A 57,671-nucleotide genomic window follows, 5' to 3' on the forward strand; every position below is an offset into this window, starting at 1 on the left:
CCAACAACGCCGTGGAAGGCGTCGGCAACCGCGATATGAGCAAGGTGTCGCTGAACTTCTGATCGGCCCGGCAGGCCGTATTTCCAAATCTTCGTAAGAAAGGTTGGTTCCGATGACCAATCCCATCTATGCCAATTACGCACAGGTCGACGACGTCACCGTGCGAGTCAAGTCCGTGCTCGGCGGTATGCAGGACAACCTCGGCCAGTTGCGCAGTCTCAAGCAGATGCTGCTCGACGAATTCAAGGGTTCCGGTGCCGGCGGGTACGAAACCGTTGCCATGGAACTGGAGAAGCGGCTCGACTCCTACGAGGCCAGCCTGGCCGGCCTGAACGGCAAGGTGATCGAGGTGGCGACCAAGGGCGGCATGATCGACGGTGCCGACCTCGCGGTCGCCAACAAGTTCATGGGTCTCGTGGGATAATTTGTTCGGCCAACCCTCGGGCGCTACCGAGATGGCGGGACCGGTGGATAGCGATCCGGTCACCATCGACCTGAATGTCGATGCCGCCCTTGTCCTCAAGGACATGGTCGGTATCGACACCTATCCTCCGGTCCTTGCCATCATGCCGAATATCTATCGGATCGACGACCGGGACCGGGTCTGGGCGGTCGTCAAGGAACAGCTCACCGAGGCGGGGATCCTCGTCGGCGGTGAGGTACATCCGGTCGTGGCCGGTTGGCTCCGGTGCCTGGAGCGCCCGGATGTCGAGCTGGTGGTCCGGGTGATCGACAACGGCCGCGGCGGACACACCCCCACCATGCTGCGCATGTCGCTGGTGCGCGCGGGGGAGGCGCATGTACTCGCGGTGCGCTGCGATGACGAGGTGATCATCCAGTCGGTATTCCACCAGGGCAGACAACTGAATACACTGGCGGCGGTATTGGGATCGGCGCTGGGCGACTATCCGGTGCTGAGTTTCGAACCGCTCGGCATCGCGATCGACGACCTGCAGGAGATTCCGGTCGATCCGGACGGCCGTAGGTCGGCGCTGCGGGAACTCGGTGCGGAGCCCCGCACGGCGAGCGTGCTCACCCGGGCGATGGACGAGATCGTCCGCCGGGCCGAGGTGCTCATGATCGAACACCGTGACGGTGGCGCGACGACCCCCGACTTCAACGCTTGTTTGAGCGTGCTGGACACGCTCGCAGGGCGATTGGTCATCACACCCAGCAGGGCGCTGGACGGCCGGATATGGTCGACCTTCCGGCCGGGTGACGATCCCGCCCTGCACAGTGGTATCAACGGTCTGGCCGAGCTGCTGCCCGGCCGGAGCTGGTTCGATACCGCGCGCACCGGTTGACGTTCCAGTGCTGGATGAGAGGACGGTGAGATGAACCGGGCACCGACAACCAATGGCGACGCAACCGCTGCGCTCGCCAAAGGCGGTTACGACGCCTACTTCGCACAGCTAGAGGATCATCCCGGTAGCGGAGCGTCCCGGGCCGCTGCCCCGCCGGTTCCTCCCCGCCCCGCTATCCCGTCCGCGGCCTCCATCCCAGGCGCCGAATCGCCGACAGCACCGGAAACAGGTACCGATCAGATGAGTTCGGCAGCGTCTCCGGATCCGGGGGCCGGACCCGCGCCCGCATCGCACACCGTCGGTTCCCCGCCTTCCGCGGTCTCCCCGCCACCGCCCGGCGCTCCGGCTCCCGACGGTCAACCCGCGGCCGACGGCGATCTGGCCGATCTGCGGCAGCGGGCGGCCACGGCCCATCAGCAGGCCGCGGAAGAGGAACGGCGGGCCATAGCGCGCCGTCAGCAGAACGCCCAGGTAGCGGCGATGCCGCCCCCGCCCGGGCCGCCGGAGCCGAGTGCCGCGCCGGCGGCGGGATGGGCGACGCCGCCCCCCGATACCGCGGCGCAGTCTCCGGGCCCGGCTCAGCCGCCCCCGGCCGCAGCGCCGGCCGCGGGTGCCGCGTACACCGGAAACCCGCAGTACTACACCGATTACTCCCCGATGGCGGCCACCGACCCGGCCACCGGGCGCCCCGTCGCCGACCCGTCGCGTGTCCCCGACCGGATCCACCGGCCGTCCTACGATTCGACCGGGCGTATCGAGGTGCTACCTCCGGCGCTGGCCTCCGCGGAACTTCTCGCCGAGATCGCGGCCGTGCGCCAGGCCCATCTGCGCTCGAACAAGGGTATGCGGGGGGCACTGAACAAGGTCGGCTTCAATCTGGGCCTCTCGCCGGCCGAACAGCGGGCGGAGAGCCGGCGTAATCGGATTCGCCGGCAACTCACCGTGCCATACCAGATCGCGGTGGTCAGTGTGAAGGGTGGCGTGGGTCGTACCACCACCACTGCCGGTCTCGGTTCGACCTTCGCGAAGCTGCGGCCCGACCGGGTGGTCGCCATCGACGCCAACCCGGATTTCGGCGATCTGTCCAGCCGGACCACGCGGCATCAGTTCGGTCTCACACTGCGGGATCTCGCGCAGGCCGGCGGGCGGCTGGACTCCTTCTCGGCGGTGCATTCCTATACCTCGGTCAATACCGCCGACCTCGCCGTGGTGGCATCGCCGTGGACCACCGACGCGGCGGAGGCCCTGACCGGCAACGAATATCAGGCCGGGGTGGAGATCCTGCGTCGGCACTACAATCTGCTCGTGGTCGACTGTGGAACCGGAGTGCTCGATTCGTCGACCGATTCGGTATTGCGTACCAGCGATGCGGTCGTTGTGGTGACCCCCGCGACCGTCGGCGGTGTCACCGGTGCGGTCGCGACCCTGAACTGGCTCAGTTCCCACGGTTTCGACCATTTGATCGCCACATCGGTGGTGGCGATCGTCCGGCAGCATCCGGTCAAACCTACGGTGGATATCGAGGCAATCGAGAAGCTGTTCGCTTCGGCGCAGCGGCCCACCATCCAGATTCCCTTCGATCCGCATCTCGCCGAAGGCGGTGAGATCGATCTGCGCATGCTCGAGAAGGAAACCTTGTTGGCGTTCGAGGACCTCGCGGCCGATCTGGCCGACGACTTCCCCGGCTATGTCGCCGAACCCTCGGGCGGCGAGCGCGGGGGAATGCGGTGACCGCTGTGCAGACAGCGGCCCCGTCGGCGGCGGGTAGCGCCGCTCCTGCCGAGGTCGCGCGAGCGCGGGTCGCCGTGATGGTGTCCAGCTACCAGGTGGATGTGGTCGTGCCGACCAAGTTCACGGTGGAAACCTTCATCGACGACCTGGTGACCGTACTCGCGACCGCGATCGGTGACGAGGAGGTGGATTTCACCCCGCCGCACGGCCAGTGGAGCCTGGCGCGTCCGGGCGAGTCACCCATCCCGCGCTGGCGCAGTCTCGGTGACCACGACATCGTCGACGGTACGGTGCTCATGCTGGCGCCGGTCGAATCGGCCGAAGTCTTCACCCCGGTTGTCGAGGACATCACCGATGCCCTGGCGCTCATCAACGAACGCGAATTCGCCGAGTTCGATGCCGAGACCGCCGCGGTGGTGGGTCTCGGTGTCTTCGGTATCGGCTCGGTGGGCCTGGCCACCATGCTCTCCTGGGCGTGGACCCAGTCCGGTTCGCTGCTGTGGTGTGGCCTTCCGGCGCTGTTGCTGGGGGTGCTGTGCTGGATCGCGGCCGTCGCGATCCGGGGTAGCGGTGCCGCCCGGCGCATTTCGCTGGGGGCGGGTCTGGCCGCGATCCCGCTACTGTTCGCCGGCAGCGCCATGCTCGTGCCCCCGGCATACGGTGAGCCGGGGCCGTTCGCGCCCGCCAATATCGTGGCCGGTGCGGTGGTGACAGCGGTCGCCGCCATGGCGATGATGCGGTTGACCGGAACCGGGATCGCCACGCTGATGAGCGTCGCCGTGCTCGGTATCACGGTGACGCTGACGGTCCTCCCGCTGGCCTATTTCGACCTGGTGACTCGCCAGGTCGCCGGTGGCGCGGTATTCGTCGGACTCGTACTGCTCACGCTCGCGCCTCGGATCGCGGTGGTCATCGCCCGTATCCGGCCGCCGGATCTGCCCGACCCCGGTAACGAGGTGAATCCCGCGACGCTCACCGATATCTTCGATGCCGAAACCCACCGGGATGTAGAGCAGGACGCCGAGGTCGCGGCGGCCGCGGAAGAGTCGCGGCGCAGCCGCGAGGTGGGTATCGAGAGCCGGGCGCGGCTCGCCGTCACGAGCCTGCGCGGCCTCATCGTCGCGGTCTCCGGATTGCTCTCGGTATCGACAGTGATCTGCGCGGCGGTCAGTCCCGGTGGAATCCGGGAGATCGTGATGGGCGCCGCGGTGGCCGGCATCTTGGCCATGCGTTCGCGCTGGTACCCCGACCGGGTGCAGGCGATCGCGCTGATCAGTGGATCCGCGGTCACGGTGCTGGGCGTCGCGGCCGTACTTGTCGGCGCCTACGAGAGCTCGTTCGCGCGCCTGGCCGTCGTTCTCGTCGCCGCTCTCATCGCCTGCTCCGCGCTGGCCGCGGCGCTGCGGCTACCGGGCAAGCGACTGACACCGGTGACCCGGCGGATCACCGACCTGATCGAGTACGCGCTGATCCTCGTGGTTCCGGTGACCGCCTTCTGGATCATGGGTGTGTACACCGCCATGCGAGGAATCTGATGCGTCTGCGTCTGATCGGTGCCGCCGCGGCGGCACTGATTACCCTGGCGATGAGTACCGGGGCCGGACCGGCCGCCGCCCTGGTACCACCGGAGGTGGTCGTCGGCGTGGCACCGCCGGACGGTCCGCCGGGACCGGAACTGCCGACGAAACAGGAGAGCGGCTGTCTGGCGTCGGGTGTGCTGGAGAATACCGACGTCTCCCGTACGCCTCCTTCTGAATTGGCGTTGAACCTGGCCGACGCGCGGACGCTCAGCCGGGGCGCCGGGGTCACGGTCGCTGTCGTGGATACCGGGGTGACCCCGCATCCGCGACTGCCCAATCTGGTGAGCGGTGGCGACTACGTCGCGGCGGGTGGCGACGGACTACAGGACTGTGACGCGCACGGGACGCTCATCGCCGGCATCATCGGCAGTGCCGCGGATCCCGCGGACGGTTTCACCGGCGTCGCGCCCGATGCGCGGATCCTGTCGATCCGCTACCGGTCCGTGGCTTTCCGGGTCGAACGCAGCTCGGGTGATCAGCGGGAACGACTCGCTCAGGAAGTGCGCACACTGTCCCGGGCGATCACCCATGCCGCAAATCTGGGAGCGGGCATCATCGTGGTGCCTCTGCCGGTCTGCCTGCCAGTGGATTCGGGTGTCGACCTCGGTGTCCTGGCCGAAGCGGTCGGCTATGCCGTGCACACCCGAGGGTCGCTGATCGTGGCCGGAGCCGGTAATTCCGACAGTCCCGGGTGCGCCCAGAACCCCGACTACGATCCAGGCCGCCCGGCGGATCCGCGGAACTGGAAATATGTACGAACGGCCTCGGTGCCCGGAGTTTTCGGTGAGTCGGTGCTGTCGGTCGGATTCACCACCGCGTACGGCGGGGTCACCGACCAATCGCTGATGGGCCCGTGGGTGAGCGTGGCCGCACCGGGTACCGGTATCGAATCGCTGGGCCCGGGTTCGGCCGGTTTGATCAACGGGGTCGGCGCCCCGGACAAACTGGTGCCGGTCGGTGGCTCGTCGTTCGCCGCCGCCTACACTGCCGGCGTCGCGGCCCTGCTGCGTTCGCGCTTCCCGAACGAGACTCCCGCCGAGATCACCGCCCGGCTCACCGCCAGCGCGCACGCGCCGGCGCGAGGTATCGACAATACGGTGGGAGCGGGGATGATCGACCCGATCGCGGCGCTGAGCTATCGGACCCCGCCCGAACCTCCCGAGGGCTTGTTCCAAGCGGCCGGATTGGAATTACCGCCACCGCCCCGGCCTCCGGACGGCAGACCGGGTATCACCGCGGCGATCGTGATCGGCGCGGCGGTACTGATCGGCGCGACCGCGACCTACGGTGTGAACTCGCGGCGGAGGCAGCGGCGGTGATCTCGACAGCGGAGCGAGCGGTCCGAGGGCCGGACCGCCGGGTCGCCGGAGTGGAACGCGGCCCGTTCGCGGTTATGGCGATCGGAGGCAGTGTGGTGATGGCCGGGTTGTCCGCGTATCTGCCGTTGTGGGGTGCCGCGGCGATCGTCGCGGGACTGTTGCTCACGGTGATCGTGCGGTTCCGCGGCCGGACGCCCATACGGTGGTTCCTCGATTGGCTCGACTTCCGGACCGGGCGATCGGGCCGGGCGGAACTACTCACCGCGCAGCCCTCGTTGCGCGATATCGAGGTGCCGGCGGGATTGTGCGGTCTGGTGGAGGACGGAGACGTGCTGGTCGCGATGATCCAGCTCGCCCCCAATCTCGACCTGCCCACAGTGATCGCCGAGCAGACCATTTACACCGAGGACACCGTCGCGGTGGAGAGTCTGCTGCCGATGCTCGACCAATACGGGATCGGTATCGATATCGATATCGTCACGACCGGCCAGCGGGTCCGGGCGGCGGGTAGTTACAGCATGCTCTACGACCAGTTGATCGGTTCCCATCCGGTGGTCGGGAACCGGCTGACCTGGCTGGTGCTCCGGCTCGATCAGCACCGGAACCTGAAAGCGCTGGCCGCGCGCGGTCCGTGCGCCGTCGTCGCCCCCCGGACGCTCGCCACCGCGGCACATCGAATCGCCGGGCGTCTGCGCGAACGCGGTATGGCGGCGCATCCATTGCCCGCGGCGGCCATGGTCGAGGCGACCCGGTTGCTGCACGCCGGTGTCGAGCTCGGCGATCTGACCGAGCAATGGGACCGGGTGAAGACCTCGGTGCCGGGACGGTTTGTCACCAGCTTCGGAATCGATTGGTCCGAACTCGACGACTCGGGTCTGGACGACTGCTGGACCTGGAACAGCGGACGTACCACCCTGGTGGTCAGCTTGTCGGGTACCGACGGTCCCCGAGCCGTGGTGCGCTATATCGGTCCGGCTATGACCGAGGCGCTACCGGATTATCTGCGGCGGCTGCCCGGGCGGCAGTCCGTGGCGCTCCGCTCCACCCTGCCCACGGGTGTTTCGCTGCGTGTGCTGACCCGGGACGAGAACACCGTCGAGGAGGCTCCGCCGGAGCTGGGCCGGGAGTTGTCGATCGCGATCGGCCCCAACGGCCAGATCCTCGGTGCGATCAGCGGGCAGACCCGGCATCAGCTCGCGCTACCACTGTACGATCCGGCCCCCTACAATCCCCGTCGCCGGACCGTCGACGTGCACGCCATGCTTCCGGTCGCCCAGCAGTTGGTACTGCGGGCCACGGTCGTCGGCGCCGATATCGAAGTTCACACCAGTCGTCCCCAGCGGTGGCAGCATCTCGTCACCGCGGTCGGGGATGCCAGGTCGCTGCGGCTGGCCGGCGCCGACGACGAGGAGCCGGGAGCGCATGCCGCCATCACCGTGTTCGATCAGCTGCCGCCCCAGGCATCGGCCGCGCCGACCACGGTATCGATCAGCGATCCGGGCAGCCCGCGTCGCGGCTCGGTGGATCTGTCGATCGAACAGGTCGGGGAGGCACAGTTGGATGTGCGGATCCCGATGCGTACCGTCCGGGTGAACCTGGTCGAACCGCGCGGCGAGACCCGCTTTCTCGACCACAGCGACCGCCCGCCGACGGTTTCCCCGCCACCCGGTAATTCCGAACGGACCGTTCCGGTGACCAGGCCTCATGGATATCCGGCCCGGTGACTAGGACAGAGCAGGTAATCTCGATGACCGTGGTAGCGGATCCCGAACCCGGCAGTGGCAGATTCGACAACCCGGACGGCGTACAGGAGCAAACACCGAGACAGGCGGCCGCGGCGATTTTCTCCAGCCGGCTCTCGGAACTGATCGCCGAATCGGTGGTGTCCACCGAGGACGGGTCGACACGTGGGTTGACCTTGTATTCGCTCGCCCAGCACCTGGAACTCGCGTATCCGGATGTGCCGGTCTCGCAGTCGGGTCTGTACCGGTTGATTCACGGCGACGCCATCCCACGGTTGGACCTGATCATCGCGTTGGCGCGGGTGTTCGATGTACCGCCCGAGTACTTCGTGACGGCAGAGAAGACACGGTGAACGGGGCGGTCCGGCACCCCCGGCGGACTGTTCGGCACGGGCCTGTCGAGTCCCCATTGTTGGGAATGATGGGGCTATCGCCGGGGCGGTAGCCGATACCATTTCGGCTATGCCCGATGCGGATTCCGGAGACGTATTTCTCCGCAATCGAGGCGCGATTCTGGATGCCCTCCTGGCGGATCCGGCTTTCGGGCTCACCAGCAGCAACACTCCTACGGAGACCGCCGCGCCCGAGGCCGAGCCGATCTCGGGTCCGGGCGGGCCGGAGATCGCCTTCGACGAATCACTGCTCGCGCCGGCGGCGCCGGTCCGCGATGTGGTGGCCGAGCCCGGCGACTCTCCGTCGCCGGTGGGTCTGGACATGCCTGCCGCCGAACCGGATTCCGGTGTCGCGGTGTCGCGGCCGCGGCGCTCGACCGCGGGGCCTTCGGCGAGCGAGCGGATCAACGCGTTGCTCAGCGGGCAGGCCCCCGGCAACGGTTCCACGGGCTTCGCCTCCGATAACGCCGAACGTGTCGCGGACCGGCTGAACGCGACCGCACCGCCCGAGGCGCCGCCGGAGCAATCGGAGGCCCGCGAGCCTGCTCGCGCCGAGCGGCAGACGCCGCAGGAAATCGCCCGTGAGGTCGCCGATCAGTTGCGCAAACCGCGGGTCGCCCTCGCGATCGCGGCTGTGGTGGCGCTGCTGATCGTGGTGCTACTGGTGGTCACCGGCGGGAAAGAGGACACTTCACAGACCCAGCCGCTGGCCGTTTCCCCGGCGCCGGCCCAGCCGGCACCCCAGACCCCACAGCCGCCCGGCAGCGGCACCATCGTTCCGAAATCGGCGGAGTCGAAATGCCCGTCGGGCGGCACCGACGGAATGGACGCCTTCTCCGGCGAACCGGGCAAGGCATGGTTGTGCCCGCGCGCGTACAAGATCGACGGTCAGGTTCTGCGGATCGATCTCGGCCAGGAGTACGAGATCGATTCGATCGCGATCGTGCCCGGCTGGGACCATGTGGGCACCGACGGCACCGACCAGTGGACGAAATACCGGACGGTGAGCCGTGTCTCGTATCAGTTCGACGACGACAACAAGACCACCTACACCCAGGAGACCCTGGATCAGCGGTCACTGGTGGTGACCCGGATCGAGCCGCCTATCAAGACCTCGGAGATCACGCTCACCGTCCTGAAATCCAGTGGTGACAGCTCCAGCAATACGGTGGCGATCTCCTCGATCGTCATCACCGGGCAGTGAGGCCGGTATGAGACACGGGGTGCGCCGATGACGGTCCGCTGCCAGTACTGCGGGCATACCGCGGCCGCGGGGCCTTCGGCCTGCGCCAATTGCGGTGCGCCGCTCCCGGAGAGCGGCCCGCCGCCGGCCCACGGTGGTGCCGTGGCGCCGGGTGGCCCGCACGGTGGTCTCGGCACCCATCCGGCCGAGATGAGCGGCCGGGCGAGTGCGCCGGCCGGCCGGCCGCACGAACACCACCGCCACGGTGCGGTGCCGCCGGATCGGCCGGAGGCCGAGCACCCGGTGCACGGACAGTCCGGCCATCACCACGGGCGGCACGGAGTACTCGGATTCCTCCGTTCGCATCTGGTGGACGAGACCGAAGCCGTCGTCCAGAAGCATCATCCGAAATGGCAGTGGCGCGCGGCGGGTGGTGTCGCGGTGGCGGTGCTGCTGGTGCTCGCCTTCCTGATGGTGAAGTCGTGCACAGTGACCGGCCCGCCGCTCACCGGACCGCCCGGGTTCGGCCCGAACTGGCCCGTCGCGGCCACCGACGCGGTTTCCGCGCTCCCCGCTCCTCTGCAGTCCGCCTCGTGCCGTCCGCACGACGAGACCGACGGCGTACAGAGCTGCGTACTCGACTCCGGGAGCCCGTTGCTGATGGGTGAGATCACCGGGGGGCGGCAGCTGGCGTTCCAGGTGCAGACCGCCGCGCCCGCCGCGCTCGCTCAGGCGGTCACGCAATGGCGTTCTGCCGGCGGCACTGTTGTATCCGACGGTGAGGTGTTCGCGGCGATCAGCGCCTCCGCGGCGATCTGGTATGCCGATACCCGGTCGGGTCTGCGAGTGGACACCGGTGCGTTCACCGACAGCGCCGGTGCGCGGACTTTTCTGATGCGGTCCGGTCTGCTGCATCCGTAGCGTGGGCCATCCGAAGGCTCTGTGGTGGCGAACATCTCATCGGCGCGCTTTCTTCCCGGCGCGCCGGATCCGGTGACGGTTTACACACGCGTAACGTACCGCTATACAGTGGCACATTAAACGCGTAGAGTGCCTGGTGAAGAAGTTCGAAACCGAAGCGGAAAGGCGCGGATCACGGTGACGACAATGCAGGACACAGTTTCGCCGATGCGATTCCGGATTGATCCGGACGAACTGGGGTCGGCGCGTTTCCGGACCGCGCTGTACCGTACGGCCGAAGCGCCGCCGGGTGAGTGGCGATTCACGCTCTACGCCGCGGGCGAGGGCGTTTCGCTGAGCCGGGTGCTACCGGTGCTGCACAGCCTCGGTGTGGAGGTCGTGGACGAACGGCCCTATCAGCTGGAATCCGACGGTGACCGGTCGGACTGGATCTACGATTTCCGGTTACGCGTGGTCTCGGCGGTGCTACGTACCCAGTTGGATCCCGAGCTGGAAGCCGATCTCGATCAGCCCGCAAGCCCGGGCGCCCAGGGGATCGCGCAGAGATTCACCGCGGCCTTCGAAGCCATGTGGTTCGGTGTCGCCGAGGTCGATACGCTCAACGAATTGATCCTGCGGGCCGGGCTGCACTGGCGTCAGGTCGTGGTACTGCGTGCCTACGCGAAATATCTGAAGCAGGCCGGATTCTCCTACGGTGCCGCCGGTATCACCCGGGTGCTGCTGGCCAATCCGGATATGTCCCGCGGTTTCGTGCGCCTGTTCGAGGCGTATTTCGATCCCGACGGCGACGCCGGCTCGGCCGCGGGTATCGCGGAATGGCTGGAAGCCGAAATCGATGCGGTGGTCAGCCTGGACACCGACCGGGTGCTGCGCGCGGTGCTCAATGTGGTCACCGCGACCCTGCGCACCAACTACTTCCGTCGCGACGGCGACGGCGAGCCGCCCGCGCACCTTTCCCTCAAGTTCGATCCGCAGTCGATCACCCTGTTGCCGCAGCCGCGGCCGAAGTACGAGATCTTCGTGTATTCGCCGCGGGTGGAGGGTGTGCATCTGCGGTTCGGTGCGGTGGCGCGTGGTGGTTTGCGGTGGTCGGATCGGTTGGAGGATTTCCGGACCGAGATCCTGGGTCTGGTGAAGGCGCAGGCGGTGAAGAACGCGGTGATCGTGCCGGTGGGGGCGAAGGGTGGTTTCGTGGTGAAACGCCCGCCGGCCACCACCGGCGACGCCGCCGCCGACCGGCAGGCACTGTTCGCCGAGGGGGTGTCCTGCTACCGGACCTTCATCTCCGGGCTGCTCGACCTGACCGACAATGTCGAACACGGCACCGGAACAGTGCTCCCACCGGAGCGGGTGGTGCGTCGTGATGGTGATGACACGTATTTGGTGGTGGCGGCGGACAAGGGTACGGCGACGTTTTCCGATATCGCGAATGATGTTGCGGGTCGGTATGGGTTCTGGTTGGGGGATGCGTTCGCGTCGGGTGGTTCGGCGGGGTATGACCACAAGGCGATGGGGATTACCGCGCGGGGGGCGTGGGAGAGTGTGAAGCGGCATTTCGCGGAGATGGGGGTGGATACTCAGTCGCAGGATTTCACTGTGGTGGGTGTTGGGGATATGAGTGGGGATGTGTTCGGTAACGGGATGTTGTTGTCGGAGCATATTCGGTTGGTGGCGGCGTTCGATCATCGTCATATTTTTTTGGATCCGGATCCGGATGCGGGGTCGTCGTTCGGTGAGCGGTCGCGGTTGTTCGGGTTGGCTCGGTCGAGTTGGGCCGATTATGATCGTTCGTTGATCAGTGCCGGTGGTGGCGTCTACGACCGCACCGCGAAGGCCATTCCCGTCAGCCCGGAAGTTCGTGCGGCGCTGCGGATTCCGGCCGGAGTCACCCGCCTCTCGCCGCCGGAGATGATCCGCGCGATTCTCGAGGCGCCGGTCGATCTCCTGTGGAACGGCGGTATCGGCACCTATATCAAGGCGAGTTCGGAGACGAATGCCGATGTGGGTGACAAATCCAACGACGCGGTCCGGGTGGACGCCGATCGGCTCCGGGTGAAGGTTATCGGCGAGGGCGGTAATCTCGGCGCGACATCGCTGGGGCGTATCGAGTTCTGCCGTAACGGCGGGAAGATGAACACCGACGCGCTGGACAATTCCGCGGGTGTGGATTGCTCCGATCACGAGGTGAACATCAAGGTTCTGCTCGACGGTGTGGTCTCGGCGGGTGAACTCGATATCGAGGACCGTAACCCACTGCTCGCGGAAATGACCGACGAGGTCGCCGAACTGGTTCTGCGTGACAATATCTCGCAGAACTTCCGGATCGGCCTGTCCCGATCGGGTGCCGGACGGCGCGGTGCGGTGCACCGGCGGCTGCTCACCGAGCTGGAGACCCGGCGCGGGGTGGACCGCCGGCTGGAGGCCTTGCCCGGTGATGCCGAGATGGAGCGTCGGATCGCCGGTGGGACGGGGCTGACCTCCCCGGAACTGGCCACCGTGATCGCCCATGTGAAGCTCGCGCTGAAGGCCGACCTGCTCGCCGGGGACCTGCCGGACAGCCCCACTTTCGCGGCGGTGCTGCCGGGCTACTTCCCGACACCGCTGCGGGAACGTTTCGCCGGTGCGATCACCAGGCATCCGTTGCGCCGCGAGATCGTGGCCACCGTGGTGGTCAACGAGATGGTCGATTTCGGCGGTGCCACGTTCGCCTTCCGGTTGTCCGAGGAGATCGGCGCCACCACCGATGACGCGGTGCGCGCGTTCGCCGCCGCGGTGGAGATCTTCGGACTGCGGGGACTGTGGCAGCGCATCCGCTCCGAGCAGATGCCGACCTCGGTACGCGATCAGCTCGAGCTGGAGACCAACCGCACGCTGGAACGTGCCGCGCGCTGGCTGCTGCTCAACCGGCCGCAGCCGATCGCGATCGGAGCGGATATCAGCCGCTATCGCGAGGGGGTGCGCGCGCTGGCGGACCGGGTGCCCGGCTGGCTGCCGAAACCGCTGGCCGAACGGGTCGCCGCGCACGCCACCGAGGCGACCGAACACGGCGCCCCGCAGGATCTGGCGGCCGAGGTCTACCGCCTGATCCATCTCTTCCCGCTGCTGGACGTGCTGGATATCGCCGATATCGCCGAACGCGACGCACGGGAGATCGCCGAACTCTACTTCGCGCTCAACGCGCATCTGGAGATCACCCGGCTGATCAGTGCGGTCGGCGATCTCGACCACGATCAGCGATGGGCCAGCCTGGCGCGGCTGGCGCTGCGCGACGACCTGTACGAGTCGCTGCGGCTGCTGACCCTCGATATCGCCACCGCCACCGATCCGGAGGATCCGGTGGCGGAGAAGCTGGATTACTGGGAGCAGACCAACCGGTCACGGCTGACCCGGGCCCGGGCCGCGCTCACCGAGATCTTCGGGGTGAGCCGGCACGATCTGGCAACCCTGTCGGTGGCGGCGCGGCAGGTGCGGAGTCTGGCGGGTAGTTCGGAGTCCGGCATCGTCGCCTGATAGCCCGGAATTCGCGGGTGGCCGTCCGGTTCGCGCCGGACGGCCACCCGTCGTTTGCGCTGTGCCGCCGGAACCGATCGGCCGATGGATCATCCGCCCTGTCTCGTGCCGCTACTCGCGCCCTACGCGGCTCGGCCGCCGACCTCGGGGGCGTCGGGCCGTGATGCGCCCCGGTGGCACGGCGGGTACCGGTTTCAGTCCGGGCGGCGGGTACCGCAGGAGGCGCAGAACCTGGCGGTGGGCAGCAATTCGGCGTCGCATTCGCCGCATCGGGCCGGTTCGGCCGGGGCGAAGCGATTCCCGCATTCAACACAGAATTTGGCGCCCGGCGGGTTGGCCGTGGCGCAGGACGCGCAGACCGGGCCCGCGGCCGCCGGATCGAGTTCGGCGGGTTTCGCGATGGGCGGCAGCGCTGTCGCGCTCGGCTCCTCCCGGGGGTGCTGATGCTGTTGCCAGGGCGAACCGGGTGGGGGCGGGAAATTCCCGGCCCCCGTGGCCCCCGGCTGCTGCAGGGCGTTGATACCCAGCGCGGCGCCGATGAACCCGCCGTCGTGGCCGTGCCCGGCGGCCAGGCCCTGGCCCGCGCCCAGGGCCATCTCCCCGGCGGCGTACTGCCGGAAATCTCCGGCGAGCCGGATATAGGTGACATCCTTGGCGAGCCGCTTGAGCCGGTCGGCGTCCTCGGGGGCCAGCGTGATGTCGAAATTGCCGAGCCGCGGTATCCGCAACCCGTACTCGTAGAGCGCGGTATTGGTCTGCTGTACGACCACCCGCTCGATCACGGGCAGAAGTGCGGACAGGCCGAGGACCGGCCACTCACCCTGCGAAACGCCCTGCGTCACCGCGATCTTCATGGCCTTGAGCAGCAGATCGGCGCTCCAGGATTCGATCCCGGCCGGATCGTGCAGGTCGGTACTGCCGGCCAGTGAGGTGATCAACTGTCCGGCGTCGCGGACGGAGAGCGCGAACTCACCGAAAACCCGAAGGGTGACGATCTGCTCGCTGACCGGGTCGGCGATATCGGCGAGACGGCCGCCGAATTTGATACCGGCGAATTCCCGGGTGGAGACGAAGTAGAGCTCGGCCCGGTAGAGGTTGCCGCCGGTCAGCGTATCCACCAGTGCGCCGAGAACCGGGAGTTCGTCCGCGTCTATCCGGTGCCGGCCCGGTCCCAGCGCGCCCAGGACCTGACCGGACTTCACGAACAGTGCGGTCTGGTCGGCATTGACGATGGCGCGGGAGTATCGCCGGATGTTCACATCCGGCCACTTGTAGACGAGTTGTTTCTTGCCGGTCTCGGGGACGGCGATGAACTCGCGTTCGAACCAGGCCATCTGGGTGCTCCCTACGCAATTGACGCGTCCAGCGTATCGACGTTCAGCGGCTCGATCAATGGCTCTTGCGGTGCTGCCGACCTCGGGTTTTGCCAAAGCCCCTGGTTTCCACTGGATTACACATGACGGCCCCCTATTGATCGTGCCGCTAACTAGCGGTACATTGCTCGCAGACATGATCTGCGCCACTCGAAAGGCAACATGATGACAACAGTTCAAGAGCCTCCGGGTCAGGCGGCGCCGGCGGACGGTCTGCACGCCGAAGATGCGGGCTATCACAAGTCGCTGCGGCCCCGGCAGCTCCAGATGATCGCCATCGGTGGCGCCATCGGAACGGGCCTGTTCCTCGGCGCCGGCAGCCGGTTGCACGAGGCCGGACCCGGTCTGTTCCTGGTGTACGCCGTCTGCGGCATCTTCGTATTCTTCATTCTCCGCGCCCTGGGCGAGCTGGTCCTGCATCGCCCGTCCTCCGGGTCGTTCGTGTCCTACGCCCGCGAGTTCTACGGCGAGAAGCTGGCCTTCGCGGTCGGCTGGATGTACTTCTTCCACTGGTGCATGACCGGCATCGTGGATATCACCGCGATCGCCACCTACGTCCACTTCTGGGGCGCGTTCGAGGTGATCCCGCAGTGGACCATCGCGCTGATCGCCCTGGCCATCGTGGTCGCGATCAACCTGATCTCGGTGAAGTGGTTCGGTGAGCTGGAGTTCTGGGCCGCCCTGATCAAGGTCGTCGCCCTCGTGGCCTTCCTGATCATCGGCACCATCTTCCTGGCCGGTCGCTTCGATATCGAGGGCCAGCCGACCGGTTTCAGCGTCCTCTCCGACAACGGCGGCCTGTTCCCGAGCGGCTTCCTGCCGCTGATCGTCGTCACCACCGGTGTCGTCTTCGCCTACGCCGCGGTAGAACTCGTCGGCACCGCCGCCGGTGAGGCGGAGAACCCCGAGAAGATCATGCCGCGCGCCATCAACTCGGTGATCGCCCGGATCGCGCTGTTCTACGTCGGTTCGCTGGTGCTGCTCGGCCTGCTGCTGCCCTACACCGTGTTCAAGTCCGGTGAGAGCCCGTTCGTCACCTTCTTCTCCAAGATCGGTATCGACGGTGCCGGTTCGGTCATGAACCTCGTGGTGCTTACCGCGGCGTTCTCCAGCCTGAACGCCGGGCTGTACTCGACCGGCCGCATTCTGCGCTCGATGTCGATGAACGGTAGTGCGCCGACCGTCGCGAGCCGGATGTCCAAGAACGGTGTCCCGTACGTGGGCATCCTCGCCACCGGTGTGATCGCGCTGGCGGGTGTCGGGCTGAACGCGGTGGTGCCGGATAAGGCCTTCGAGATCGTGTTGAACGTTTCGGCGCTGGGCACCATCTTCTCGTGGACCGCGATCGTGCTGTGCCAGCTCCAGCTGTGGAAGTGGGCTCGCGACGGCAAGGTGACCCGGCCGAAGTTCCGCCTCCCTGGTACCCCGTACACCAGCTACGCCACCCTGTTGTTCCTGGTCGGTGTGGTGCTGCTGATGCTGTTCAGCGACGAGATCGAACAGCGGGCCGCGGTGATCGCCATGCTGGTGGTCGGAGTTCCGGCACTGATCGGCGGCTGGTTCCTGGCGCGGAAGCGGGTGGACGAGCTCACCGCCGCACGTGCCGCGGCGCCCGCCGCGCCGGCGCCGGCCGAAGAACCCGGAAGCACCGTTCGCATCCTCGACGAACCCGAGGACCAGCGGTAACACCGAACTGCGTGGAATACCCCGGATAGCAGGTCCGGGGTATTCCGCATTCCCAAGGTAGGGAATGATCGGCCTATCGCGCCCGCGGACCGGGATCACAATAGACTCTCTCTGTTCTTCCGCGGGTTTGAGAGGTCGTGCATGCCAGAGCAGCCCAGCTCGTCGCAGCCCAGCTCCGAGCGTCCGCTCCCGCCGCCCTGGTCCAAGCGGCGGATCCGTGGCGCGGAAATGCCCCGCCGCGGCGCACACACCTGGTCGACGCTGCGCACCAACAGCAGCGAAAGCGGCCAGCGGGCCGCGGAGTCCGATCTGACCCGAGCCGCCGAGGAACTACTCGCCGAATCCGGCGGCGCCGAACCGCGCAGTGCCACCGACGCCGCCTCGGTCCCCAGCGGAACCGGTGTATTCGTGCCGGTGACAGTGGGTTCGGTGCCCCCGGTCGTCGCCGCGCCCCCGGGATCCGACGGTCCGCCCGCGACGCCGGAGCTGTCGGACTTCGACCGGGCCATTGCCGCGTTGACCGGCGACGATATCGCCCGGCTCAACAGTCTCGCGGGTCCGGACGACGACGATCTCGACGAGTTGCTGCTCGCCGACGACGACGAGGATGCAGACGATCCCGACCCGTTCGCCGGCTTCGAGGACGATATGCCCTCCGGGCGTAATGCCCGTTCCCGTCCGAGTGTCCGCCGGCTCGGCGCCGGACTGGTGGCGCTGCCGCGGGTCGACCCGGTCGATCCCGCCACCGCGGTGCTCGCGGATCCGGTGGTGCCCGAGCACAAGCGGTTCTGCTGGAAATGCCAGGCGCCCAACGGGCGGTCCGGCCCCGACGGTCCCGGCGCGGTGGCCGGGGATTGCGCGCGCTGTGGGTCGGCCTACAACTTCCTGCCCGCACTCTCCGCCGGCGAGGTCGTGGCGGAACAGTACGTGGTCAAAGGCTGTCTGGCGCACGGCGGTCTGGGCTGGATCTATCTGGCGGTCGATACGAATGTCAGTGACCGGTGGGTAGTCCTGAAGGGGTTGCAGAACCCCCAGGACTTCGAGGCGCATGTGGTGGCGCTGGCCGAACGCCAATTCCTTTCCGAGATAACTCATCCCGGCGTCGTGAAGATCTACAACTTCGTCAAGCACCGCTCGCACCGCGAGGTGGCCGACGGCTACATCGTCATGGAGTACGTCGGCGGGCGCTCGTTGAAGAAAATGCTGGATATGGCGGGGCCGGAACGTCTTCCGGTGGCCGAGACGATCGCGTACATGATGGAGGTCCTGCCCGCTCTCGACTATCTGCACTCGTTCGGGCTGGCCTACAACGACCTCAAACCGGACAACATCATGGTCACCGACGACGAGGTCAAACTCATCGACCTCGGCGCCGTCGCGGCGATGGAGTCCTACGGCAGTATCTACGGCACCCCCGGTTATCAGGCGCCGGAGATCATCGAGACCGGCCCCACGGTGGCCACCGACGTGTACGCGGCAGGCCGCACCCTGGCCGCCCTGATCCTGGACCTGCGCAAGGATTCCCACGGCAACTACCGCACCGAGATGCCGACACCGGAGGAATACCCACTGCTGCGGCGCTATCCGTGTTTGTATCGGCTGCTGGTGCGCGCGACACATGCGGATCCGAGCCGGCGTTTCCCCTCCACCTACGCCATGTACTGCCAGTTGGCCGGGGTGTTGCGGATGGTGCTGGCCGCCGATTCCGGGCGCGAACACCCGCAGGCGTCGGTGGAGTTCGGTTCGCTGCGTGGCGATTTCGGTATCGACACCTTGATCGGCCAGACCGACGGGATGGTCGACGGCGGACACCGCAGCCTCGGTCTCGACGCCGCGGCGGTGGTGGCCACCCTGCCGATCCCGCTGATCGACGCCGACGATCCCAGTGTCCAGCTGCTGAGCCCGCTCCTGCACGGTGACGCCCGCCAGACCCTGGACTCGTTGCGCCAGACCTCCGAACGTATCGCGGCCGGCACCATCGACGCGCCGGAGACCTTCGAGGTGGAGGGGGCGCTCGCCGCCGTCCGCGCCCATCTCGACCTGGGGGAACTCGCTCCCGCGCTCGCGCTGCTCGAAGAGTTGCGCCCGCGCGCGGTGACCGACTGGCGGGTCGAATGGTTCAGCGGCGTCATCGATCTGCTGGATGGACAGTACGAGCTCGCCTATCTCCATTTCGACCAGGTGCACACCATGCTGCCCGGTGAGCTGGCGCCGCCGCTGGCCCTGGCCGCCACCGCCGAACTCGCCCTGCAGACGCTGAGCGATCCCGGCGATTCCGACCGGTGGCACAGTGCCGCGTCGGAGTTCTACCGCCTGGTCTGGCAGACCAATCACGCGGTGGTCAGCGCCGCGTTCGGTTTGGCTCGCCGATTGGCCGCCGATGGTGAACTGTTGCAGGCCGTGCAGGTTCTCGACGAGGTGCCCGATACCTCCCGCCATCACGGCACCGCCCGGATGACGGGCAGTCTGCTGCTGGTATCGCGGCCGCATCGGGAGATCACCGAGATCGATCTGCGCGAGGCGGCGTCACGGCTGGAGCTCGTCGATGAGCCGCGGGCACTGCAGATGCAGGTCGTGGTGGTAGGCGCGGCACTGGAGTGGTTGAAATCCCGGATGCGGCCCGCCTCCGCCGACGCCAGACTGCTCGGCTATCCGCTCACCGTCGCGGGGTTGCGCGGCGGGCTGGAGTCACGGCTGCGCGCCCTGGCCCGGACCGCGCCCGGTCGTCTGCACCGGTATCGGCTGGTGGATCTGGCCAATAGCGTGCGACCGCATACTCGCTGGTGAGGGGTCAGGGGTGTCCGGTGATCCGGCGCCGCCGGACCACCGCGGGCAACAGCGGTGCCGAGACCAGGACGATCACCAGCAGCAGCAGCCACAACCAGCCGCCGTACACCAGTGCGAGAACGAGCGCGAAAACGGCGGCGCCGCCGGCCAGCACCGCGAAACCGAATGCGGGATCGGTGGTTTCGGTCGAGCCGGGCGTCGCCGGCGGTGCCGGGAGATCGGTGAACAGGGCCGCGAGTTCCGGGGTGGTACGCGCGGCGGTAACGGCGGCGGTACGTTCTTCGTATTCGGTGAGCGTGAGCAGGCCCGAACCGAGATGCTCGGCGAGTTCCCGCAGGGCGCGATCGCGTTGTTCGACGGTGATGCGCGCGCCCGGTAGCTCACTCATACCCGCAGCATAGGACGGTTTCCGCGGTCCGGCTCGGCCCTGCGGTCGCCACTGCCGGGAAGCCTCCGGATGGTCACACGGCGCCAATTCCCAGATCTGGGGAGTAATTACGCTGGCCTCACAGCATTGCGGGCAGAGGAGTTGTGTATGTCCACCGTGATCCAGTCTCGGCGCCCGGCTGCCGAGGCATGGGACTGGCAATTGAACGGGTCCTGCCGCGGCCTGGAATCCACCGTGTTCTTCCATCCGGAGGGGGAGCGGGGCCGGGCGCGCGCCGCGCGGGTGCGCCGCGCCAAACAGATCTGCGATACCTGTCCGGTCCTCGACCGGTGCCGCAGCTACGCGCTGGCGGTGGGCGAGCCGTATGGTGTCTGGGGCGGTATGTCGGAGGACGAGCGCCGCACACATACCCAACGGGCCGTTACTTCACGCTCGACGAACTAGCGAACCCCACCCCCAACTCGGGCTTGATCGGATCTTTCGGTCGTGTCCGGCGCAGGTCGCCGTCGCGCCTTTGTGGTTTCCTTGTTATATGGCTGCTGGTGTGGAGTACACGATCGATGAACTGGCGCGGGCTGCCGGCACGACCGTGCGCAGCCTGCGGGTTTACCACGAACGGGGGGTTCTGCCTCCACCGCAGGTCAAGGGGCGGACGGGTTATTACAGTCCAGATCACCTCAATCGGGTGCGCACGATCAGCAGGTTGCTCGATCGCGGCATCAAACTGAACGGGATCAAGGAGCTGCTCAAGGCCTGGGATCGCGGGGACGATCTAGGGGACATCCTGGGTGTCGGGCCGCTGCTCGGCGGTATGGAATCCGGCGAACCGTCCGCGGGTGAGTCGGCCGCGCCCGCCGATGCCATTCCCGCCACCGAACTGCAGGAACGCTACGGTTCCGTGCCGAACGGGCTGGCCAGGATCGTCGCGGTCGGGCTCTACGAGCCGGTGGACGCCGCCACCTATCGGCCCGCCGACCGGCAGCTCATCCGAATCACCGAACAGTTGGTGGCCGTCGGCGTTCCCGATACCGAGGTCCTCGGCGAGCTCGAACGGATCCGAGCCGATTGCGATCGGATGGCCCGCCGCTTCGTCGACCTGTTCCATCGCACGGCCTGGCAGAAGTACCGGGAATCCGGGCAGGAAGCCGCCGACCTGGCGGAACTGACCGGACAGTTACAGCTCGCCCGCACCCTGCCCGGTAAGGCGGCGGCGGAGCTGGTGAACAAGCTCGTGGCGCATTACATCGACAGCGACAGCGAACTCGCCGACCTTCCCGCGGAGAGCTGAACCGCGCACGAAGGCTTCCCCTGCCTGGGAAGGGTGCGCCGGAGCGTTGCGCTGGACGACGGTACATTCGACGGTGGCTCTTCCGTCGGCCGGGTAGGATTCCCGGCGCACGACTACTTAGGTAACTTTCCGCTCTTCTACGGATGCGTGCGGCCCTCGGTGGGTGCAAGAATCTCCTTCTTGGCACCTGACGCGGTAGATGAGGCATGGAATGGGAAGCGTGACACTGTGGATGCAGATATCACTCGACGGGTTCGCGGAGGGACTCGACGAGGCGGTCCACTGGCCGGTCGTGGACGAGGAACTCTGTACCGAATACCTGGATGAACTCCGCAGCGCCGATCTGCTGTTGTACGGGCGGAGAACCTACGAGATCCTGGCGGCCTTCTGGCCCACGGCCGATCTGGCCCCGGTCTCGCCGTTCTACGTCGATTTCGCGCGATTCTGGCGTGCCGCGCCGAAGCTCGTCGTCTCCCGCACCCTGCGCAATCCCTCGTGGAACACCCGGGTGACCGGCCCGGACGCGATCGAGGAGATACGGCATCGCCGGGCCGCGGGCCAGGACATGGTGCTCTTCGGTGGCGCGGAAACCGCACGGTCCTTCATGGCGCACGATCTGATCGACGAGTTCCGGCTCTTCGTGCACCCCCTGCTCCTGGGCGGCGGGGTCCCCCTGTTCCGGTCGCCGGTGGACACCAGCGGGCTGCGACTGATGGATGTGCTGACCTTCGACAGCGCGGTGGTCCAGATGCACTACCGCCAGCAGGCCTGCGTGATGTGCTGAGCGCCCCCGGGGCGGGGTTTGTGCGAAATGCACGGGTTCATCGGACGGGCCGACGTGACGTGCACTAATTTACGTTTCTATGGCGGTGATCTACCCGGACGGTGCGGCACCGGCCCCACCTGCCACCGAGTTCTTCGGCCGAATGCGGGAACTCGCACGCCTGGACGACCTGCTGCGTTCCGGCTCGGCACGACTGATCACCCTGGTGGGGCCCGGCGGTATCGGCAAAACCAGACTGGCCGCCGAAGCCATGCGCCGGATCCACCGCGCCGAACCGGACCGGCCGGTGTATTGGGCGCGCCTGGCCGAACTCGAACGGGACTGCGCCGAGAACGTGCTGCGCGCGGTGGTCCGGACCGATAGCGGCGATCCGGACGCGCTGGATGTCGCGGTGGGTCCGCCCGCGGGCGCGATCGCCGAGTCCGCGATTCTGGTGCTGGACAATTGCGAACACGTCCTCGCGGCGGCCGCTCGCGCGGTGATCGACCTGCTCGCCGTCACCCCAGGCCTCACCCTGCTGGCCACCAGTCGCGAGCCCATCGGCTGGGCCGACGAGTACATCCTCACCGTGCCACCGCTATCGGCCTTCGAATCGCTGCAACTGTTCCGGCAGCGCGCCGAGCTCACCGGAAGCCCCGTTCCCGATGATCCGGCCCAGCTCGCGCTGGCACGCCGGATCTGCCGCCGCGTCGAGCACAATCCGCTGTTCCTCCGGCTCGCCGCCGCCCGGCTGCGTCATCAGCCACCGGCCATGGTGCTGGCCGAGCTCAGCGGTGATGCCGCTGATCAGCGTATGCGCTGGTCGCAGAGCACGCGGGCGGGTACCGAACGGCGACACCGCGGGGTCTACGACGTGATCGCCTGGTCGTTCGACCTGTGTGCGGCCGAGGAACAGGTGCTGTTACGGCGCATGTCGGTTTTCGCGGCGGGGTATGAAACCGACGGGGTCGTGCCGCAGCGCAACGGGGTCGAACTGCCCGCTGTCGTAGCGGTCTGCGCGGATGGGGTACTGCCCGCCGAGCGGGTGGCTCCGCTGCTGGAACGGCTGGCCGAACGCTCCCTGGTCTCGACCTTCCGCACCGAGACGAGTGTGCGCTGGTACCTGGTGGAGAGCGTGCGCTTGTTCGCCGGCGAGCGCTCGGCTGGTACTACCTGTGGCAGGGCGAGGCCGATCGCGCCGCGGCGCTGCTGGACACGTGTGTCGCCAGTCCGGCCGCCGCCGGTGCAGGCGATTCCGCCTGGCGGGATACACCGGTAATGGACAGCGGTCTGCCGGCTTCGGTCGAATGGATCCGGGGTCTGGAACTCATGCTGTTCCGGCTGGACCCGCATGCGGTGACGGTGCTGGAACGGGCCGGTCACAAGTTCACCGCGCAGGGCGACCGGGTGGGGGTGGAGCGCGGTCAGATCTTCGCGGCGCTCGCGGCCGCCATGCTGAGCGATCCGGAGCGGGCCGACCGGATCACCCATCGGCACCTGGAACGCTCGATTGCTCGTGCTGACCCAGGTGCTCGCGGGGGATCCCGCCGCGCTGGGTGCCGCGGCGGCCATCCGCATCCGTGCCACCGAACTGGCCTGGCTGGTCGGGGTTTTCCGGGCCTGCCACCGCTCGATGGGGGTCTGTATCGAGCGGGTGCCGATGGTGGTGCTCGGCGTGCGCCGGGCGACCGAGGTCGCCACGGCGGTCATCGGACCGGCGGATTTCGCCGTTGCCGAGCAACGGGGCGGGCAGTTCCGCCCCGGCAGCGACGCCGTACAGGAGTACCTGCGTCGCCGTTGGCCGGTGCGTCCGGTCGCAGGGGACACACCGGTCGATCGTGGGAAATGGGCCGATTCGCGCTGGGTGAGCTTATCGCCGGCCGAACGTGAGGTCGCGGTGCTGGCGGCCGCGGGCTGGCCGAACAGTGCCATCGCCGAGCGGCGTGGTAGTTCGGTGCGTACGGTGGACGCGCAGGTCGCCAGCGTCAGGCAGAAACTCGTGATCGGTTCCCGGCGCCAGATACCGGATCATATTCCGGCCCACCTCGCCGATGAGGTGGATGCCGAACGGGTTACCGCCGCCGGTCGTTCCCGGAGCCGGCGGCGTACGCCGCGCCTGCGCGGCCGGGAGTGAGCGCGCGGCACCGGGATCAGCGGCAGGCGTAGTAGTACGGCTTGTAGGCGCAGATATCGAGGTAGCCGCCCTGGTCGTTGTCGTAGGTGAAGCTGCGCTGGGCCGGGATCGCGTGTACCGGCTCGCTGCGGTTGCTGGGATCGCTGGGGAGGTCGTGGGTGTCGCCGTAGCTGCCCCGGCCCGGGTGGGAATCGTCGCGGCTGCTGTGGCCGGGGACGTCGGCGAGGGCGAGTTGGGGGGCGATGGTGGCGGGGATCGCGGCGAGCGCTCCGGCCAGCACGGTGGCGGCGGCGATTCTCTTCGCGAATCCGAAGGTGCGGGCGATGGTCATGACGTGCTCCGTTCTGTTCCGGCAGATAGAACTTCTACGGTGAGTCAATGTGTGTGGGACCGTAGTTCTATGTGCCGCTGTTTAACGGTACGGTACACGAGTGTTCGAATAAGCGTCTATGCATTTCCCAGAGATGGGAACTGGTGGACTGCTTTTCGGGGGCGCGGGCTGCCGCCGCGCCCGGCCTGCTCGGAACCCGGGGGCGGTACCGCGCACGGCGCCGCAGGTATGCGCGACACCGGCGCGCCGATCACGATCGGGCCCGCGGCCCCGATATCCAGGTCGTTTCCCGAGGCGTCGGCGACAGTCGCCGACCCGGCCCGCGATCGCGGCCGGTGTGGGTTCTTCCCGCGGGGGTGCTCGAGCCCGTGGCGGATCGTAGATGCTCCGGTCTACAACTGTTGACACGGGACTGGACCGGACAGCCGGCAGGATAAATAGATATCAGCTGGTCATGGAATGTTTTCGGAGGGCAGGTCGGTTCGCCCCCGCCGCCGCTACGCCGCTCCGCTGCTGTATCGCCCGGCCGCGTTCCGGGCCTACACGGCGCCGGAATTCCGTCGAGGTCGGCTCTGGTGCGCCGGGACGAGCGCGCCGGCCGGATAGACCACCGCCACCGGCCGGCGGTGGTCCGACGGTGACCCGGCGCTCTGTCAGGCGGCCGGCCGGCCGGGCCAGCGCCATTCCGCCACCTCGGGAATGTCCTCGCCGTGCTCACGGGTCCAGGCGCGGGCCCGCAACCGTGCGTCCACCATCTGCTGGCGCAGCCCCGCCGCCTGCTGCCGCAACGCGGGCACCCGGTCGATCACATCCATCACCAGGTGGAATCGGTCGAGGTCGTTGAGCATGACCATATCGAACGGGGTCGTGGTGGTGCCGCGTTCCTTGTACCCCCGCACGTGCAGGCCCGAGTGATTGGTGCGGCGATAGGTGAGCCGGTGGATCAGCCACGGATAACCGTGGAAGGCGAAGATCACCGGGGAGTCCCGGGTGAACAGCGTGTCGAATTCGCTGTCCGGTAGCCCGTGCGGATGTTCGTCGGCCGGTAGCAGCCGCATCAGATCGACCACATTCACCACCCGCACCCGCAGCCAGGGCAGTTCCTCGCGCAGGATCGCCGCGGCGGCCAGAGTTTCCAGGGTCGGTACGTCACCGGCGCAGGCGAGGACCACATCGGGGGTGGTGGCCGGTTCGTCGCGATGGCCCGCCCATTCCCAGATACCGATACCCCGGGCACAGTGCAGTGCGGCCTCGGTGGGCCCGAGCCAATCCGGTTGCGGTTGTTTACCGGCCACCACCACGTTCACGTGGTGCCGGGAACGTAGGCAGTGGTCGTACACCGAGAGCAGGGTATTGGCGTCCGGCGGCAGATACACCCGCACGATCTCGGGTTTCTTGTTCAGCACCACGTCGAGGAAACCGGGGTCCTGATGAGTGAAACCGTTGTGGTCCTGCCGCCACACATGCGACGACAGCAGGTAGTTCAGACTCGGCAGTGGTTGCCGCCACGGCACCGCCGCGCTCGCGTCCAGCCATTTCGCGTGCTGGTTGAACATGGCATCCACGATGTGGACGAACGCCTCGTAGCAGGTGAACACTCCGTGCCGGCCGGTGAGCAGGTATCCCTCCAGCAGGCCCTGGCACATATGCTCGGACAACACTTCGATCACCCGCCCGGAGCGATCCAATTTCTCGTCGTGGACGCCGATCTCGGCCTGCCAGTTGCGGCCGGTGACCGAGAGAATGTCCTGTAGCCGGTTACTGGCCAGCTCATCCGGGGCGAAGGTCAGGAAGTTGTCGGGATTGGCCACGGTGACCTCCCGCAACCAACCGCCGAGCACCCGGGTCGCCTCGTGTACGGTGCGGCCCGGTTCGGCGACGTCGACCGCATGGTCGCGCCAGTCGGGCAACCGCAGATCCCGCACCAGCGCGCCCCCGTTGGCCACCGGATTCGCACTCATCCGCCGGCCACCGGCCGGTACCAGCCGGCGCAGTTCCGAGACCGGGGCACCGGTCTCGTCGAACAGTTCCTCCGGCCGGTAGGAACGTAACCATTCCTCGAGCACCGCCCGATGCGAAGCATCCTCGCGGGCGCCCGGCAGCGGGACCTGATGCGCGCGGAACGTGCCCTCCACCGGATCGCCGTCCACGATCGGTGGTCCGGTCCAGCCCTTCGGGGTGCGCAGCACGATCATCGGCCAGCGCGGTCGAGTGGTGTCGCTGCCGTCGCGGGCCGCGCGCTGGATCTGCGCGATCCGCTCCAGGCAGGTGTCCACGGCGGCGGCCATGTCCTGATGTACCCGGGCCGGCTCGGCGCCGGCGACGATCAGCGGCTCGTAACCGTAACCCCGCAGCAGCGAGACCAACTCGTCCTCGGGAATGCGGGCCAGCAGAGTCGGATTCGCGATCTTGTACTCGTTGAGGGCGAGAATCGGCAGGACCGCGCCGTCGCGCGCCGGGTTCAGAAACTTGTTGCAGTGCCAACTGCCCGCGAGCGGACCGGTCTCGGCTTCGCCGTCACCCACTACGCAGAACACCGTGAGATCCGGATTGTCCAGCGCGGCACCGAAAGCGTGCAACAACGAATAGCCCAGTTCGCCGCCTTCGTGGAAGGAGCCCGGTGTCTCCGGCGCGCAATGGCTGGGAACGCCACCGGGAAAAGAGAACTGGGCGAACAGCGCGCGCATGCCCTCGCCGTCGCGAGGCACATGGCTGTACAACTCGGAATAGGTGCCCTCGAGCCAGGCGCAGGCGTTCGGACCCGGCCCGCCGTGTCCCGGCCCGGCGACGAACACGGCGTTCAGATCACGTGCCAGAATGGCGCGATTGGCGTGCACCCAGACCAGGTTCAGGCCCGGCACGGTGCCGAAATGGCCGAGTAGCCGGGGTTTGATGTGCTCCGGGACCAACGGTTCGCGCACCAGCGGATTCGCCATCAGATAGATCTGCCCCACCGACAGGTAGTTGGCCGCCCGCCACCACGCGTCGAAGCATTCCAGCTCCTCGGCGTCCATCGGGCCCGGGGCCGCCGACAGCACATAGGGCCGGGGCGCGACGGATTCGCCACCGTGACCGCCCACATTGTCGGCACTGGTGTCCCCGCCTGCACTCGCCAACTGCGTCATACGCCTAACCTCCTGGAGGTCGTGGTCGCGCCGGGCTACCGCACCCCGAGTGCGGACTGCCACCACGATAGCTGGAGGTGTGCCACACTGCCCTCGGTTCGCCGATGGCGGCCGGCGGAAATCTTCGCTCTCGTCCACGCCTCACCCACCCCGCGGGATGGAAACCGGTGTCTGCCCCGGCAACTCGGTTGCTCGTGGAGCCTGCGGCGTTCCGGGCGACAGGCCCGTCCCGACGCGACCGGTAGCGAAGCGACCGCTGTGTCGGTGTGATGGGTACCGAACCCGGGCTCCGCGCATCGGTGACCACCACCCGCACTCGGGTCCGCCTCGTGCCGGCGATCGGGGGCCCGCGCCGGCGATCGAGGGGAAGGGCCGCGATATCGCCGGGCCGTCGGTTCGAGGCCGCCGGTAGGGTGCGGCACATGCAGACAATCGGCAGGATCCTCGCTGTCACCGCCGTCGCCGCGGCCGCCCTCGGCCTCGGTGGATGCGGCTCCGACGACTCCGGCGGCACCGCGGCCACCTCCACGGCGGCCGATTCGTCCGCCGCCCCGGGGCAGACCGCCCCCGCCGCGTCGAAGGGCCGCGAATGCACGGCCGACGATATCGATGTGCAGGGTGGGTTCGGCGAGGTCCCGCAGATCACCCTCCCCGATGACTGCGACCCGCCGAAACAGCTCGTGACCAAGGACCTCGTCCCCGGCTCGGGTCCCGGCGCCGCCCCCGGCGGGCAACTGACCATGAACTACGCCCTGGTCACCTGGTCGGACAAGCAGAAGCTGGACTCCTCCTTCGACCGCGGCGAACCCTTCGAGCTCACCCTCGGCGACGGTATGGTCATCCCCGGCTGGGAGCAGGGACTCGAAGGCGTCCAGCAGGGTGCCCGCCGGTTGCTGATCATCCCGCCCGACCTGGGCTACGGCGCGGGCGGTAACGGAGTGAAGCCGAACGAGACGCTGGTCTTCGTCACCGACGCCGTATCCGTCCCCCAGGCGTGAGGTGCCGGGGTACGGCATTCGAGGGCTCCCTGGATGTCGCATCATCGCTGGGAGCCCCGCCCCGGCTTCGGTGCGTGTGCGGTTGGCCGTCCAGGGGGTTGGTGACCATTGAGCACTTGCACAGTTCGTGAGCCTTCCCGGGCTGACCCGGGCGCACGACAGCATGCACCTTCTGTCTCCGCCGGAGGGTCGACCTCGGTGGTCGGGGCCCGCCCCCGGTTCTGGACCGACGGAGCGAAGGAGCGTAGCGACCGAGCGTGTGCGGTTGGCCGTCCAGAGGGTGTCGACCTTTGAGCACTTACAGTGAAGTGAACCTACCCACGCTGGTCGAGGCGCACGACAGCCTGGCACCTTCTGTCTGTTCCGGGTGGTCTACCTCCGTGGTCGGGGCCCGCCCCCGGTTCTGGAGCGACAGAGCGAAGGAGCGTAGCGACTGAGTGGCGGAGTGAAGAACCGGGGGCGGGCCCCGACCCGCGGCGCCGGAGGCGCCGCCATAAACACAGCACCGGGCTGCAGCGCGTGTGACCCGGTCAACTACCCTGGTCGGGATGCGTATCCCGGGCGCGTGAAACCGCAGGTGCTCGCCGCTTCGGTCGGTACGCCGAGGGTGCGTACCCGCGCGCCGTCGCCAGACCACGCGCCATCACCCGGCCACCAGCACGGATATCGTGCGGGCCGGCGAACACGAACCGACGAGAACAAGGAGCATGTCCGTGAAGAGCACCGTCGAGCAGCTGAGCCCGACCCGGGTCCGGATCAATGTCGAGGTGCCCTTCGAGGAGCTGAAGCCGGACTTCGATCGCGCCTACAAGGCCCTGGCCAAGCAGGTGCGCATTCCCGGCTTCCGTCCGGGTAAGGCGCCGGCCAAGCTGCTCGAGGCGCGTCTGGGCCGGGGTGCGGTGCTGGAGCAGGTCGTCAACGACGCCCTGCCCGGCCGCTACAGCGAGGCCGTCACCACCTCCGAGGTCAAGGTCATCGGGCAGCCGGAGATCGAGATCACCAAGATCGAAGACGGCCAGGAACTGGCCTTCACCGCCGAGGTGGATGTCCGGCCGGAGATCACCCTGCCCGAGGACTACAGCACCATCGCGGTCACGGTGGATGCCATCGAGATCACCGATGCCGATATCGACGAGCAGCTGCAGTCGCTGCGCCAGCGTTTCGGCACTCTCACCGGTGTCGAACGCCCGGTGCAGGACGGCGATTTCGTCTCCATCGATCTGTCCGCCACCGTCGACGGCGAAGAGGTGCCGGAGGCCGCGACCACCGGGCTGTCGCACGAGGTCGGGTCGGGCCAGCTCATCGAGGGCCTGGACGAGACCCTGACCGGGATGTCGGCTGGTGAGTCCAAGGAGTTCACCTCGACCCTGGTCGCCGGCGAGCACGCCGGGCAGGAAGCCACCATCACGGTGACTCTCGGTTCGGTCAAGGAACGTGAGCTGCCCGAGGCGGATGACGAATTCGCCCAGCTGGCCAGCGAATTCGACACCATCGACGAGCTGAAGGACGATCTGCGGTCCCGCGTCGAGCGGGTCAAGAAGGTGCAGCAGGCCGGCGATATCCGCGACAAGGTGCTCGAGCAGCTGCTCGAGAGCGTAGAGGTGCCGCTCCCCGAGGCCGTGGTGAAGGCCGAGGTCGACGCCGTCGAGCACGACGCGATCCACGGCTTCGACCACGACGAGGCCAAGTTCGCCGAGGCGCTCGAGGCCCAGGGCTCGAGCCGCGAGGAGTTCGACGCCGACACCTTGGAGGCCGCCGAGAAATCGGTGAAGACCCAGCTGCTGCTGGACGCGGTCGCCGAGTCCGAGGGCACCCAGGTCGGCCAGGAAGAGCTCACCGAGCGGATCCTGTTCCAGGCCCAGCGTTACGGCATGGCGCCCGAGCAGTTCATCCAGCAGGTGCAGCAGGCCGGCCAGCTGGGCGCCGTCTTCGCCGATGTCCGCCGCGGCAAGGCCCTGGCCGAGGTCGTCGGCAAGGTGACGGTCACCGATTCCGAGGGCAACAAGGTCGACACCGACGAAATGTTCGGTACCGCCAAGGAATCCGACGAGGAGACCACCGAAGAGGCCACCTCCGACGCGGAGTGACCCACGCGGGAATTGCGGGTAGGAAGCCCTGAGACTTAGGCGGTGTTGGCAATCCGGAGGCAGAAGATCGACAACCGCTGTCCCCCGTGCGCGCACATCCGAGTCCTCGGGGCTTCTGCTTTCCCCGAGGACGGGGATGCCTCCGGTACGCGCTGTGCCGGGACTTCGAACGACGCGGGTGCACCCGGTGCCGAGTTGCGGCGCTCGGGGGCCGGGAAGAGCGAGTCGAGTCACGGGGAATCGAGGCAGGGCTTGCTCGGGAAGGCGAGAACAAGTGGGCTCGCTCGTGAAGGCGCTGTGTTTCTTGGCGCGCCTTCGGCGCGCGGGGTTGCGGCCCCCTTGGTCTCGCCGCTTCGGCCTCGGGACTCGAGCCTTCGGCTCATGCGATGTGCGGTGGGCCGTCCGCAGGGTGCGACCTTTGAGCACCTTCGGCCAAGGGGCGAGACGGGCCTCAACCCTTCGAGGTGTCTCGTAAAACGAGACTCATGCGGTCGCGTCGCATACCGAGCTCCCGATCTACGGCTGGTCAGGTCCGTCCACGGTGTTACGCGGTACTCGGCTCGATGTGTGGTGTCGCATGGCGAACCCTGGAGCGCGAGCTCTGCTTGCCCGCGTCCGCAGGTTCTGGAACGGTTTCCGTCTACGAACGGCCGCATCCTCCTGGTGCCGAGTTCAGCGAGGCCCACAAAGGTTTGCGGCCCGTCCCGCGCCTTGGCCGAAGGTGCTCAACGGCCGCACCCACGGACGGCCGACCGCACATTGCATGCGCCGAAGGCGCGAGTCTCGGGCCCTGAACAGCGAGACCGAGGGGGCCGCAACCCCGCGGCGCCGGAGGCGCCGCAATCTATATTGCGCTCTGAGCGAATCGGGGTGGTACCGGGAGTTCGGTGCCGCCCTGCTTCGTTAATGTTTGTGACAGCAACGAGCCGGCGAGAGAAGGCAGGTATCCGTGACAATCAATAAAGCCGAGGTCATGACAGCTCCGACCGCTGGGCTCAATCTCAGCGATTCGGTGTACGAGCGCCTGCTGCGTGAGCGAATCATCTTTCTCGGCACCCAGGTCGACGACGACATCGCGAACAAGATCTGTGCGCAGATCCTGCTGTTGTCCGCGGAGGACCCGACCAAAGATATTTCGCTCTACATCAACTCGCCGGGCGGGTCGGTGAACGCGGGCATGGCGATCTACGACACCATGCAGTACGCCGAATGCGATATCGCGACCACCGCGATGGGCTTGGCCGCGTCCATGGGTCAGTTCCTGCTGACCGCGGGTGCGCCGGGTAAGCGTTTCGCGCTGCCGCACACCCGGATCATGATGCATCAGCCGTCGGCCGGTATCGGTGGTTCGGCCGCGGATATCGCGATCATGGCCGAGCAGTTCGCATACACCAAGCGTGAGCTCAACGAGTTGCAGGCGATGCACACCGGTAAGCCGGTGGAGCAGATCAATGCCGACGCCGACCGCGATCGCTGGTTCACGCCCGAACAGGCGCTGCAGTACGGCTTCATCGATCGTGTGATCACCAATGCGCGCCAGGCGGGCGGCACGGGCAGCCACTAGGGCGCCGGCGGCGAATCCGGGCCGGGTGCCCGGCCGGTGTTCGCGAATCCGTCCGGCGGACAGCTCACTCACAGACTTGGAGACGAATATGGCCAATCCGAACGATCCTCGTGGCCTCGGCGGCATCGCCCCGGCGGGCCCGCAGTCGCGCTACATCCTGCCGTCGTTCATCGAGCATTCGAGTTTCGGCGTCAAGGAATCCAACCCGTACAACAAGCTGTTCGAGGAGCGCATCATCTTCCTCGGTGTGCAGGTCGACGATGCGTCGGCGAACGACATCATGGCGCAGCTGCTGGTGCTCGAATCGCTGGATCCCGATCGCGACATCACGATGTACATCAATTCGCCGGGTGGTTCGTTCACCTCGCTGATGGCCATCTACGACACCATGCAGTACGTGCGCGCCGATGTCGCGACCGTCTGCCTCGGTCAGGCGGCGTCGGCGGCGGCGGTGCTGCTGGCGGCGGGGACCCCGGGTAAGCGGGCCTGCCTGCCGAATGCCCGCGTGCTGATCCATCAGCCGTCGGTCGAGGGCGGTATCCAGGGGCAGGTGTCGGATCTGGAGATCCAGGCGGCCGAGATCGAGCGGATGCGCCGGTTGATGGAGACCACCCTGGCCCGGCACACGGGTAAGGACGCCGATGTCATCCGTAAGGACACCGACCGGGACAAGATCCTGACGGCCGAGGAGGCCAAGGAATACGGGATCATCGATACGGTGTTCGACTACCGCAAGCTCAGCGCCCAGAAGTGAGGCGCTTCCGGGTCCGGCGTGCCGTGTGAGCGGTACGCCGGACCGGCCGGGCGGCGGGGCCCGGCCCAGGTGGATTCCCGCTGCGGCGTTGCGACACACCCCGGATGGTTCGTAATCCGGAAAATGTGTCGTGACGCGGTATCCGCGTGAATCCCCGCACAACCGCGACGAGAAACCTGCCCGAGTTGTCGACCTCCATCGCACACACCGGGTACGGTCAAACCCAGGGACCTTTGTTCCCGGTTGACAGCACCGCCCTTCGATCCGGGTGATCGAGCCGGATTCGCTACACCGCAGGCGGCGGTCGGCTGGAAGCTGGACGGATGGTTGCACGCGAACAAGGAAGTAGGGACCCACGAGATGGCGCGCATCGGCGACGGCGGCGATCTGCTCAAATGCTCGTTCTGCGGAAAGAGCCAGAAGCAGGTCAAGAAGCTCATTGCGGGACCAGGGGTGTACATCTGCGACGAGTGCATCGATCTGTGCAACGAGATCATCGAGGAGGAGCTGGCCGAGTCCAGCGAGGTCAAACTCGATGAGTTGCCCAAACCCGCGGAGATCCGGGATTTCCTGGAGAACTACGTGATCGGGCAGGATACGGCCAAGCGCACGCTGGCGGTCGCTGTGTACAACCACTACAAGCGTATTCAGGCCGGCGACAAGGGCCGTGACGCGCGCGGGGAAACCGTCGAGTTGGCGAAGTCCAATATTCTGATGCTCGGCCCCACCGGTTGCGGTAAGACCTATCTGGCACAGACCCTGGCGAAAATGCTGAATGTGCCGTTCGCGATCGCCGATGCCACCGCGCTCACCGAAGCCGGTTATGTCGGTGAGGACGTCGAGAACATTCTCCTCAAACTCATCCAGGCCGCCGATTACGACGTGAAGCGCGCCGAGACCGGGATCATCTATATCGACGAGGTCGACAAGATCGCGCGCAAGAGCGAGAACCCGTCGATCACGCGCGATGTCTCCGGTGAGGGCGTGCAGCAGGCGCTGCTGAAAATCCTGGAGGGAACTCAGGCGAGTGTGCCGCCGCAGGGTGGGCGCAAACATCCGCATCAGGAGTTCATACAGATCGACACCACCAATGTGCTGTTCATCGTGGCGGGGGCGTTCGCCGGGCTGGAGAAGATCATCTCCGACCGCACCGGGCACCGTGGGATCGGTTTCGGCGCCGAGGTGCGGTCCAAGGCGGAGATCGACACCACCGATCATTTCGCCGAGGTGATGCCGGAGGATCTGATCAAGTTCGGTCTGATCCCCGAGTTCATCGGCCGGTTGCCGGTGGTGGCGTCGGTGACGAACCTGGACAAGGATTCTCTGGTCAAGATCCTGTCCGAACCCAAGAACGCGCTGGTCAAGCAGTACATCCGGCTGTTCGAGATGGACGGCGTGGACCTGGAGTTCACCCGGGACGCGCTCGAGGCCGTGGCGGATCAGGCCATCCTGCGCGGGACCGGTGCCCGCGGGCTGCGCGCCATCATGGAGGAAGTACTGCAGCAGGTCATGTTCGATATCCCGAGCCGGGATGATGTGGCCAAGGTCGTCGTCGACGCGGATACGGTGAACGACAATGTGCTGCCCACCATCGTGCCGCGCAAGCGGGAGCGTCCGGAGCGCCGCGACAAGTCGGCCTGAGGCACGCGCACCCGCTGCGATACGCGACGGGGCCGGTGCGGAGCCGGCCCGCGGTACTCTCGGTGACCCCTCGGCATTCGTGCGATGGAGGAGCAGGTCATGGCGACGCAGCTGCTTGCGCGGGATATCCGGTCCGGGCGGTGTGGTGACGCCGCCGAGCCCACGCGGTGGAGCCGCGTGGGCTTGTCACTGTCGGCGGCAGCGACGGTACTGGTCTCGTTGTTGCTCGCGGCGCCGCCGGCCGGCGCGACGGTGCGCCAGGTCAGTGTGACCCCGGATCTGAACGCCGGTATCCGGACCAACTACGGCACCGGATGCAGCTACACCGTGCGGGCCTGGCTCACCGAGGCGGTGACCGAGGTGACCTTCCTCGACAACGGCGTCCCGTTCGCCACGGTCGGACCGGACGGCGGGGGGCTGGCCCTGGTGCACTGGGTGCCGGCCTACGAAGGGGATCACACCCTGCAGGCGGTCCAGCCGACCGGTGGGAGCGACCCGGCACCGTACGTCCGGGTCTTCGTCGGCCGGGGCGAGCACATCGGCTACGCCTGCTGGGTCAGCTGACCCGCGGCGCCGGGTTCACGCCCACGGCACGCGGCAGGAATCGGTGCCGAACCCCTGCGCGGTGATGCCGAGGGCGTGATTGTTGCGGGCTCGCGAGTTCTCCAGGGCGATCTGATAGGTCAGTTCGACGACCTCCGCCCGGCCGAAGCGTTTCTCCAGGTCCGCGACCTGCTCGTCGGTGACGGTCATCGGGGTGGCGGTCATGGCATCGGCGTAGGCGATGGCCGCGCGTTCGTCGTCGGTGTAGTGCGGAGACGTTTCGTAGTCCGCGATGTGCCGGAGCCGCTCGATATCGAGGCCGTCCAGGCGCTGCAGCATGGTTCCGAAATCGATGCACCAGGAGCAGCCGATCGTCCAGGCCGTGCGGTAGACCGCGATTTCACGGATATTGGCCGGTAGTTTCTTCGACGCCTTCTGGGCGAGCATCTCGTGTACGCCACCGGCCACCAGTAGTCCGGTGTGGTGGGCGCCTACGGCTAAAGGTTCGGGGACTTCGCCGAACTGACGTTTGGTGAACCAGTACAGCGCCCTGGTGAGTAACCCGGCGTTTTCGGGGGCCACGGTCGGAATGCGTGTCGTGCTCATCGGGTCTCCTCTGAGGTGGGTTCGTTTCCCTGCAACTCGGACGAGACAGCGGCCCGTGGCGTAACGCCGCGGAGCGCCTACTGTGACCGAGCGCACCCGTGCCCTGTGCTCAGGGTATGCCGGGTGGGAGGCCAGGCCGGTGGTAGGCGGCTCGGTGCGGTGGGGTCGCCACCGCGCGGCTCATTCGGGTTCGACGGACATATCGTCGGCGCCCCAGTAGGCGCGCATCCGGATGATCCGCCCTTCGTCGTCGAACTCCATGGTGTCGATGGGGCTGAGCGTCATGCGCTGCCCGCCCGCTCTGGTCACCAGAGTGAATACGAAGGCTGCGTGGTTTCCGGTGATCCGGACGGTGTCCGGCGCGAGGGCGGTCTCCCGCTCCAGGTTCGCGAGCACGTCGTAGAACTCGCGGATGGCCTGATGCCCCTGTTTGGGTTCGGTGCCGATCGGGTCCTCGATCACCGCGTCGGGAGCATAGAGATCGACGATATCCGAGGTCGGTCCCGAGCCGACCAGTTTCACGTACTGCTCGACCACGTCGCGGATCTGCCGTGCCATCACCACTCCTAGAAAATGAAACGTGTTCTAGGTTTGGCAGCGTAGCAGTGCCGAGTGCGTGCGATCGCCGGATCGCGTGGCAAAAGGATATTCGCATATATGTCCGCCACTGCGATGTGACGGAAAAATGCCTGGTAGACGTGGTGACCGTGCAGGGCGGGCGGGTATCTCCGCTGACCCCTCGGTTCGCCGTTGAACCGCCGCCGTGCAGGTGTGCGTCTGCTGTGAATTTCGCCGCAGCGGGTTCAAGTGTTACGTGTTCCAGGTGTTTCTTCGGGGTGGATCCCATGGACCGGTCCTCCGGTTTCCGGGCCCCTACCGGGTGATCGAATCAGAAAACATTGCTATGACTGCAGGTCCGGACGGTGTGTCGATCGGTCGGTGTCGGTATTGTGATGTTGAATCGACCCGGTCAAACCAGATGTTCGAGCGATGAGTGAAAGCGGAGGAGATATGGCACTGCCAACGATGACCGCGGAACAACGCACGGAGGCTCTGGCCAAAGCGGCGGCGGTGCGCAAGGCGCGCTCCGAACTGATCGGTCAGGTGAAAGACGGCAAAGTCTCTGTCGCCGACCTGCTGCGCAAGGCCGATAGTGATGAACTGGTCAAGAAGACGAAGGTGGTCGCCGTGATCAAGGCGCTGCCCGGTGTCGGCCCGGTGAAGGCCGCCAAGCTGATGGACCAGGCGGATATCCCGGAAGATCGCCGGATCGGCGGCCTGGGTGCCCGTCAGCGGGCGGCGCTGCTGGAGGCGTTGGCCAACTGAGGAGGTGGAGCGTTCGATATCGGACGCTCCGAACTCCGGCCGTGGCCGAGCCGGTCGGTGACACGACCGGCGTGGCCCGGCGGGTGTCCTCGCCTGCCGCCATATCCGGTGCGCCGATTCTCGGGCGGTTCGCGGCCTCGGTCGGGGGAATATCGGAAAAATACGGATACCGTGGCGATATGGCCACCCGCGAAGAACTCGAATCGTTCCTCGACGAATATCAATCGACGCTGAGCGCCTACGACGCCGAGCGTACGGCCGCCCTGTGGGGGATTCCGGGCACCATTGTCAGTGACGATTTCGTCGGTGCGCTGCATTCTCGGGAAGAGATGGCCCAGGGGCTGGCGCAGGCTCATCCCATCTATCAGACGCTGGGGCTGGCGCGCGTCGCCCACACCGTAGTCGATTACGCGGAGTTGACCGGTTCACTCCTGCGGGCGCGGGTGCGCTGGCATTTCTACGACAGCGACGACGCATTGCTCACCGACAGTGATTACGAGTACCTGCTGCGGCGTGACGACGACGGGTTGCGCACGTATGTGGCGGTCGCCATCGACGAGGCCGAGAAATTGGCCCGGGTCGCGACGGACAGGGGAGTCCGGTTGCCGGGTATGTGAGTGGCGCGCTCCTGCCGGGTGCGAGGTGTGGCGCTACCGGTCGCCGGACGGGTCACGTTCGGCGAGCAGGGTTGCTATCCCGTCGAGAATGCGCTCCGTGCCGAATTCGAGGGCGGCGTCGCGTTGTGATTCCGCCGGTTCGGCGGGTGGAGGTTCCGAGACGGCCGCGATCAGGCACGGGAATCGGTCGCCCGCCAGTTCCAGGGCCGCGGCCATCGCGCCGGTGAATTCCTCCTCGGTGGCGCCGGGGCCCACGACCTGCTGAGCCAGGCTGCGTACGTGCCCGTTCAGTACGACGAGCGTGTCCAGTCGCTCCGGGCCGGTCAGCGCGATATCCGCCATCGCCTCCAGGGCGGCCTCGGTCCAGCCCAGTTCGTTGGGGCCCATCGGCCGCGCTCCGGCGAGTAGTTCCATCACCCAGGGGTGGCGGCGATACCGCTCGAAGGTCAGTAGTGCCCAGGACCGTAGACCGGTTCGCCACCGCGGAGTGCCCGAGGTGTCCAGGGCGGGCAGGCCGGTCAGGGCCTCCTCCACCATCAACGCGGTGAGTTCCGCTTTGCCCGGCAGATGGCGGTACAGCGACATTTTCGTGTAGCCGAGGCGATCGGCCAGTCGCTGCATCGAGAGGGCGGCCAGGCCTTCCGCGTCGGCCAGCTCGACCGCCGCGGTGACGATCGCGGCCCGGGTGAGTGTCGGCTTGGGGCCGCGGGTCGGGCGCCGGTCGGTTCCCCAGAGCAGCTCGAGCGTGGTCGGCGTCGCCATCGGGTTCCTTCCGGACGTGGATTGACGTGGAACTGTGTCTACCATACGCTTAATAGCGTCCATTGGAAACAGTTTCTGGTGGGCGCAGACTATGGATGGAGTTCGTCATGCAGAACCGCACCGTTCTCGTCTCCGGGGCGAGCATCGCCGGCCCCGCGCTCGCCTACTGGCTCGACCGCTACGGGTTCGACGTGACCGTGGTCGAACGGGCCCCGGCCCTGCGCCCGGGTGGGCAGGCCGTCGACTTCAAGGGGTCGGTGCAGCGCACGGTGCTCGAGCGGATGGGCATCCACGACGAGATCCGCCGGCACAGTACCGGCGCCACCGATATGGTCTTCGTCGACGCCGACGGCCGGGAGCGGGCACGGATGTCCGGTGACTTCAGCGGTGGCGACGTCGAGATACTGCGGGGTGACCTGGCCCGGATCCTCTATGCCGCGACCGCCCAGCGCTGCGCTTACGTATTCGGTGACTCGACCAGCGCGCTGCGCGAGACCGGCAGCGGTGTCGAGGTCGAGTTCGAGCGCGGTCCGGCGCGTCACTTCGACCTGGTGTTCGGCGCGGATGGTATTCATTCGCGGGTCCGCCGGCTGGCGTTCGGGCCGGAGGAGAGATTCGTCGGGCACCGCGGTTACTACTACGCCATCGCCGGGGAACCACTCGCCGCCGAACCCGGCGAAGGACCGCGGCGCCGGGTGTCCCACGCGTACAGCGCCCCGGGCCTGCTCGCGGTCCGCGGTGGGCCGAAAGCGCAGCAGATGTATATGTTCGCCTCCGCCGCAAAGGTATTCGCCGATGACGCGGAGAAAAGGCGCATCCTCGTCGAACACTTCGCCGGGATGAACGCACCGGTCGCCGACATGCTCGCCGAACTGCCCGGCCATGACGATTTCTATCTCGACGCGCTGGCCCGGGTACGGATGCCCAGCTATGTATCGGGCCGGGTGGCCCTGGTCGGCGACAGCGCCTACGGCAACACCCTGGCCGGCTTCGGAACCGGTCTGGCAGTGGTGGGAGCCTATGTGCTGGCCGGTGAGCTGGCCGCCGCCGCGGGTGAACACACCGTGGCCTTCGCCCGGTACGACCGGATCATGCGCCGATACGCGAAACTCGGCGGCAGCAGCAGCCCGGGTCCGTTCCTGGCGCCGAAAACGGCCGCGGGCCTGCGGTTCCGGAACTGGTTCCTGGGGTCACGCTGGTTCGGCCTGATGGACAAGTTCGCCGGCGACGCCAAGGACGATATCGAGCTGGCCGACTACGCCGGTGTGGTCGCGCGGTAGCGAGAACGGCCGGCGGTCCGCGCGCTCGACAGCGTGGGTCGTGAACGTCTTCCGATGCCGGGACGACCAGCTTGCGCTGAAGTCGGTCCCTGCCGGCCGGGACGGTGCCGAGGCCATCCGGTCCGGGTCATCCGGTGGCGCCGACACTGCGGATCCGCTCCGGATGGGTATAGATGTTCATGGTGTCGCCGCGTACGAATCCCGCCAGGGTGAGACCGGACTCGTCGGCCAAATCGACCGCGAGCGAACTGGGCGCCGAGACGGCGGCGAGGACCGGGATACCGGCCAGGACAGCTTTCTGAGCCAGTTCGAACGACGCGCGCCCACTCACCACGAGCGCGAGGTCCGATGCCGGGATACGGTTTTCGCGCAGCGCCCAGCCGATCACCTTGTCCACGGCATTGTGGCGGCCGATGTCCTCGCGCACGGCCAGGGCCGTACCGTCGGCGGTGAACAGGCCCGCCCCGTGCAGCCCACCGGTGGCATCGAAAACCGACTGGTGGGCGCGCAGCCGATCCGGCAGGGCCGCCAGCACTCCGGCGTCCAGCAGCGGTCGCGGCGCCGGTAGCGGATACCGGCTGCGCATCCGGACCTCGTCGAGCGCGGTGCGCCCGCAGAGCCCGCAGGCGCCGGTGGTGAGGAACGGCCGGTCCGGGAGCACGATCGGGGTGTGCGGGACCACATCCAGCACGTTATAGGTGTTGCGTCCCTCGTCGTCGGTACCGGCGCAGTAGCGGGCGCTGTGGATATCGGCGGCCGTGGCGATCAGGGCCTCACCGAACAGGAAGCCGTGCACCAGGTCGATATCGTGGCCGGGCGTACGCATGGTGACCGTGATCGATTCGCCGCGCACCCGGATCTCCAGGGGTTCTTCCACGGCCAAGGTGTCGGGGCGGACGATCTCCCCCGACGGGGTGATGCGCCGCATGCGGCGGCGGGCAGTGACTCTGCTCATTGCCGGTGGGTATGGGTTTCGAGCCGGACGGTGACGGCTTTCGACACCGGGGTGTTGGAGCGGGCGGCCACATGATCGAGCGGCACCAGCGGGTTCGTCTCGGGGTAGTAGGCGGCGGCATTGCCGCGCGGAGTGGAGTAGGCCACCAGCCGAAAACCCTCGACCCGCCGATCGACGCCGTCGCTCCACTCCGAGACCAGATCGACGAGATCGCCGTCGCGGAAACCCAGGTCGGCGATATCCGCGGCGTTCACCAGCACCACCCGGCGTCCGTGATGGACCCCGCGATAGCGGTCGTCGAGACCGTAGATGGTGGTGTTGTACTGGTCGTGGCTGCGCAGGGTCTGCAGGATCAGCCGCCCCGGCGGGACCGGCACCCAGCGCAGTTCGTTCACCGCGAAATTGGCCTTCCCGGTGGCGGTCCGGAATTCGCGGGAATCGCGCGGGGGATGCGGCAGGACGAAACCGTTGCGCTGCCGGACTCGGGTGTTGTAATCGGCGCACCCGGGCACCACCCGGGCAATGGCGTCGCGGATGAGGTCGTAATCACCGCGGAACCGGTCCCAGGGCACCGGGTGGTCCGGACCGAGCAGTTCTCGGGCGAGTTCGCAGACGATGGCGACCTCGCTACGCAGTTCCGGCCCGACCGGTTTCAGCCTGCCGGTGGACAGATGCACCATCGACATCGAATCCTCCACCGAGACCTGCTGCCGCACCCCGTGCTGGGTATCCAGGTCGGTGCGGCCCAGGGTCGGCAGGATCACCGCGGTCTTCCCGTGCACGATATGGCTGCGGTTCAGTTTGGTGGATACCTGTACGGTCAGCGCGCAGCGGCGCAGCGCCGCTTCGGTGACCGCGGTATCGGGGGTGGCGGAGACGAAGTTGCCGCCCATACCGAAGAAGACGCGGGCATGACCGTCGCGAAGGGCCCGGATGGCGGCGACGGTGTCGTAACCGTGCGCCCGCGGGCTGGTGATGCCGAATTCCCGGTCCAGGGCGGCCAGGAAGGATTCGGGAGCCTGCTCCCAGATACCCATGGTGCGGTCGCCCTGCACATTGGAATGCCCGCGCACCGGGCACAGACCGGCCCCCGGCCTACCGATCATGCCGCGGGCCAGTAGCAGATTGGTCGCCTCCTCGATCGTGGCCACCGCGTGCGTGTGCTGGGTGAGTCCCATCGCCCAGCACACGATCGTGCTCGTCGAACCGGCCAGGAGCGCGGCGGTGCGTTCGAGGTCGTCGCGGGAGAGCCCGGTCGCGGTGAGTACGGTATCCAGGTCGACAGCGCGGATATGCCGCTCGTAGTCGGCGAAACCCGCGGTGTGCGCGTCGACGAAGGCCCGGTCCAGCACGGTGCCGGGAGCCCGGTCCTCGGCCTCGAACAGCAGTTTCGCCAGACCCTGGAACAGCGCCATATCGCCGCCCAGGCGGATCTGCAGGAAATCGTCGGCGATATCCACGCCGGTGGTCAGACCCCGTACGGTCTGCGGGTCGCGGAAACCGATCAGGCCGGTCTCCGGCAGCGGGTTGATCGCGATGACGCGCGCGCCGGCCTTCTTCGCGTCGGCGAGGGCACTGAGCATCCGCGGATGGTTGGTGCCCGGATTCTGGCCGGCTACCAGGATCAGGTCGGCGGCCGCGAAATCGTCGATGGTCACCGAACCCTTGCCGATACCGATGGAACCGGTCAGCGCGGTGCCCGAGGACTCGTGACACATATTGCTGCAGTCCGGCAGATTGTTGGTCCCGAAACTGCGCACCAGCAGCTGGTACAGGAACGCCGTCTCGTTGGCGGTACGGCCGGAGGTGTAGAACACGGCCTCGTCCGGTGAGTCCAGCCCGCGGAGCTGCTCGGCGATGAGCCGGTAGGCCTCCGCCCAGGAGATGGGGGAGTAGTGGGTATCACCGGGTCGCAGCACCATCGGATGGGTGAGCCGGCCCTGCCGCCCCAGCCAGTAGCCGGACCGCTGCGCGAGTTCGCCGATCGAATACCGGGCGAAGAATTCCGGGCCGACCGTTTCCAGCGTCGCCTCCTCGGCGACGGCCTTCGCACCGTTCTCACAGAACTCGGCGGGCCGCCGGTGACCACTCGGCTCCGGCCAGGCGCAGCCCGGACAGTCGAATCCGTGCACCTGATTGACCCGGGCCAGGGTCCGCGCGGTGCGTACGACACCCATATCGGATACCGCCCGCTGCAGCGCCACGGCCACCGCCCGGACGCCGGCCGCCTGCTCCTTCGGCGGGGTGACGGTCAGCTCGGACTCGTCGATATCGTCGGTGGGGGCTTCGCGGTGCATACCGACCATTGTGAGGTGTGTGATGTGCGGTTGGCCATCCAGAGAGAGCCGGCAGTTGAGCACTTACAGTGCTGTGGGCCTCCCCAGGTCGGCCCGGTGGGGTTTCCGGGTGGGTGGTCGGCGGTTCGCCAAGGGGCGGGTATCGCAGTGTCGCGGGTCACCCGCTCGGCCGGGGACCGGGGGGACGGGCGATCGGCCGGTGAGCGACCGCAGTGCTGCTGTCGGGGCCCCCGGAGCAGGCGTGGTTGCGGGCGTGCGGTCGGCCGTACGCGGACCGGCGACCACGGAGGATCGACAGCGCTGGGAGCCCACCCGGGGTGCACGTACGGTCTGCGCGATTCCGCCGTACTTCGGATGTTCGGCTTGCGTGTCCGGGCCTGGAGGGGCGGCGGGCGTCGGGATCAGGTGGCGCCGCCGTGGTAGGTGAGGACCTGTTCGCTGATGCGGATCCGGCCGCCGGGTGGGAGTTCGGTCGGGGACTGGCTGATCCGGGTCCAGCGCGGTTCACCGGGGGTGGAGACGAAGGTTCCGGCGGCGGTGCCTGCGTCGCGGAGGAAGACCTTGCCCGAGTCGACCGAGAGATAGGCGTGGACCCGGGAGATGTGGCGATCGCGCTGCAGAACGAGCGGGGCGGCGGTTTTGCGGCGTACCGATTCGTCGACCGACGGGCCGCGGCCGATGACGTAGGCGCGGTCCAGCGGGTAGGCGGTACCGTCCTCGGCCACCAGGGTCGCCGGGGCCGGATGGGATTGTTCGGGGCCGAGTGCGGCGCGGGTGCGCGGATGGGGCCGGGCCGGTTCCTTGCGCAGGCGGATCGGTTCGGGATCCACGCGCATGGACGCCGGCGCGGCCGACCACGCGCGGGTCCCGGGCAGTGGTTCCGCGGCGGGGGCTTCGGCGAGACCGGTGCGGGGACCGGAAGGCGATTCGGGTTCCGGCTCGCTCGCGGCGAGCCCCGCCGGTGCCGTCGCGACGGGTTCGTAGGAGCCCGCCGTTTTCTTCGCCGGGGTGGCGGCGCGGTTCTGGTTCTTGGTGCTGCGGCGCACCGCGGCCTTGATGACGAAACCCCCGCCGGGCACGATTCCGGCGCGTAGATCGGTGCGCGGATACGGCGTGATCCGGCCGTCGGCCCCGGGGCCCACGGTCAGTGTGCGCACCGGGTCGCGGACAATCTCGTCCACCCAGGTGAAGGCGCGGGCGCCGACGAGCCGCCGCGAGCCCTCGGCGCCGGAGATCATGGCCGATACCGGCCCGCGCAGCAGGACCAGGGTGCCGTCGGCGGTGGGCGCGACGAGCCCGAACGGGGGTGGCTCCGAACCGGTACCGAAGACGACCGCGGCGAGCCGCTGGGCGATGGCCGCCCCGGGATGCTCGGCGTCCGCCACGGCTTCGACCGCGCCGAGTATCCGCTCGGTGGACGCATTGGCGCCCACCAGATAGATCACGACGTCACCGAACCGCGCGACCAGGCCCTCGCCCGGTGCGATACCGATAGTGGACGTATCAACGCGCACCCGCGGCTCCTTCCTGGCGCACCATCGGATCCAGCATAGATGCGAACCCGTTACCCGGCTTATGAGATGGTGACGGCGGATCGCCGGCGTGAGCGGGAAGACCACCTCGCCGCACGGAACAGAGAGTAGGGATCGTTATGCCGCTCAGCGCCCCGGACGAACGCGTAACGGTGGTCGCGGTCGAGCCGTCGATCGCGCGCCCGGCGCTACCGGTGCTTCCCCCGCCTCGCTACATCGCGGGGCCGGGACGAGCGGCCCCGGCTCGTCCCCGCTCCTTCGGCTCGCCGGATGTCCCGCGGGTGGGTGCGACGTGATCCGCGCGGCGAGTGTCGCGGATATCCCGGCGCTGCAGGAGATCGAGGTGCGGGCGGGGCAGCCCTTCGCCGCGCTGGGAATGGACTTGATCGCCGGTGACGAACCGCTGCCGGCCGAGGTACTGGGTGAATTCGTCCTGGACGAACGCGCCTGGGTCTGGGAGACCGCGGACCGGGGCCCGGTGGGCTACCTCATCGCGAGCATCGTCGACGGGAACGCCCATATCGACCAGGTGTCGGTACTGCCCGAATACCGTGGGGCGGGAATCGGCCGGTGTCTGATCGACCGCGCGGTGCGCTGGGCCGCCGGCCATCGGTTACCCGCGATCACACTCACCACCTTCACCGAGGTGCCGTGGAACGGGCCGTATTACCGGCGGCTGGGTTTCCGCTATCTCGATCCCGCCGCGGAGACCCCGCAACTGCACGCTGTGCGGGCCGCCGAGATCGCGCACGGTCTCGACCGCTGGCCCCGGTCGTGTATGTGGGCCGCGGTCGAGACCTGGGAGTATGCCTGAGTTCACGCCGCGGCGGCCACGGCGGCCTCGGCGGCGGCCAGGGCGGCGGCCCGGTCGGCCGGGACCAGCCCGATCCGGGTGCGGCGGTCCAGGAGATCACCGGCGTCGAGGGCTCCCTCCTGTTCCAGCGACCACCGGAACTCCGCCGCGAGCACATCCGCACCCGGTGCGACCGGGACTGCCAGATCCGGGTCGGCAGCGGTCAGCGCGACGATGATCGGGGCGTCGGCGCCGTAGCGTTCGATCAGCAGCTGGGGTGCGGCCAACCGGTCCCGTGCCACCCCGGTGACCGCGCCGGCCAGCGGCAGCTCCTTCGTCCGGCACGGGCCGGCGCTCAGGCGCGCTCGGGCCACAGCGGTGTCGACGGCGTCCTGAGCCATCTTGCGGTAGGTGGTGAGTTTGCCGCCGACCACCGTGACCAGTCCGCTCGGCGCGGTGAGAACCGCGTGCTCCCGGGAGATATCGGCCGTATTGTCACCGGCCGTACGCAGCAGTGGTCGCAGGCCGGCGTAACTGCCGCGGATATCGACATGGGTCAGCGGGATACGCAGCACCGTGTTGACCGTGTCGAGCAGGAAGTCGATCTCGGCGCCGGTGGGTCGCGGTTCGTCGGGTACGGGCCCGGGGGCGTCCTCATCGGTCAATCCCAGGTAGACCCGGCCGTGCGGGGCAGGCAGGGCGAAGATGAACCGGCCGACGGCGCCGGGCACCGGCACGGTCAGCGCCGCGGTGAGTCCGCCGAAGGCGGCGGCGTCGAACACCAGATGGGTGCCGCGGCTGGGTCGCAATTCGATACTCGGATCGACCTGGTCCGCCCACACACCGGCCGCGTTGACCACGGCCGCGGCCCGGACCTCCAAGTTTTCGCCGGTCAGCGTGTCGCGCAGGACGGCCCCGGTGCCGTCGACATGTTCGGCGGCGACCCGGGTCAGCACAGTCGCGCCGTGCGCGGCCGCGGTGCGGGCCAGCGCGACCACGAGTCGCGCGTCGTCCACCAGTTGCCCGTCCCAGGCCTGCAGGCCGCCGCGCAGTCCGTGCTGCCGCACCGTCGGGGCCAGTCGCAGTGCCTCGGCGCGGGTCACCCGCCGCGACCGCGGTAGCAGTGCCGCCGGCGTGCCCGCGCCCATTCGCAGCGCGTCGCCGGCCAGGAAACCCGCCCGGATCAGGCTCCGGGTGGACAACCCGATCCCGGGCAGCAGCGGGACCAGCTGGGGGAGCGGCCGGACCAGGTGGGGGGCGGTGCGGCCCAGCAGGATGCCCCGCTCCACCGCGCTCTCGTGCGCGATGCCGATCTTCCCGCTCGCCAGGTAGCGCAGTCCGCCGTGCACCAGTTTCGAACTCCACCGGCTGGTGCCGTGGGCGAGATCGTGGCGTTCCACCAGGACGGTGCGCAGTCCGCGGGCGGCGGCGTCGAGCGCGACGCCGGCGCCGGTGACGCCACCCCCGATCACCAGCAGGTCGATATCCGGGTGGTCGCCGAGGGTCGTGAGCTCACGGCGCCGGCGGCGCCCGTTCACCGCGGGCCCCGCGGTGGGGGAAGGGTTCTCGGCCATCTGTTCTCGGCACGACGCCCGCCGGAGCGGCGGAACGGAAGGCGGGGAGATCACGGCTTCCGGATGCGCCGGGCGCTACTCCTTCCTGGTAGGTGGGATCACGGGGCGAGATAGGTATCGAGGGCGTGCCGGAGTTCGGTGTCGAGCGCGGATCCGTCGAGCAGATGGGCGACCGTGGCCGCCGACTGCACCGCGGACTGGGTGATCAGCAGGACCATGGCCGCCAACCGGCCGGAGTCACCGGCCCGGACCGACCCGTCCGCCTGGCCGTCCCGAATGCCGGTGCCGAACAGGTCCAGCAGTTGCCGCTGGTTGCGGCCCAGGCGGCCGAAGACGTAGGTGAGCATCAGGTCGGTATCGGTGCGGAAGATCTTGCCGAACAGTGGGTTCGACCGGACCTCCGCCGCGCCGGTCACCACGCCGGTGACCAGCCGGTCCCGGGCCGGGCCGGCGGTGGGCACGGCCGCGGCGATGATCTCGCGCAGTTCGCGTACGAGTAGTTCGGCGACCAGATCGCGGCTGTCCGACCACCGGCGGTAGACCGTCGGCCGACTCACGCCCGCCCGGCGGGCGACCTCGGTGAGCGTGGTGCGCCGGACACCGAACTCGGCGACGCATTCCCGGGCCGCGTCCAGGATCGCCTGCTCGACCGCCGCTGTGCCGGATGACACGGACTCGACCTCGCCTCCAGTTCGGATTACTCCTTGACACTCTATGTCAAACTGTAACGCATGACAGGTGAGGAAGGCGAACGTCCGGTGAACTCGGCGTCGAGCGCGCGGCGACCGGATATGGTGTGGGACGCCTGGGGTGTCCCCGCCGGGCACACACCGCTGTCCGAGCAGATCCGCGGCCTGCTGACGCAGGTGCTCGGAGTCTCCGGGGAGCCGGCGACGCGTCGTGATGAGGGCGATGTGCCGCTCCGGCCGTCGGTCCTGTCATCGGACCGGCGGGCCGGTCTGGCAGACCTCGTCGGCGCGGACCATATCTCCACCGAACCGGTCACCCGGCTGCGGCACGCCGGCGGCAAGAGCACCCCCGACCTGCTGCGACGACGCGATCCGGCCCCGCAGGACGCACCGGACGCGGTGGTCTTCCCGGCCGGTCACGACGAAGTGGCGGCAATCCTCGCCTATTGCTCGGAGCAGGGCATCGCCGTGGTGCCCTTCGGGGGCGGCACGAGTGTGGTCGGCGGGCTCGACCCGGTCCGCGGATCCTTCGACACGGTGATCGCACTCGACCTGCGCCGGCTGGATACGCTGCTGGACTGCGACCCGGTCTCCGGGACGGCCACCTTCGGCGCCGGGGTCACCGGCCCGCGTGCCGAAAAGTTGCTCGCCGAGCACGGGCTCTCGCTCGGACATTTCCCGCAGAGTTTCGAATTCGCCAGTATCGGCGGATTCGCGGCGACCCGGTCGTCGGGCCAGGCGTCCGCGGGATACGGCCGGTTCGACGATATGGTCCAGCGGGTCCGGGTGGCCACGCCGACGGGAAGTGTGCTGCTGGGCCGGGCGCCCGCCTCGGCCGCCGGACCCGATCTGCGTGAGCTGTTCGTCGGTTCGGAGGGTGCTCTCGGCGTCCTTACCGAGGTCACGGTCCGGGTCCATACGGTTCCGGAGATCACTACCCATATGGCCTGGTCGTTCCCGGATTTCGCGACCGGCGCCGCCGCATTGCGCGCGGTCGTGCAGGCGGGCGCGGCGCCGACGGTGCTGCGGTTGTCCGACGAAGCCGAAACCGGGCTGAACCTGGCCCGGGCCGGAAATATCGCCGGGGCATCGGTTTCCGGTTGCCTCGCGGTGACCACATTCGAGGGCACCGCCGCCCATACCGCGGCCCGTGGCGCCGAAGCCGCCGCGCTCCTGCGCGCCGCGGGTGGTACCGAACTCGGGCCGGAACCGGCCCGGGAGTGGCAACACGGCCGTTTCACGGCCCCTTACCTGCGTGATGCGCTCCTGGATATCGGGGTGCTGTGCGAAACCCTGGAGACCGCGACCACCTGGAGTGCGCTGGCCGAACTGAAGGCGAAGGTGACGAGTGCGCTCACCGATTCGCTGACCGCCCACGGTGCGCCGGCCCTGGTGATGTGCCATATCTCGCATACCTATCCGACGGGCGCGTCGCTGTATTTCACAGTCGTGGCCAAATCGCTCGACGATCCGATCGCGCAGTGGCGGGCCGCGAAGGCGGCCGCCGGGGACGCCATCATCGCGGCCGGCGCCACCATCACCCATCACCACGCGGTGGGCGCGGACCACCGTGCCTGGCTGCCCGAGGAGATCGGCGATCTGGGCGTGCGGGTGCTGCGCGCGGTGAAACGCGAAATCGACCCGGCCGGCATCCTCAACCCTGGCAAACTGCTGCCATGACACGGGCAGGGGAGCCGCGGGAGGTGCGCACGGTCGCCGTGGTGACCAACCCCGCCTCCGGGCAGGGCCGGGCCCGTCAGGCCGCCCGCACCGTCGTCGAGCGGCTGAAGGCGGACGGTGTGGCGGTCATGGAGATCCACGCGCCCTCCGCCGCGTGGACCCGTGAACAGGTGCGCGATGTGGTGACCGGCGATGCGCCCGACGCCGTCGTGTGCGTCGGTGGCGACGGTCTGGTGAACACCATTCTCGATCCGCTGGCCCGTTCGGGTGTGCCACTGGTCCTGGTCCCGGCGGGCACGGGCAACGACCTGGCGCGCGAACTCGGTATCGCCGACGAGCCCGCCCGCGCCGCGGAGCTCGTCCGGTCCGGGCAGGTGCGCACCATCGACCTGGGCCGCCTGGAACCCGCCGGGCACGATCCGATGTGGTTCGCCACCGTCGCGTGCACCGGCTTCGACGCCCGGGTCACTCTGCGCGCCAACCGGATGCGCTACCCGCGCGGCCGATCCCGCTACACCTTCGCCGCGGTCGCGGAGATCGCGCACGGGATCGCGGTGCCGTACCGGATCGAACTGGGCGGCCCGGCCGCAGCGCCGATCACCACCGAGGCGTTGCTGGTCGCGGTGGGTAACACCACCACCTACGGCGGCGGCATGCTCATCTGCCCGGACGCCCTGTGTGACGACGGTCTGCTCGATGTGACCGTGGTCGGCAAGGTCTCCCATCCGGAGATGCTGCGGATCCTGCCCGCGCTCTCGGCGGGTCGTCGGATCGAACATCCCGCGGTGAGCCAGTACCGGGCCGAATTCCTGAGCCTGGAGGCTCCCGGCACCCCGGTCACGGCCGACGGCGAACCCGCGGGCCGGCTGCCGCTCACCGTGCGCGTCGAACCCCGGGCGCTCACCGTGCTGACCCCCTGACCGCGGTGGTCAGGCGGCGAACCGGACCCGCAGCCGGTCCACGCCGACCCGGTCGAGCACCACGACCGAGGCGGGTGCGGGCCGGGGTCCGGCTCCGGCTTCCAGCCGCCCGAGCATCCGTCTCCAGCGCCATACGTGCCAGTGGAACGACAGCCACCCGACCCGTCGGCCGCGCGCGTACTGCCCGGCCCGGGCGACCGTCGCCGGCACATCCAGTAGCACCATGTGCAGTTCGCGGCCGTGCCGGACGGCCCAGCGCGTCAGCAGCCGGCGCGTGAAACCGATGGTGCCGCAATCGTGGATCACCACCGGGCCGGTGTGATCGCGCAGTGCGACCCAGATGCGGCCGAAATGCACTACGTGCACCACCGGCCGCCACAGTGGGTAGGGCAGCCAGGCCAGTCGCCGCCGCCACGCATTGCGGGCGTGGATGGAATCGAGCACCACCGACCGATCGGAACCGGGTAATGCCTGCTCGGCGTCGGGGTCGGAGCCGAACAGCCGGCGCAGCGCGGTGCTCTTTCCCGCGCCGGGAATTCCGGCGAACAGCACGGCCGCGCTCGCCGGGTACCGCAACTCCCGCGTCGGCCGGCCCCGTAGGTCGTCGACGGCCCGGGGCCGGACGATCTCCGAATCCGGTTCGGGGAAGATGGATTCCGCGGGGTTCAACGGTAACGAGTCGAGCGGGGGGTTCACCCCGTCCAGAGTCCCCAGTCGAACCGGTTTCGGCAAGAATGTCGCCTTTGTCCGTTCAAGGTCACAGGTTTCGGCCGGGCGGGCCCACCGCGGCGAGCCGGGCGCCCGTCTGAGAATTCCGGTGCTCAAGCTGAGAATTGTTTATGGATTGGCAGCACAGTCCAGGATCGGCGGTAGTCTTACTGCTGTAGGCGGAGTCTTCGGTGTCCCTCATCCACCGAAGGCTCCGCCTCGGTTTGTCTCGTCACCTTTCCCGAGGTCCCGGCGCACCCCCCCATCGTCCCTTTACTTGCGGTCGCGCTCTTCCATACGTCTCACGTAGCGGGACTCCCGAGTTCGCATTCGCGACACCGACCAGCCGGCAGATCGTTCGTCCCCGGTCGGCCCAACCCTCGTGCGCAGCGATCGAAGGTCCGCGACCGGCCATACGTGTGCCCGTCCCGGCAGGTCGGGGTAAGTCTCCGCGCACTCGCGCTCCTTCCGGATAGCAGGCATTCGTCGTCGATAGCCCGGCCCGCTCCGGACCGGCGAAGCGAGCGAGCGCAGCGGCCGACCGTGCGTGGCCGGCCGTCCGTAGTGGGCCGTCATCGAAGATCGGCCGTACGGTCGGCCCGCCCGGGCCGACCGGGGCGGGCATCGGCGCCCACTCTGTGTCGGTCCCGAGCGATCGGGCTCCGACCCCGCGGCACCGGCGGCGACGCCCTAGACACTAGAATCGCGGCGTGACCAGCGCAGCCCCTGACAACACGCGTAATCGCGCCGATGCCCTCCCCAAGAGCTGGAATCCCGGCGAGGTAGAGGCCGACCTGTACGAGCGCTGGGTAGCCGCCGGTTACTTCCGGGCCGACCCGCACAGTTCCGCGCCCGCGTACTCGATCGTGCTGCCGCCGCCCAATGTGACGGGCACGCTGCACATGGGGCACGCGCTCGACCACACGCTCATGGACACTCTGGCACGCCGTAAGCGGATGCAGGGTTACGAGGTGCTGTGGCTGCCCGGGATGGATCACGCCGGGATCGCCACCCAGACGGTGGTGGAGAAGCAGCTTGCCGTGGACGGGAAGACCAAAGAGGATTTCGGCCGCGAACTGTTCGTGCAGAAGGTCTGGGACTGGAAGCGTGAATCCGGTGGCGCGATCCAGTGGCAGATGCGGGCGCTCGGCGACAGTGTGGACTGGTCGCGGGACCGGTTCACCATGGACGAGGGCCTGTCGCGCGCGGTCCAGACGATTTTCAAACGCCTCTACGACGCGGGTCTGATCTATCGCGCCGAGCGGCTGGTGAACTGGTCGCCGGAACTGCGTACCGCCATCTCCGATATCGAGGTCAAATACGAGGACGTCGAGGGCGAACTGGTGTCGCTGCGGTACGGCTCGCTCGACGATGCCGAACCACATGTCGTGGTCGCCACCACCCGGGTGGAGACCATGCTCGGCGATACCGCGGTCGCGGTGCACCCGGAGGATCCCCGGTACCGGGAGCTGATCGGCACCACCCTCGAGCATCCGATCACCGGACGGCGGATCCCGATCATCGCCGACGACTACGTGGATCCCGAATTCGGTTCCGGCGCGGTGAAGATCACCCCCGCCCACGATCCGAACGACTTCGAGATGGGACTGCGGCACAACTTGCCGATGCCCACGATCATGGACGAACGCGGCCGGATCGCCGATACGGGTACCGAATTCGATGGGATGGACCGGTTCGAGGCCCGGGTGAAGATCCGTGAGCGATTGGCCTCCGAGGGCCGGATCGTTGCCGAGAAGCGCCCCTACCTGCACAGTGTCGGCCATTCCGAGCGCAGCGGCGAAGCGATCGAACCGCGGCTGTCCATGCAGTGGTGGGTGAAGGTCGAATCGCTGGCCAAGGCGGCGGGTGACGCGGTCCGCAACGGCGATACCGTGATCCACCCGGCAAGCCAGGAACCGCGCTGGTTCGACTGGGTCGACGATATGCACGACTGGTGTATCTCGCGCCAGCTGTGGTGGGGCCATCGCATCCCCATCTGGTACGGGCCCGAGGGCGAAGTCCTGTGCGTCGGCCCCGACGAGCAGGCCCCCGAGGGGTGGGTGCAGGATCCCGACGTCCTGGACACCTGGTTCTCCTCCGGCCTGTGGCCGTTCTCCACTATGGGCTGGCCGGCCGCGACCCCGGAGCTGGCGAAGTTCTATCCGACCAGTGTGCTGGTCACCGGATACGACATCCTGTTCTTCTGGGTGGCCCGGATGATGATGTTCGGTACCTTCGTCGCCGACGACGCCGCACTGTCCACCGGTAAGGGCGGGGCCTACCAGGTGCCCTTCAAGGATGTGTTCCTGCACGGTCTGATCCGCGACCAGTTCGGCCGGAAGATGTCGAAGTCCCGGGGTAACGGGATCGATCCGCTGGACTGGATCGACAACTACGGCGCGGACGCGCTGCGTTTCACGCTGGCGCGCGGCGCCCAGCCCGGTGGCGATCTCTCGGTCGGCGAACCGCATGCCCTGGCCTCGCGCAGTTTCGTCACCAAGCTGTTCAACGCGACCAAGTTCGCGCTCATGAACGGCGCCCGCCCGGGGCCGCTGCCGGCGCGGGAGACGTTGACCGACGCCGACCGCTGGATCGTGGACCGGCTCGACGAGGTGCTCGCCGAGGTCGATGCCGCATTCGACGCCTACGAGTTCGGTAAGGCCTGCGAGGCGCTCTACCACTTCGCCTGGGACGAACTCTGTGACTGGTATCTGGAACTGTCCAAGGTCCAGTTCGCCGAGAGCGAGGAGCGGGCCGAATCCACCCGGGTGGTACTCGGGTCGGTGCTGGATACGGTGCTGCGGCTGCTGCACCCGGTGATCCCGTTCGTCACCGAATCGCTGTGGCAGGCGCTGACCGGCGCGGAGTCGGTGGTCGTGGCGGCCTGGCCGGAGCGCACCGGGACGCCCACCGATACCGGCGCCGCGCAGCGTATCGCCGATGTGCAGCGGCTGGTCACCGAGATCCGCCGGTTCCGCAGTGATCAAGGGCTCAACGACAAACAGAAGGTCGCGGCACGGGTGCTGGGTCTGGATGCGGCAGGGCTGGCGCATCTCCATCCCGAGGTGAGCACGCTGGGCCGGCTCACCGAGCCCGGCGCGGATTTCGCGGCGACCGCCGCGGTGGAGGTGCGGCTCAGCGGTACCACGGTCACCGTCGAGGTCGATACCTCGGGCACCGTGGACCTCGCGGCCGAGCGGCGTCGCCTGGAGAAGGATCTGGCGGTCGCGCAGAAGGAACTGGCGGGGACCGAGGCCAAACTCGGTAACGAGGCGTTCCTGGCCAAGGCCCCGGATGCGGTGGTGGACAAGATCCGGGCCCGCCGCGAGGTCGCCGCGGGCGAAGTGGAGCGGATCGGGGCCCGCCTGGCCGAGCTGAGCGGCAAATGAACGCCCCCGGCGACGATCCCGAGCCGGAGCCCCGCGACGGAGGCCCCCGGCTCGGCACCGGACCGTCTCCGGTGGATCTGGCGGAGATGGCCCTGGTCGAGGCGGAACTCGACCAGCGCTGGCCGGAAACCAAGATAGAACCATCGCTCACCCGGATCGCCGCACTGATGGATGTGCTGGGTTCACCGCAGCGCGGGTTCCCGGCGATCCATGTCGCGGGCACCAACGGTAAGACGTCGGTGACCCGGATGATCGACTCCCTGCTCACCGCCCTGCACCGCCGGACCGGCCGACTCACCAGCCCGCATCTGCAGCTGGCCACCGAGCGGATCAGTATCGACAACCGGCCGATCTCCCCGGCCCGCTATGTCGAGCTGTACCGCGAGATGCAGCCCTATATCGAGATGATCGACGCCCAGTCGGCGACCGCGGGTGGCCCGGCGATGAGCAAATTCGAGGTGCTCACCGCCATGGCCTACGCGGCGTTCGCCGAGGCGCCGGTGGACGTCGCGGTCGTGGAGACCGGTATGGGCGGCAGCTGGGACGCCACCAATGTGATCGACGCGCAGGTCGCGGTCATCACCCCCATCGGCCTCGACCACACCGAGTACCTGGGCCCGGATCTGACCTCCATCGCCGGGGAGAAGGCCGGGATCATCAAACGCGCCCCCGAGTCGCTGGTCCCCACCGATACGGTCGCGATCATCGCCGAACAGGACCCGGAGGCGCTGGAGGTACTGCTGCGCCGGGCCGTGGAAACCGACGCGGCGGTGGCGCGGGCCGGTTCGGAGTTCCAGGTGCTGAGCCGGCGGATCGCCGTGGGCGGGCAGCAGCTCGAACTACAGGGGCTCGGCGGGGTCTACGACGAGATCTTCCTGCCCCTGCACGGCGAGCACCAGGCCCACAACGCGGCGCTCGCGCTGGCCGCGGTGGAGGCGTTCTTCGGTGCGGGCGCGCAGCGGCAGCTGGATATCGAGGCGGTCCGCGCCGGTTTCGCCGAGGTCACCAGCCCCGGCCGCCTGGAACGGATGCGCAACGCGCCCACTCTGTTCATCGATGCCGCGCACAATCCGGCCGGTGCGACCGCGCTCGCCGCGACGCTGACCGCCGAGTTCGATTTCCGCAAACTCGTCGGAGTGGTCGCGGTGCTGGCCGACAAGGACGTCGCCGGTATCCTCACCGCGCTGGAACCGGTCTTCGACGAGATCGTGGTGACCACCAACGGGTCCCCCCGGGCATTGCCGGTCGATCAGCTCGCCGATCTGGCGGTCCAGCGGTTCGGTGACGAACGTGTGGTCACCGCGGATTCGCTGCCGGACGCGCTGGAGACCGCTGTCGCGCTGGCGGAGGAGGTCGGGGCCTCGGGTGAGATGGTCTCCGGCGCGGGGGTGGTGGTCACCGGCTCGGTGGTGACCGCCGGTGCCGCACGTGCCCTGTTCGGGAAGGCCCCGGCGTAATGCCGGGGACCGGCCATCGCCGACAACGAGGAACAGCATGAGTGAGCCCGAAGCGCCGAAGCCCGAGGCGACGACCCCGGCTCCGCCCGATCCCTGGAAGGGCCTGCGGGGAGTCATGGCGGGTGCCCTCGTACTCGAGGCGATCACGGTGCTGCTGGCGCTGCCGGTGGTCGCCGATATCGCCGGTGGTGTCACCTGGGTGTCGGGTACCTATCTGGTGGTACTGGCCCTGGTGATGATCGCGGGCGCGGGTCTACAGCGCCGTTCCTGGGCGGTCCCGTTCAATCTGGGGCTGCAGGTGCTGGTGCTGATCGGCGGGGTGTTCCATCTGTCGATCGCGGTCATCGGCGTGATATTCCTCGCGGTCTGGGCGTTCATCCTGCTGCTGCGCTCGGATGTGAAACGGCGAATGGACGCGGGGACGCTGCCGAGCCAGCGCACCTCCGGCGGTTCCTGACCGAGGGCGTCGGACCGGGCCGGCCGTCGCCGGCCCGCCGGCCTGGTCGAGGCCGTCGCTACTCGCGCGTAGGCCGGGGGAGGACTGGTTGGGCCCCGCCCGGCGGCGCCCATTAGGCTGACCGCGTGACAGAGCAGACATTGATTCTGATCAAACCGGACGGTGTGGCCCGCGGCTACGTCGGTGAAGTACTGAGCCGGATCGAGCGCAAGGGTCTCACCATCGCGGCCCTGGAGCTCAAGCAGGTCACCGAGGAAGTGGCCGCCGCTCACTACGCCGAGCACGCGGAGAAGCCGTTCTACCGTTCGCTGATCGAGTTCATCACCTCGGGTCCGGTCGTCGCTGCCGTCCTGGAGGGCCCGCGTGCCATCGCCGCCTTCCGGCAGCTGGCCGGCGGCACCGATCCGGTAGAGAAGGCCGCGCCCGGCAGTATCCGCGGTGACCTGGGCCTCGAGACCCAGTACAACCTGGTCCACGGATCGGACTCGCCCGAGTCGGCCAAGCGCGAAATCGCGCTCTGGTTCCCCGAATTCCCCCTCTGATCACGGTCCGGTGCCGGGCCGACCGGCCCCGTGCGAGTGCCCCGCCCGGCGCCACGGCGAACACCTGGCGCACGGTATGGGATACTGGTACTCGGTTGCGCTCCACAGCGGGCACGACCGGATGACACACTGCGGAACGATGCCGCCATCGCTGCCGCGGACGTACAGCCGGATTTGTGGGCTGCGTCTGCCCGGCGCGCTGGACGAGCGCTCGGACCGCGGAGTTCAGCCATATGCCAGGCGCCGCGTGGCCAGTTAGCCCGACCGACGTTCGATAGTGGAGATAACCGGGCACGCGGGGCGAGACCATGGACCTCGCGCCAACCGCGCGAGGCGGACGGAAAGCGTCCCCGCGACGGCCGCGTCACTCGTAGAGGAACGCGCCCGGGGGCCCGAGGAGACTTCGTGGCCGATCAAGAGCCGCTGGACACAACATCACAGGACGACGATCACTTGCCGGAGCGAATCCGAGTACATGCCCTGGCCAAACGACTGGGCGTGACCAGTAAACGCATCCTGGCCAAACTCAGCGAACTCGGGACCGAGGCCCGTAGCCCGCAATCGAGCGTGGATCGGGCCGTCGCGGAGTCGGTGCGCGAATCACTGACCGCTCCGCCCGCACTCGCTCCGGCCGAGCCCGCGCTGTTCGAGCCCGCCGGTGCCTCGGCGGGCCCGGTCGGCGCGGGGGACGCCGCGGCGCCGCCGGCAACCGACGACACTGCCGCCCAGGAGCCGCAACCGGCCGCCACGCAGCCGGGCGCCGGGTCCGGGCAAATCCCTGGCATCGGCGCGGAACCGGTGTCGGCCGGTGCCGAGCAGGCCCCGGAACCAGCGGTCGAAGCCGAACCGGCGGACGCCGCGCCCGTCGCCGAGGCCGGCTCGTCCGTCGACGCGACCGTGGTGGCGGCGTCGGCCGAGATCTCCCGAACCGCGGATACCGCCG

47 protein-coding genes and 1 pseudogene (2 of these 48 cut by a window edge) are annotated in these 57,671 nt (G+C 68.2%); 35 read left to right on the forward strand and 13 right to left on the reverse strand.

All coding sequences use genetic code 11. The annotated features are described in order from the left end of the window. The 11 genes and pseudogenes from ACQPYS_RS05845 to ACQPYS_RS05895 form a co-directional block, all read left to right on the forward strand. On the forward strand, positions 1–62 hold the 3' portion of the coding sequence (locus ACQPYS_RS05845; RefSeq protein ID WP_433491904.1) for a WXG100 family type VII secretion target. 355 nt of this gene lie to the left of the window's left edge; 62 of the gene's 417 nt are visible here — the last part of the coding sequence; its start codon lies beyond the left edge, outside the window; the stop codon is at positions 60–62. Positions 63–112: 50 nt separating this feature from the next. Beyond that, positions 113–424 carry a WXG100 family type VII secretion target gene (locus ACQPYS_RS05850; RefSeq protein WP_433491905.1) on the forward strand — a complete coding sequence of 104 codons (312 nt, stop codon included), beginning with the start codon at positions 113–115 and terminating at the stop codon, positions 422–424. A 43-nt stretch (positions 425–467) separates the two neighbouring features. Continuing rightward, entirely contained in the window at positions 468–1,304 is an 837-nt protein-coding gene (locus ACQPYS_RS05855) for an ESX secretion-associated protein EspG (RefSeq protein WP_433491906.1), read from the forward strand. A 240-nt stretch (positions 1,305–1,544) separates the two neighbouring features. Further along, a complete protein-coding gene (locus tag ACQPYS_RS05860) occupies positions 1,545–3,035 on the forward strand; it encodes an AAA family ATPase (RefSeq protein WP_433491907.1) in 1,491 nt (496 codons plus the stop codon). After that, a complete protein-coding gene (gene eccD / locus ACQPYS_RS05865; RefSeq protein ID WP_433491908.1) occupies positions 3,032–4,570 on the forward strand; it encodes a type VII secretion integral membrane protein EccD in 1,539 nt (512 codons plus the stop codon). Before ACQPYS_RS05860 ends, eccD begins: the two co-directional genes overlap by 4 nt. Further along, complete coding sequence (gene mycP / locus ACQPYS_RS05870; protein ID WP_433491909.1) at positions 4,570–5,934, forward strand: type VII secretion-associated serine protease mycosin; 1,365 nt, start codon at positions 4,570–4,572, stop codon at positions 5,932–5,934. The genes eccD and mycP overlap by 1 nt, the downstream gene beginning before the upstream one ends. Further along, positions 5,931–7,658: a type VII secretion protein EccE gene (gene eccE / locus ACQPYS_RS05875; RefSeq protein WP_431941489.1), complete on the forward strand. Its 1,728-nt coding sequence runs from the start codon at positions 5,931–5,933 to the stop codon at positions 7,656–7,658. The genes mycP and eccE overlap by 4 nt, the downstream gene beginning before the upstream one ends. A 23-nt stretch (positions 7,659–7,681) precedes the next feature. After that, entirely contained in the window at positions 7,682–8,029 is a 348-nt protein-coding gene (locus ACQPYS_RS05880; protein WP_245664832.1) for a helix-turn-helix domain-containing protein, read from the forward strand. Between the two features lie 109 nt (positions 8,030–8,138). Then, complete coding sequence (locus ACQPYS_RS05885) at positions 8,139–9,272, forward strand: hypothetical protein (protein ID WP_431941488.1); 1,134 nt, start codon at positions 8,139–8,141, stop codon at positions 9,270–9,272. 27 nt (positions 9,273–9,299) lie between these two features. Beyond that, on the forward strand, positions 9,300–10,172 hold the full coding sequence (locus tag ACQPYS_RS05890; RefSeq protein WP_433491910.1) for a hypothetical protein: 873 nt from the start codon (positions 9,300–9,302) through the stop codon (positions 10,170–10,172). A gap of 261 nt (positions 10,173–10,433) precedes the next feature. After that, a pseudogene (locus ACQPYS_RS05895) lies at positions 10,434–13,682 on the forward strand (NAD-glutamate dehydrogenase); the annotation flags it as partial. Between the two features lie 194 nt (positions 13,683–13,876). On the opposite strand, the gene ACQPYS_RS05900 reads toward ACQPYS_RS05895, so the two are convergent. After that, positions 13,877–15,016, reverse strand: a complete 1,140-nt coding sequence (locus ACQPYS_RS05900; protein WP_431938799.1) for an SPFH domain-containing protein — start codon at positions 15,014–15,016, stop codon at positions 13,877–13,879. A 204-nt stretch (positions 15,017–15,220) separates the two neighbouring features. Between ACQPYS_RS05900 and ACQPYS_RS05905 the strand changes: the two genes are divergently transcribed. After that, the gene (locus ACQPYS_RS05905) at positions 15,221–16,741 is read left to right on the forward strand and encodes an amino acid permease (RefSeq protein WP_433491911.1); all 1,521 of its coding nucleotides are present in this window, start codon (positions 15,221–15,223) and stop codon (positions 16,739–16,741) included. Positions 16,742–16,882: 141 nt separating this feature from the next. Continuing rightward, positions 16,883–19,528 (forward strand): tetratricopeptide repeat protein, encoded by a 2,646-nt coding sequence (locus ACQPYS_RS05910; protein WP_433491912.1) that lies wholly within the window; start codon positions 16,883–16,885, stop codon positions 19,526–19,528. 4 nt (positions 19,529–19,532) lie between these two features. Here the strand turns inward: ACQPYS_RS05910 and ACQPYS_RS05915 are convergent, their stop codons facing one another. After that, entirely contained in the window at positions 19,533–19,916 is a 384-nt protein-coding gene (locus ACQPYS_RS05915) for a DUF1707 SHOCT-like domain-containing protein (protein WP_433491913.1), read from the reverse strand. A 147-nt stretch (positions 19,917–20,063) separates the two neighbouring features. On the opposite strand from ACQPYS_RS05915, the gene ACQPYS_RS05920 reads away from it, so the two are divergent. The 5 genes from ACQPYS_RS05920 to ACQPYS_RS05940 all read left to right on the forward strand — a co-directional run bounded on the left by ACQPYS_RS05920 (position 20,064) and on the right by ACQPYS_RS05940 (position 24,101). Further along, on the forward strand, positions 20,064–20,360 hold the full coding sequence (locus ACQPYS_RS05920) for a WhiB family transcriptional regulator (protein WP_039823295.1): 297 nt from the start codon (positions 20,064–20,066) through the stop codon (positions 20,358–20,360). An 88-nt stretch (positions 20,361–20,448) separates the two neighbouring features. Beyond that, positions 20,449–21,204 carry a MerR family transcriptional regulator gene (locus ACQPYS_RS05925; protein ID WP_433491914.1) on the forward strand — a complete coding sequence of 252 codons (756 nt, stop codon included), beginning with the start codon at positions 20,449–20,451 and terminating at the stop codon, positions 21,202–21,204. A 211-nt stretch (positions 21,205–21,415) separates the two neighbouring features. Continuing rightward, positions 21,416–21,988 (forward strand): dihydrofolate reductase family protein, encoded by a 573-nt coding sequence (locus ACQPYS_RS05930; protein WP_245664644.1) that lies wholly within the window; start codon positions 21,416–21,418, stop codon positions 21,986–21,988. Between the two features lie 79 nt (positions 21,989–22,067). Continuing rightward, positions 22,068–23,246: an ATP-binding protein gene (locus tag ACQPYS_RS05935; RefSeq protein WP_433491915.1), complete on the forward strand. Its 1,179-nt coding sequence runs from the start codon at positions 22,068–22,070 to the stop codon at positions 23,244–23,246. Between the two features lie 237 nt (positions 23,247–23,483). After that, positions 23,484–24,101: a helix-turn-helix domain-containing protein gene (locus ACQPYS_RS05940; protein ID WP_433492976.1), complete on the forward strand. Its 618-nt coding sequence runs from the start codon at positions 23,484–23,486 to the stop codon at positions 24,099–24,101. Between the two features lie 16 nt (positions 24,102–24,117). Here ACQPYS_RS05940 and ACQPYS_RS05945 read toward each other — a convergent pair whose 3' ends face one another. Both ACQPYS_RS05945 and ACQPYS_RS05950 read right to left on the reverse strand, forming a co-directional pair. Beyond that, positions 24,118–24,432, reverse strand: a complete 315-nt coding sequence (locus ACQPYS_RS05945) for a hypothetical protein (RefSeq protein WP_063038046.1) — start codon at positions 24,430–24,432, stop codon at positions 24,118–24,120. A 653-nt stretch (positions 24,433–25,085) separates the two neighbouring features. Further along, entirely contained in the window at positions 25,086–27,557 is a 2,472-nt protein-coding gene (locus tag ACQPYS_RS05950; protein WP_084481260.1) for a phosphoketolase family protein, read from the reverse strand. Between the two features lie 422 nt (positions 27,558–27,979). Here ACQPYS_RS05950 and ACQPYS_RS05955 point away from each other — a divergent pair, with 422 nt between their 5' ends. The 6 genes from ACQPYS_RS05955 (at position 27,980) to ACQPYS_RS05980 (ending at position 35,165) form a co-directional block, all read left to right on the forward strand. Further along, a complete protein-coding gene (locus tag ACQPYS_RS05955) occupies positions 27,980–28,555 on the forward strand; it encodes an FKBP-type peptidyl-prolyl cis-trans isomerase (RefSeq protein WP_063038084.1) in 576 nt (191 codons plus the stop codon). A 713-nt stretch (positions 28,556–29,268) separates the two neighbouring features. Next, a complete protein-coding gene (gene tig / locus ACQPYS_RS05960; protein ID WP_431938793.1) occupies positions 29,269–30,642 on the forward strand; it encodes a trigger factor in 1,374 nt (457 codons plus the stop codon). A gap of 973 nt (positions 30,643–31,615) precedes the next feature. Next, positions 31,616–32,206, forward strand: a complete 591-nt coding sequence (locus ACQPYS_RS05965) for an ATP-dependent Clp protease proteolytic subunit (RefSeq protein ID WP_433492977.1) — start codon at positions 31,616–31,618, stop codon at positions 32,204–32,206. Between the two features lie 88 nt (positions 32,207–32,294). Next, on the forward strand, positions 32,295–32,960 hold the full coding sequence (locus ACQPYS_RS05970; RefSeq protein WP_063038045.1) for an ATP-dependent Clp protease proteolytic subunit: 666 nt from the start codon (positions 32,295–32,297) through the stop codon (positions 32,958–32,960). A 360-nt stretch (positions 32,961–33,320) separates the two neighbouring features. Continuing rightward, a complete protein-coding gene (gene clpX, locus ACQPYS_RS05975) occupies positions 33,321–34,601 on the forward strand; it encodes an ATP-dependent Clp protease ATP-binding subunit ClpX (RefSeq protein ID WP_063038078.1) in 1,281 nt (426 codons plus the stop codon). A gap of 99 nt (positions 34,602–34,700) precedes the next feature. Beyond that, positions 34,701–35,165, forward strand: coding sequence for a hypothetical protein (locus ACQPYS_RS05980; RefSeq protein WP_157107303.1), 465 nt, complete (start codon positions 34,701–34,703; stop codon positions 35,163–35,165). 15 nt (positions 35,166–35,180) lie between these two features. Here ACQPYS_RS05980 and ACQPYS_RS05985 read toward each other — a convergent pair whose 3' ends face one another. Beyond that, positions 35,181–35,750, reverse strand: a complete 570-nt coding sequence (locus tag ACQPYS_RS05985) for a carboxymuconolactone decarboxylase family protein (RefSeq protein ID WP_433491916.1) — start codon at positions 35,748–35,750, stop codon at positions 35,181–35,183. A gap of 180 nt (positions 35,751–35,930) precedes the next feature. Next, positions 35,931–36,308: a nuclear transport factor 2 family protein gene (locus tag ACQPYS_RS05990; protein WP_431938790.1), complete on the reverse strand. Its 378-nt coding sequence runs from the start codon at positions 36,306–36,308 to the stop codon at positions 35,931–35,933. A 453-nt stretch (positions 36,309–36,761) separates the two neighbouring features. Between ACQPYS_RS05990 and mihF the strand changes: the two genes are divergently transcribed. Both mihF and ACQPYS_RS06000 read left to right on the forward strand, forming a co-directional pair. Continuing rightward, complete coding sequence (gene mihF, locus ACQPYS_RS05995; RefSeq protein ID WP_030523251.1) at positions 36,762–37,076, forward strand: integration host factor, actinobacterial type; 315 nt, start codon at positions 36,762–36,764, stop codon at positions 37,074–37,076. A gap of 179 nt (positions 37,077–37,255) precedes the next feature. Then, a complete protein-coding gene (locus tag ACQPYS_RS06000; protein ID WP_063038074.1) occupies positions 37,256–37,693 on the forward strand; it encodes a hypothetical protein in 438 nt (145 codons plus the stop codon). 33 nt (positions 37,694–37,726) lie between these two features. On the opposite strand, the gene ACQPYS_RS06005 is transcribed toward ACQPYS_RS06000, so the two are convergent. Then, the gene (locus ACQPYS_RS06005) at positions 37,727–38,455 is read right to left on the reverse strand and encodes a TetR/AcrR family transcriptional regulator (protein WP_433491917.1); all 729 of its coding nucleotides are present in this window, start codon (positions 38,453–38,455) and stop codon (positions 37,727–37,729) included. A 107-nt stretch (positions 38,456–38,562) separates the two neighbouring features. On the opposite strand from ACQPYS_RS06005, the gene ACQPYS_RS06010 reads away from it, so the two are divergent. Further along, positions 38,563–39,735, forward strand: coding sequence for an FAD-dependent monooxygenase (locus ACQPYS_RS06010; protein WP_433491918.1), 1,173 nt, complete (start codon positions 38,563–38,565; stop codon positions 39,733–39,735). A gap of 127 nt (positions 39,736–39,862) precedes the next feature. Here ACQPYS_RS06010 and fdhD read toward each other — a convergent pair whose 3' ends face one another. From fdhD to ACQPYS_RS06025, 3 genes are all read right to left on the reverse strand, one after another. Next, complete coding sequence (fdhD, locus tag ACQPYS_RS06015; RefSeq protein WP_433491919.1) at positions 39,863–40,690, reverse strand: formate dehydrogenase accessory sulfurtransferase FdhD; 828 nt, start codon at positions 40,688–40,690, stop codon at positions 39,863–39,865. Further along, positions 40,687–42,987, reverse strand: a complete 2,301-nt coding sequence (locus ACQPYS_RS06020; protein WP_433491920.1) for an FdhF/YdeP family oxidoreductase — start codon at positions 42,985–42,987, stop codon at positions 40,687–40,689. The genes fdhD and ACQPYS_RS06020 overlap by 4 nt, the downstream gene beginning before the upstream one ends. 401 nt (positions 42,988–43,388) lie before the next feature. After that, positions 43,389–44,501 (reverse strand): FHA domain-containing protein, encoded by a 1,113-nt coding sequence (locus ACQPYS_RS06025; protein WP_433491921.1) that lies wholly within the window; start codon positions 44,499–44,501, stop codon positions 43,389–43,391. 310 nt (positions 44,502–44,811) lie between these two features. Between ACQPYS_RS06025 and ACQPYS_RS06030 the strand changes: the two genes are divergently transcribed. Next, positions 44,812–45,333, forward strand: a complete 522-nt coding sequence (locus ACQPYS_RS06030) for a GNAT family N-acetyltransferase (RefSeq protein ID WP_433491922.1) — start codon at positions 44,812–44,814, stop codon at positions 45,331–45,333. A gap of 2 nt (positions 45,334–45,335) precedes the next feature. Here ACQPYS_RS06030 and ACQPYS_RS06035 read toward each other — a convergent pair whose 3' ends face one another. Together ACQPYS_RS06035 and ACQPYS_RS06040 are read right to left on the reverse strand one after the other, a co-directional pair. Next, positions 45,336–46,886, reverse strand: coding sequence for a glycerol-3-phosphate dehydrogenase/oxidase (locus ACQPYS_RS06035; protein WP_433491923.1), 1,551 nt, complete (start codon positions 46,884–46,886; stop codon positions 45,336–45,338). A 98-nt stretch (positions 46,887–46,984) separates the two neighbouring features. Beyond that, positions 46,985–47,557 (reverse strand): TetR/AcrR family transcriptional regulator, encoded by a 573-nt coding sequence (locus tag ACQPYS_RS06040; protein ID WP_433491924.1) that lies wholly within the window; start codon positions 47,555–47,557, stop codon positions 46,985–46,987. Between the two features lie 120 nt (positions 47,558–47,677). On the opposite strand from ACQPYS_RS06040, the gene ACQPYS_RS06045 reads away from it, so the two are divergent. Both ACQPYS_RS06045 and ACQPYS_RS06050 read left to right on the forward strand, forming a co-directional pair. Next, complete coding sequence (locus ACQPYS_RS06045) at positions 47,678–49,255, forward strand: FAD-binding oxidoreductase (RefSeq protein WP_433492978.1); 1,578 nt, start codon at positions 47,678–47,680, stop codon at positions 49,253–49,255. Next, positions 49,252–50,175 carry a diacylglycerol kinase family protein gene (locus ACQPYS_RS06050; RefSeq protein ID WP_433491925.1) on the forward strand — a complete coding sequence of 308 codons (924 nt, stop codon included), beginning with the start codon at positions 49,252–49,254 and terminating at the stop codon, positions 50,173–50,175. Before ACQPYS_RS06045 ends, ACQPYS_RS06050 begins: the two co-directional genes overlap by 4 nt. 9 nt (positions 50,176–50,184) lie before the next feature. On the opposite strand, the gene ACQPYS_RS06055 is transcribed toward ACQPYS_RS06050, so the two are convergent. Further along, entirely contained in the window at positions 50,185–50,871 is a 687-nt protein-coding gene (locus ACQPYS_RS06055) for an ATP-binding protein (RefSeq protein WP_245664643.1), read from the reverse strand. A 722-nt stretch (positions 50,872–51,593) separates the two neighbouring features. Between ACQPYS_RS06055 and ACQPYS_RS06060 the strand changes: the two genes are divergently transcribed. The 5 genes from ACQPYS_RS06060 to ACQPYS_RS06080 form a co-directional block, all read left to right on the forward strand. Then, entirely contained in the window at positions 51,594–54,272 is a 2,679-nt protein-coding gene (locus tag ACQPYS_RS06060) for a valine--tRNA ligase (RefSeq protein ID WP_433491926.1), read from the forward strand. Beyond that, the gene (folC, locus tag ACQPYS_RS06065) at positions 54,269–55,729 is read left to right on the forward strand and encodes a bifunctional tetrahydrofolate synthase/dihydrofolate synthase (RefSeq protein ID WP_433491927.1); all 1,461 of its coding nucleotides are present in this window, start codon (positions 54,269–54,271) and stop codon (positions 55,727–55,729) included. The genes ACQPYS_RS06060 and folC overlap by 4 nt, the downstream gene beginning before the upstream one ends. A gap of 37 nt (positions 55,730–55,766) precedes the next feature. After that, positions 55,767–56,186 (forward strand): DUF4233 domain-containing protein, encoded by a 420-nt coding sequence (locus tag ACQPYS_RS06070; RefSeq protein ID WP_063038029.1) that lies wholly within the window; start codon positions 55,767–55,769, stop codon positions 56,184–56,186. A 125-nt stretch (positions 56,187–56,311) separates the two neighbouring features. Beyond that, on the forward strand, positions 56,312–56,728 hold the full coding sequence (gene ndk, locus ACQPYS_RS06075; RefSeq protein WP_063038027.1) for a nucleoside-diphosphate kinase: 417 nt from the start codon (positions 56,312–56,314) through the stop codon (positions 56,726–56,728). A 405-nt stretch (positions 56,729–57,133) separates the two neighbouring features. Next, positions 57,134–57,671, forward strand: the 5' portion of a protein-coding gene (locus ACQPYS_RS06080) for a translation initiation factor IF-2 N-terminal domain-containing protein (protein WP_433491928.1). The gene runs 3,020 nt beyond the window's last position; only the first 538 of its 3,558 coding nucleotides appear in the window; its start codon is at positions 57,134–57,136; the stop codon falls past the right edge of the window.

It is taken from the genome of Nocardia grenadensis, from assembly GCF_050942415.1.
Taxonomy (GTDB): domain Bacteria; phylum Actinomycetota; class Actinomycetes; order Mycobacteriales; family Mycobacteriaceae; genus Nocardia; species Nocardia grenadensis.

Excerpts from the sequence above, each read along its gene's own strand:
- ACQPYS_RS05925 (WP_433491914.1), top strand. The coding sequence starts at position 20,449 with ATGGCTGCTGGTGTGGAGTACACGATCGATGAACTGGCGCGGGCTGCC.
- ACQPYS_RS05990 (WP_431938790.1), bottom strand. The coding sequence starts at position 36,308 with ATGGCACGGCAGATCCGCGACGTGGTCGAGCAGTACGTGAAACTGGTC.
- ACQPYS_RS05885 (WP_431941488.1), top strand. The coding sequence starts at position 8,139 with ATGCCCGATGCGGATTCCGGAGACGTATTTCTCCGCAATCGAGGCGCG.
- ACQPYS_RS06020 (WP_433491920.1), bottom strand. The coding sequence starts at position 42,987 with ATGCACCGCGAAGCCCCCACCGACGATATCGACGAGTCCGAGCTGACC.
- ACQPYS_RS06070 (WP_063038029.1), top strand. The coding sequence starts at position 55,767 with ATGAGTGAGCCCGAAGCGCCGAAGCCCGAGGCGACGACCCCGGCTCCG.
- ACQPYS_RS05965 (WP_433492977.1), top strand. The coding sequence starts at position 31,616 with ATGACAGCTCCGACCGCTGGGCTCAATCTCAGCGATTCGGTGTACGAG.
- ACQPYS_RS05930 (WP_245664644.1), top strand. The coding sequence starts at position 21,416 with ATGGGAAGCGTGACACTGTGGATGCAGATATCACTCGACGGGTTCGCG.
- ACQPYS_RS05900 (WP_431938799.1), bottom strand. The coding sequence starts at position 15,016 with ATGGCCTGGTTCGAACGCGAGTTCATCGCCGTCCCCGAGACCGGCAAG.
- folC (WP_433491927.1), top strand. The coding sequence starts at position 54,269 with ATGAACGCCCCCGGCGACGATCCCGAGCCGGAGCCCCGCGACGGAGGC.
- mycP (WP_433491909.1), top strand. The coding sequence starts at position 4,570 with ATGCGTCTGCGTCTGATCGGTGCCGCCGCGGCGGCACTGATTACCCTG.
- ACQPYS_RS05890 (WP_433491910.1), top strand. The coding sequence starts at position 9,300 with ATGACGGTCCGCTGCCAGTACTGCGGGCATACCGCGGCCGCGGGGCCT.
- ACQPYS_RS05880 (WP_245664832.1), top strand. The coding sequence starts at position 7,682 with ATGACCGTGGTAGCGGATCCCGAACCCGGCAGTGGCAGATTCGACAAC.
- ACQPYS_RS05945 (WP_063038046.1), bottom strand. The coding sequence starts at position 24,432 with ATGACCATCGCCCGCACCTTCGGATTCGCGAAGAGAATCGCCGCCGCC.
- clpX (WP_063038078.1), top strand. The coding sequence starts at position 33,321 with ATGGCGCGCATCGGCGACGGCGGCGATCTGCTCAAATGCTCGTTCTGC.
- ACQPYS_RS05970 (WP_063038045.1), top strand. The coding sequence starts at position 32,295 with ATGGCCAATCCGAACGATCCTCGTGGCCTCGGCGGCATCGCCCCGGCG.
- ACQPYS_RS05955 (WP_063038084.1), top strand. The coding sequence starts at position 27,980 with ATGCAGACAATCGGCAGGATCCTCGCTGTCACCGCCGTCGCCGCGGCC.
- ACQPYS_RS06035 (WP_433491923.1), bottom strand. The coding sequence starts at position 46,886 with ATGGCCGAGAACCCTTCCCCCACCGCGGGGCCCGCGGTGAACGGGCGC.
- ACQPYS_RS05985 (WP_433491916.1), bottom strand. The coding sequence starts at position 35,750 with ATGAGCACGACACGCATTCCGACCGTGGCCCCCGAAAACGCCGGGTTA.
- ACQPYS_RS05910 (WP_433491912.1), top strand. The coding sequence starts at position 16,883 with ATGCCAGAGCAGCCCAGCTCGTCGCAGCCCAGCTCCGAGCGTCCGCTC.
- ACQPYS_RS06050 (WP_433491925.1), top strand. The coding sequence starts at position 49,252 with ATGACACGGGCAGGGGAGCCGCGGGAGGTGCGCACGGTCGCCGTGGTG.
- mihF (WP_030523251.1), top strand. The coding sequence starts at position 36,762 with ATGGCACTGCCAACGATGACCGCGGAACAACGCACGGAGGCTCTGGCC.
- ACQPYS_RS06005 (WP_433491917.1), bottom strand. The coding sequence starts at position 38,455 with ATGGCGACGCCGACCACGCTCGAGCTGCTCTGGGGAACCGACCGGCGC.
- ACQPYS_RS06000 (WP_063038074.1), top strand. The coding sequence starts at position 37,256 with ATGGCCACCCGCGAAGAACTCGAATCGTTCCTCGACGAATATCAATCG.
- ACQPYS_RS05980 (WP_157107303.1), top strand. The coding sequence starts at position 34,701 with ATGGCGACGCAGCTGCTTGCGCGGGATATCCGGTCCGGGCGGTGTGGT.
- ACQPYS_RS06010 (WP_433491918.1), top strand. The coding sequence starts at position 38,563 with ATGCAGAACCGCACCGTTCTCGTCTCCGGGGCGAGCATCGCCGGCCCC.
- ACQPYS_RS05935 (WP_433491915.1), top strand. The coding sequence starts at position 22,068 with ATGGCGGTGATCTACCCGGACGGTGCGGCACCGGCCCCACCTGCCACC.
- ACQPYS_RS05915 (WP_433491913.1), bottom strand. The coding sequence starts at position 19,916 with ATGAGTGAGCTACCGGGCGCGCGCATCACCGTCGAACAACGCGATCGC.
- ACQPYS_RS05850 (WP_433491905.1), top strand. The coding sequence starts at position 113 with ATGACCAATCCCATCTATGCCAATTACGCACAGGTCGACGACGTCACC.
- ACQPYS_RS05905 (WP_433491911.1), top strand. The coding sequence starts at position 15,221 with ATGACAACAGTTCAAGAGCCTCCGGGTCAGGCGGCGCCGGCGGACGGT.
- ACQPYS_RS05860 (WP_433491907.1), top strand. The coding sequence starts at position 1,545 with ATGAGTTCGGCAGCGTCTCCGGATCCGGGGGCCGGACCCGCGCCCGCA.
- fdhD (WP_433491919.1), bottom strand. The coding sequence starts at position 40,690 with ATGAGCAGAGTCACTGCCCGCCGCCGCATGCGGCGCATCACCCCGTCG.
- ACQPYS_RS06045 (WP_433492978.1), top strand. The coding sequence starts at position 47,678 with ATGGTGTGGGACGCCTGGGGTGTCCCCGCCGGGCACACACCGCTGTCC.
- ACQPYS_RS05950 (WP_084481260.1), bottom strand. The coding sequence starts at position 27,557 with ATGACGCAGTTGGCGAGTGCAGGCGGGGACACCAGTGCCGACAATGTG.
- ACQPYS_RS05920 (WP_039823295.1), top strand. The coding sequence starts at position 20,064 with ATGTCCACCGTGATCCAGTCTCGGCGCCCGGCTGCCGAGGCATGGGAC.